The organism is Amycolatopsis sp., from assembly GCF_035276945.1.
Classification (GTDB): Bacteria; Actinomycetota; Actinomycetes; order Mycobacteriales; family Pseudonocardiaceae; genus Amycolatopsis_E.
On sequence record NZ_DATELF010000036.1, the window covers coordinates 1 to 42,114 of the forward strand.

Consider the following 42,114-nt stretch of genomic DNA (forward strand, 5'->3'; position numbering starts at 1 on the left):
TTGTTCCGGGCGTCCTGTCGATTCCCTCCCTTCCCGGCCGCGCGGGAGTCTCGTCACCTTCCGTGCCCGGTCGCGGGCCGCCGAGGCCGGGTTAGATCGCGAGTTAGGTCGCCGGGAGCGGGTTAGATTTCTAACCCACGGGTTAGCCGCCCCCATCTGGTTCCTGACCTGCGCAAAGTTAGACAAGTTAGGTGGGTCAGGTGGGTTAGATCGGCGCCCGCGAGCCTCCAAAAACCCGGCGTCGCGCCACAGGCCGCGAGCTAACTAACCCGCGCAGCTGCGCCACCCCACGGCCCTAGGTCTAGACCCGGCTGCCTCTAGACCTAGACCCCGCCCCTAGACCCGCATCGGTCACCTGACCAGGCACCTAGACCCCTAGACCCACCTCGGGAGGACCATGCCCAACCCGCTGCACAAGGCCCGCACGCCCCGGCGGCGGCAACCCCTAGAACCCCTCGCGCGACACGGAGCGTGAACAAAGCGAACGCTAGCGTTCGGCGCCCGCCTAGCGTGCCTCGATGCTAGATCTAGCGTCCCCGCTAGCGTCTCGCAACCGGGCTGGCCAGCGATCTAGCGCCTAGCGTCCACCTGCGCAAACACCGCGCCAACCCCCGAAAACCCAGGTCCGCGACACCCCCGCCGGGTGCTCGCTAGGGCCGAACATGCCCAAAACGCGGATACGGACAGTAGCCGCGACCAGGAAGGAGCACGCCATGCCATCACCGCGCCCGCTGACCAGCACGACCACCGGGAGACACCCCAGATGGACACCGCGCACACCAACCAGGGCCGCGTCCTGCTGACCGTCGAAGCAGCCGCGCAAGCGCTCAGCATCGGCCGCACCACCATGTACGCGCTCATCAAGGCCGGGCGCATTGCAAGCGTCCGCGTCGGCCACCTTCGCCGCGTACCCGCTGCCGCGCTCGCGGCCTACGTCCAGCAACTCGCTACCGACCAGCAAGCCGCCTGAAAGGGGGACGTGACGAATGCCGCGCAAGAAACGAGCCGAAGGCAAACGCGCACCGAATGGCGCGTCGAGCATCTACTACAGCGAATATGACAAGTTGTGGCACGGTCGCGTGACAATGGGAGTCCGCGACGACGGGAAACCCGACCGGCGCCACGTCAAGCGGAAAAAGGAATCCGATGTTATCGACGCCGTGCGGAAGCTTGAACGCGAGCGGGAAAGCGGGCAGGTTCGTAAGCCTGGTCGGCCGTGGACCGTTGAAAAGTGGCTCAGGCATTGGGTGGAGAACGTGGCCGCTCCATCCGTTCGTGACACAACACTCGCCGGGTATCGGACGGCCGTCTACAAGCATCTGATTCCGGGAATCGGAGCGCACCGAATCGACCGACTAGAACCGGATCACCTCGAAAAGCTCTACGCGCGAATTATGGCGGAAGGTGGTAAGCCAGGTACCGCGCACCAGGTACACCGCACGATCAAGACCGCGCTTTTCGTGGCAATGGCGCGTGGCCACGTCACCAAGAACGTGGCCAAGCTCGCGAAGGCCCCGCGAATCGATGAGGACGAGATTGTCCCGTTCACCGTCGAAGAGGCACAGCGGATTCTCGCCGCTGCCGCCAAGCGTCGGAATGGCGTGCGGTTCGCAGTGGCGCTCTCGCTCGGACTGCGGAAAGGTGAAGCTCTTGGCTTGAAATGGTCACGCGTCGATCTGGACGCGGGTGTTCTGCACACACCTCGACAACTCCAGCGGCATAAGTGGAAGCACGGTTGCGACGACCCGCACGAATGCGGGAAGGCGCTTCACAAAACGAGGCCGTGCAAGCCGACGTGTACGCGGCACAAGAAGCCGTGTCCTCCGGTGTGTCCGCCGAATTGCACCGGTCACGCGGCGGCTTGCCCAAAACGCCACGGCGGCGGACTTCGGGAGGTCGAGGTCAAATCCCGGGCCGGAAAGCGAACGGTCGGCATTCCTAAACCGTTGCTCGACGCGCTGCGAGAGCACAAGAAAGCGCAGGATGCCGAACGCGAGCACGCTGGTACGGAATGGCATGAGGGCGGCTGGGTATTCGCTCAGCCAACCGGCCGGCCGATCGATCCACGCGCCGATCACGACGACTGGAAGAGCTTGCTCGGGGAGGCGAACGTTCGGGACGCTCGGCTGCACGACGCCCGGCACACGGCGGCGACCATGCTACTCGTGCTCAAGGTGCCACTACCGGCGATCATGGAGGTGATGGGCTGGGGCGAAGCGTCGGTGGCGAAGCGCTACGTGCACGTCCCGGATGAAGTCATTCTCGGCATCGCTGGCCAAGTCGAGGGGCTTCTATGGGCCGCCGCTGGAAAGGAGACCTCGGGCAAGTCCACGAAGGGGCTCACCGACAAGCAGCGGAAGGCCCTGCTCGCGCTGCTTGCCGACGTGCTCAACGAGGGCGAAAACGCGGCGGACGACGACCAGGGCGACGACGGCACGGCGGGGCTTCCAGAGGCCGTCTGAGCGGCGCATATGAGCCCCAAACTGAGACCGAGGCACGGCCACTCGATCGGCCGTGCCCCGGTTCTCGCAGGTCAGAGACCTGTTGTCGGTCGGGATGACAGGATTTGAACCTGCGACCCTCCGCTCCCAAAGCGGATGCGCTACCAAGCTGCGCCACATCCCGTGCGCCTGAGCACCCTCCGTCAGCAGAGGATCTCCCTACGAGCGGGCGACGGGAATCGAACCCGCGTAGCCAGTTTGGAAGACTGGGGCTCTACCATTGAGCTACGCCCGCGTACGCCCGGGAAGTCCCGGGCGCGGTCTCATTGTACCGGTCCCCGCCGCGGTGATCACACCACCCCACTCGTCCGGCGCGGCGCGCGATCTCAGCCCGGTCAGGGCGCGAGGGTCGCGCGGCATTCGGCGCAGCGTGGGAGCTTGCGCCAGGGATGTGTGCTCTCCGACGGGATGCACCGGTGGCCGCAGGAGGCTCGCAGCCCGGTGCCGGGGTGGTAGTCACGGCCCGCCGGCACCCAGTGGGTCGCGGCGGCGTCGCTGTCGGGCAGCCATCCCCAGTACGAGCGCAGGGAAACGAGGTCTGATCGGTGGGGTGCGGGGAATCTGCCATACATGCGCGGCATGGTCGTCCCCCGCGACCCTCCGCGCACCGGGACACACAAGAGGTAACAACTCGCTTACGTTCGTGTGCGCAATGTTTACCCGCCGGCACGCCGCGCCGTGGCCATGGCGCGTTCGACCTCCCAGAAGGCACGTATGGACATGATCTTGCCCTCGTCGTCGACCCGGTAGACGAACACGCCGTCGGTGTCCACGCGGTAGCCGCGCAGGAAGGTCGTGACGGTGCCGACGTTGGCGACCTCGTTGCCCGCCGCGTGCGAGTCCCGCATGACGAACTGGAACCGCTCCACCCTGGCGATCGCGAGATCCCAGAACGCCGAAATCCCGTCGTGGCCGTGGTGTCCCCTGCCCTCCTGGTCGAACATCGAGGGTCCGACCGGGTCCTCGATCACGGCGTCGGGCCGGAACAGGGACGGCCACTCTTCCTTGGCACCCTGGACGGTCGCGTTCATCGAGCGCCACGCCGCCACGCGCGCGGGCGGCTGCGCTGCCCCGGGGTCCCAGCACACTTCGATGGTCACCGGAACTCCCCGATTGTCTCGTCGGCGAACTTCTTGATGGCGTCCTTCTTCGGCCCGATCGGACCGTCGAAGGGAATCCCGTCGAACACCCAGGGCTGCGTAACCACGTCGGTGACGCCGATCCCGGCCTGCTCGCGGTACCCGCTCGGACCGAACCGGTCGATGCACACGGCCTGGATCTCGAACGGCTCGCCGGCCCGCCCGTATTCCACGCGAAGTTCGTTCAGCCGGCCGATGGCGCTCTCCAGGTCGGCGAATTTCATCATGGCCGACGACCAGCCGTCGCCGACGCGGGCCGCGCGCCGCAGCGCCACGTCGGTGTGGCCACCGATGTAGAACGGCACGCACTTGGCGGGCGCCGGGCTCATGCGCAGCTTGTCGAAGTCGAAGAACCGCCCGTGGTAGGAAACCATGCCGCCGCCGAGGATCAGCCGCAGCACCTCGATCGCCTCGTCCACCCGCTTGCCGCGCTGCGTGTACGGCGCGCCGCACCACTCGAACTCCTCGGGCATCCAGCCGACGCCCAGGCCCAGGCCGAACCGGTCGCCGGACAGCACCGCGACCGAGGCCACCTGCCGGGCGAGCAGCACCGGATTGCGCGAGCCGAGCTTGAGCACCGAGGTGTAGAAGAAGATCTCGCTGGTCACCGCGCTCATCGACGCGACGGCGATCAGCGGGTCCGCCCAGGGCGTCTCCTCGTTCCAGAACCGGCTTCCGTCGGGCGTGTAGGGATACTCGGCGGAAACCGTCTCGGAGTAGAAGAGGGAATCCGGCAGTGCGATCGCCGAGAACCCGTTCTCCTCCGCCGTCCTGGCCAGGTCGGCGAACTGGTCGAGGGGGTTCATCGCGACCGACAAGGTGAACTTCATGCTTGCAAGACTATAACGTGTTCTAGTTTACGTCGAGAGCGGAACGGGCGGTGCCAGCCGCCGCGACCAGGCTGGCGGTTGGCGTCGCCATCCTCGCCAACGGCACTCCAGAGTGGACACACGACACGGCCTGGGCGGCCGCACTGCGGAAAGTCGGCCGCGACTGCTTCGGTGAACTGCCCTTGCCCGCCTGCGGCTCCAGCGAGGAGGAACGCCGGCACCGCTGGAACGGCTCGACCACGCACAGCTACCGCGGTTCGAGACCGAACCGCGGCAGGCACTGCTCGCGGCCCAGCCCGACGGCGTCTTCGCCGAGGAGGTAGCCGTGCGGGCCTCGGGGCTCTGGGAACACAGGGGATAGTGTCCACGTTGTCCGGTTCAAATACCGAAACTCGTGGGGAGCTAACCATGGGTACCGCGATCACCGTGATCGTGCTCCTGCTCATCGTCGTCGGCGGCATCGCGTACTTCGCGAAGAACCAGGCCGCGGCCCGGCAACGCCAGCTCGAGGACGCCAAGGCCGACGCACGGCGGCTGGTGGAGCGCCTCGGCGGCCAGGTGCTGAACCTTACGGGCACCGACACCGCGTCCATGCAGGCGCTCGCGGACGCCGCCGAGCGGTACAACGCCGCCGGGTCTCAGCTCGGCCAGGCGAAGACCGCCGAGCAAGCCAAGCTGGTCAAGGAGACCGCGCTTGAAGGGCTGTACTACGTGCGCGCGGCGCGCACGGCGATGGGTATGGACCCCGGCCCGAAGCTCCCCGAGGAGGCCGAGCGGGAGCGTGCGGGCAAGGTGACCGAGCATCGCAAGGTCGACGTCGAGGGCCAGAGTTACGAGGCGTCGCCGGACCCGGGCGCCGGCACGCCCTACTACTACCCCGGCGGCCGGGTCGCCGGGCGCCCGGTGCCGCAGGGCTGGTACAGCGAGCCGTGGTGGAAGCCCGCGCTGATCGCCGGCGCCTGGGGCCTGGGGTCGATGTTCCTGTTCAGCGCGATGTTCAGCGGCATGAGCGGGATCGCGAGCGCGCAGGCCTGGGAGGCCGGCTTCGACGCGGGCCAGGCGGACACGATGGCCGACATGGGCGGTGCCGACACGGCCGGTGACTTCGGCGGTGGTGACGGTGGTGGTGACGGCGGCGGAGGCTTCGACGGCGGCGGGGTTGACGGGGGTGGCTTCGACTTCGGCGGCGGGGGCGACTTCGGCGGCGACTGGTAGCTCAGGCGGGCTGGCAGGCCGGACACCAGTAGAGGTTGCGGCCCGCCAGTTCCTTGTGCGCCACCGTGGTGCCACACACCAGGCACGGCTGGCCGGCACGACGGTAGACGTAGACCTCGCCGCCGTGGCGGTCCTGCCGCGGCGCCCTGCCGGTGACCTCCGGCAGGTGCTCGTCGGCGACGGTGTCGATCCGCCCGGTGCGCACGCCCGCCCGCATGAGCGTGCCCAGATCCGTCCAGATTTCCTTCCACTGCACCGGATCCAGCGACCTGCCCGGCGTCATGGGCGCGATCCCGTGCCGGAACAGCACTTCCGCGCGGTACACGTTCCCGACACCGGCGAGCACACCCTGGTCCATCAGGAGCGTGGCCAGCGGCGCGCGTGACGCGGAAATCCTTTCCCACGCCCGTTCCGGCCGCGCGTCGCGGCGCAACGGGTCGGGGCCGAGCCGGGATCTGATCGCCTCCACCTGATCCGGGGCGAGCAGCTCGCATCGGTTCGGGCCACGCAGGTCTGTCCAATGTGTACTGCCGATCAGCCTCATCCGCACCTGCCCCACGGGAACCACCGCCGGCAGCTTCGACTCGCTGAACGTGCCGTAGAGGCCGAGATGGACGTGCACGGTCCCGGCGGAGCCGAAGTCGTGGAACAGATGCTTGCCGTGCGCCTCGGCCCGGACGAGCACCTGACCGTCCAGAATGGACGCTTCGCGGGCGAACTTGCCCTGCGGGCTGCTCACCGCCACCGGCCCGCCCGCGTAACGCCGCTGGTGCAGCCGGGCGAGCCGGTGGAGCGTGTGGCCTTCGGGCATCAGGCCGACGGCAGCGGCGGCGGGGTGCCGGTGCGCTCGTACTCGGCGAGTTGACCGATCCGGCGTTTGTGCCGCTCGTCGGGGGACGGCGGGGTGGCCAGGAATGTGTCCACGATCTCGACTGCTTCTTCGACGGTGTGCATCCGCGCGCCGATGCCGATCAACTGGGCGTGGTTGTGCTCACGGGCGAGCTGGGCGATCTCCGGCTTCCAGGCCAGCGCGGCCCGGGCACCACGCACCTTGTTCGCCGCGATCTGCTCGCCGTTGCCGGAGCCGCCGATGACCACGCCGAGGCTGCCCTCGTCGGCCACCACGCGCCGGGCCGTCTCGACGCAGAAGGCCGGATAGTCATCGGCCGGGTCGTAGACGAACGGGCCGATGTCGACCACGTCGTGCCCGGCGCCTTTGAGGTGGGTCGCCAGGTGATTCTTCAGTTCGAAACCGGCATGGTCGGATCCCAGATAGACACGCACGGCCTGGAGTCTGCCATCCCCGCGTAACGCGGCCATGCTTCGGGTATGGGGACCTTCTTTCAATCGGGCTTCGACGGCAGGCTGGAATGGCGACCCGACCTCGCCTCGCGCGACGGTGCCACTCTCTGCTGCTCCGCGTTGCCGCGGCCGGGACCGGTGCACGGGTGGGCGGGCCGTCCCCGCAACGCCACCGCGGCGACCACGGCCGCCGTACCGGCTCGGCGGAGCCGTCGGCGTGATCCCGGCGGGCGAGCGGTGGGGCGTGAATGCGCTGGCCGCCGGGACGGACAGTGGCCTCCGGCCCTGCGTCGAAGATCACCTCGGGGCGGGCGCCATCGTCGAGGCCCTGCTCGCGCTCTCCTGTTCCGCATCCCCGGAAGCCACCCTGGCGGCCACGGCGTTCGCGGCACTGAGGTCACCGAAGCCCTCACCGGCTGTGTGTCCGGGTGTCCGGCCGTGAACTCCTCGACGCCGGACACGCCGATGACATCGCACTCGCCGCCGCCACGGACGTCAGCACGGCCGCCCCGCTCCTGGAACCCACTACGTTGAGAGACAGTTCATCGGGGAGGGAGTGATCCGTGGGCGACTGGGTGGAGCTCGGGCACGGGGTGTTCGCGCGACGGTACGAGCACCTGGACCAGACGCTGGGCCTTGTCGTGGGCGCCGAGCGGTGCCTGGTGATCGACACCGGTGGCGACGAGGTGCAGGGGGCCGAGTTCGCGGCGGCGATCCGGGAGGTGACGGACCTGCCCTGGGTCGTGGCGATCACGCACGCGCACTTCGATCACTACTTCGGCACGGCCGCGTTCCGGCCAGGTGCTGTCTGGGCGCACGAGCGCTGCCGGGAGGTGATGGCCGCCGAAGCGGACAACGACCGGGCGAGGTGGGCGGCCAAGTTCACCGAAGACGGCGAACACGAGCTGGCCGACCGGCTCGACGCGGCCGAACTCGTGCTGCCGGACGAGGTGTTCGACGCCAAGGCCGCGGTGGACCTCGGCGGCCGGGAGGTCGTGCTGCTGCACCCCGGTCTCGCGCACACCGACCACGACATCGCCGTGCACGTGCCCGACGTGGGCGTGGTCTTCGCCGGTGACCTGGTCGAGTCGGGCGCGCCGCCGGCGATCGGCACCGACGCCCATCCCGTGGCCTGGCCGAGGGCACTGGACAAACTGCTCGCCCTGCACCCACGTGTGGTCGTGCCCGGGCACGGCGAGCCCGTGAACGCCGAGTTCGTCGAGGAACAGCGCGACGAGTTGCACCAGCTTTCCGCGTTGTTCCGGGCCGTCCAGGCGGGGCGGATGCCCGTCGAGAAGGCGGTGTGGCACTCGCCCTACCCGATCGAGGTAACCCGTCCTGTTCTTTCTCGCGCCGTCAGTCGAACTTGAGCTCGCCCGTCCGGGTGCGCTTCAGCTCGAAGAAATCGGGATAGCCGGCCAACGCCACTGCCCCGTCGAACACCTTCAGCGCGTCCTCGCCACGCGGGATCGAGCTGAGCACGGGCCCGAAGAAGGCGACCCCGTTGATGTGGATGGTGGGCGTGCCGACGTCCGTCCCGACCGGGTCCATGCCCTCGTGGTGGCTGGTGTACAGGGCCTCGTCGTACTCGGTCGACTCCGCCACGTCCATCACTTCCGGCGCGCCGACGGCCTGCACCGCTTCCTTGAGCACCTGGGTGACGTCCTGGTTGCCCTGGCTGTGGAAACGCGTGCCGAACTCGGTGTAGAAGTCCCGCGTCACGGCCTCGCCCTTGTGCTGCGAGAGGGCGATGGCGACCCGCACCGGGCCCCACGCCTTCTTCAGCATTTCCTGGTACTGCTCGGGCAGGTCCCGGCCGCTGTTCAGAATCGCCAGGCTCATCACGCGGAAGTTCAGGTCCAGCTCGCGGTGCTTCTCGACCTCGAGGATCCAGCGCGAGGTGATCCAGGCGAACGGGCACATGGGGTCGAAGTAGAAGTCGACGCGCGTCGCGGTCATACGTTGCTCCCGGTAAGTGGTGACAGTCCTGTGGTGATGGTCCTGTGGTGATGGTCCTGTGGTGATGGTCCTCAAACCGGCCCAACAGCGCACGCGTGACGCTTGTTCCCGTGGGCATTCATGATTGGATGGTTGGAACCAGAACCACTAGCGCGACCCAGAGGTGCACGTGCCCGCCCCAAACCTGACCCGCGACCAAGCCAAGCAGCGCGCCGAACTGTTGGACATCGACTCCTACGACATCGTCCTCGACCTCACCGACGGCGACGGCGCGCCGGGAGAGCGGACGTTCGCCTCGACGACAACGGTGCGGTTCACCTGCGCGCGTCCCGGAGAGAGCTCCTGGATCGATATCGTAGCCGCCGGAGTGCGTTCGGCGACCCTGAACGGGCGGGCTCTGGACGTTTCCTCCTACGTGGAGGACAACGGCATCGCGCTGCCCGGCCTCGCGGCGGTCAACGAACTGGTCGTCGAGGCCGACTGCCGGTACATGAACACCGGTGAGGGCCTGCACCGGTTCGTGGACCCGGTCGACGACGCGGTCTACCTCTACACCCAGTTCGAAACCGCGGACGCCAAGCGCATGTTCGCCTGCTTCGACCAGCCCGACCTCAAGGCCACCTTCCGCCTCACCGTCACCGCCCCCAGCGACTGGAAGGTGGTGTCGAACGCGCGGGCCGAATCGACCGAGAAGACCGCCGAAGGCGCCACCAGGACGGTTTTCGCGGTGTCCGAGAAGATCTCCACCTACATCGTCGCGCTGGTCGCCGGCCCGTACGCGGAGTGGCACGACCAGTACGTGGAGGACGATCTGGTGATCCCGCTCGGCATCTACTGCCGCGCCTCGCTGGCCGCGCACATGGACGCGGAGCGCCTGTTCACGGAGACGAAGCAGGGTTTCGCCTTCTACCACGAGGCGTTCGCCACGCCGTATCCCTTCACGAAGTACGACCAGCTGTTCGTGCCGGAGTTCAACGCGGGTGCGATGGAGAACGCGGGCGCGGTCACCTTCCTCGAGGACTACGTGTTCCGCAGCCGGGTCACGCGCTATTCCTACGAGCGCCGCGCGGAGACGCTTCTGCACGAAATGGCGCACATGTGGTTCGGCGACCTGGTCACCATGCGCTGGTGGGACGACCTCTGGCTGAACGAGTCCTTCGCCACCTTCGCCAGCGTGCTCGCGCAGGCCGAGGCCACCGAGTACGAGCACGCGTGGACGAGTTTCGCCAACATCGAGAAGTCGTGGGCGTACCGGCAGGACCAGCTGCCGTCGACACACCCCATCGCCGCGGACATCGTGGACCTGCAGGCGGTCGAGGTGAACTTCGACGGGATCACCTACGCCAAGGGCGCCAGCGTGCTCAAGCAGCTGGTCTCCTACGTCGGCCTGGACAACTTCCTGGCCGGGCTGCGGGTCTACTTCGGTAAGCACGCCTGGGGCAACGCCACCCTGGCCGATCTCCTGTCCGCGCTCGAGCAGGCGTCCGGGCGCGACCTGTCCGGCTGGAGCGCGCAGTGGCTGGAAACCACCGGTCTCAACTCGCTGCGGCCGCGGTTCTCCACCGGCGCGGACGGCCGGTTCACGTCGTTCACGGTGGTCCAGACCGGGGCGAAACCGGGCGCGGGCGAGCTTCGCACGCACCGGATCGCGGTGGGCATCTACGACGATGACGACTCGGGCAACCTGGTTCGCACCCAACGGGTCGAGCTCGACGTGACAGGCGAGCACACCGAGGTGCCCCAGCTGGTCGGCAGCCGCGCCGGGAAACTGGTGCTGGTCAACGACGACGACCTGACCTACTGCACGATGCGGCTGGACGCCGGGTCGCTGGCGACCCTGGTGGACCGGATCGCCGACATCACCGAGCCGCTGCCGCGCACGCTGTGCTGGTCGGCCGCCTGGGAGATGACGCGGGAGGCCGAGCTGAAGGCCAGGGACTTCGTGGCGATCGTTTCGCACGGCATCCACGCGGAGACCGAGGTCGGGGTCGTGCAGCGGCTGCTGCTGCAGGCGCAGACCGCGCTGAACTCCTACGCCCAGCCTTCGTGGGCGGCAAGCCACGGCTGGCCGGAGTTCACCGCGCGCGTGCTGGAGCTGGCCCGCGCGGCCGAGCCGGGCTCGGACCACCAGCTCGCCTTCGCCAACTCGCTGGCCGGTTCGGTGCTCGACGGGAAGACCCTGGACGTGCTCGCCGGCTGGCTCGACGGTTCAGCGCCGTTGCCCGGCCTGACCGTCGACGCCGACCTGCGGTGGCGGTTGCTGAAGGCGCTGGTGGCACACGGCAGGGTGGGCGAAGACGCGATCGACGACGAACTGGCCAGGGACGACACCGCGACCGGCCGCCGGCACGCCGAACACGCCCGCGCCCTGCGGCCCACGCCGGAGGCGAAGGCCGAGGCGTGGCAGAAGGCCGTGTACGACGACGAACTCCCCAACGCGGTCGGCACCTCCATCATCGGCGGCTTCTCCCACCCCGGGCAGAAGGAACTGCTCGGGGAGTACGTGGGCGAGTACTTCGCGGTGATCGACGACGTGTGGCAGCGGCGGTCCAGCGAGCGGGCCCAGCCGACGATCGTCGGGCTGTTCCCGGCGTGGGCGGTGGAGCACTCCACCGTCGCGGCCGCCGACGAGTGGCTGGCCGACGAGCGCCCCGCAGCGCTTCGCCGGCTCGTCTCCGAGGGCCGGGCCGGCATCCTGCGGGCACTGGCCGCCCGCGAATTCGACGAGTCCTGACCCGCCGGCGCGAGGCCACACCACCGTGTCCTGTGGGGTGTGGCCTCGCGGGGGTCAGTGCTTGGGGGCCGAGCCCGCCTGGTCGGAGAGCATCCGCAGGCCGGAGATCAGCCCACCGACGAGGTCGCCCTCCTTGAACGAGGCGACCATGCTCATCACCGCGAGCTTGGCGCCGCGGTCGGGCAGGCGCTGCGCGGCTTCGGCACCGGTGACGATCTGGATGACCCGCTGGCCCGGCGAAACCGCGATGAGCACCGCGTCGGCCGCGCCGGGGCCGATGGCGGCGTGCAGCTTCTCCGCCGCGGCCCGGGTGTCGCCACCCTCGAACTCACCGAGGTAGACGCTGAAGTCGAGGCCGGTCTCGCGGCTGGCCAGGGTCAGCGCCTCGTCGAGCCGGGCGAGCTGGGCGGCGCTGAACGGGCCGGTCGGCGGAGCCGGTTCATACATCTTGGCGACCGAGCGCCTGCCGGTGGAGGTAATCCCGACACCGAACTCCGGCTCCTCGGTCACGGTCTGCTGGGCGAGTTCACCAGTTGCCACTGGCACCTCCAACCGCCGTCCCGGCCTGCTCGCCGGAGGTGGATTCGGACTGCGCCGCCCCAATTCCCTCGGGATGCCCGCTCCACCACATCGGCGGGTACTCCCAGGCCTGTCCCGGACGGTACCTCGGGGTCCCGGCGAACTTCGAGCGCAAGGTGACCAGCGCGACCACACCGTAGATGGCCGCGGGGATCAGCGCGAAGACCAGGATCGTCTCGACGATGCTCACGGGCCCAAGACTAGCCCGTGACATTTGCGAACCCTTCGTCGCATCGGACCCGCCTCGGCCGTGTGCCACGTCTTCGTTCACTCGATGGGCCGAAACAGGACCACGCGAAAGGTTGCAAGTCAACGTACGGCCGGACTCAACCGCCGTGGCCGTCTTGTTCAGGGGTTAAGATCCTCGTACTTTTTCACCTGTACGGGCCTTGCGCCCCGCGCCACGAACCAACTAAGTAACGCACAGGTCCCTGAAGGGAAGATCATGTACCTCGCCGCTACCCCCACTCAGACCAATGATGGCCACGTTCTGTCACTGATCAACACTTTCGAGGGCCGGGGGACCCGCGTCACCCGGAGTACTCGGGTCACCGCGGGCACCAGGGTCACCCGCGGCACCCGGGTGACGCGAGGGACGAGGGTCACGGCGGGTACCCGGGTCACGCTAGGTACGCGAGTCACCCGCGGCACCCACGGCACCGCGGGCACCCGCGTGACGCGGGGCACCAGGGTCACCCGCGGCACCCGCGTCACCTGCGGGACGCGCGTCACCGCCGCCTGAACGACCGGACGCACAACGTCGGCTCGCCCCGGCAGGCAGGTTGCCGGGGCGCCGTCGTGCTCGGACAGCTAAGCCGCCACTCCCAGGTACGGCCGCCACAACGGGTCCGCGTCCCCGGAGTGCACGAGCAGCCGCCAGTGCGGTCCGTGCGGCGCCGTCGGCACCACCCGCAGATGCCAGCCCAGCTCGGACAGCAACCGGTCGGCCTTGCGGTGGTTGCACCTGGCGCAGCAGGCGACGCAGTTCTGCCAGCTGTGCGCACCCCCGCGGCTGCGGGGGACCACATGGTCTATCGTCTCCGCCCGGCCACCGCAGTAGGCACAGCGGTACCGGTCCCGGTGCATCAGGCCCGCCCGGGTGAGCGGCACCTGGGCCCGATAGGGCACCCGGACGTAGGTCGACAACCGGATCACCGAGGGCACCGGCAGCGAGAGCGTCGCCGCGTGCAGCGTGAGCCCCGCCGGATCGCCGTGCACGACCTCCGCCTTGCCGCACATGACGAGCACCACAGCCCGCCGCAGCGGAAGCGCCGTCAGCGGCTCGTAGGTGGCGTTGAGCAGGAGAACTCGGCTGCGACCCCAGGAGGGGGTGGTGCCTGCCGCCGGATCCCGCCCTCTACGCTGACCGTGCGGTCGGCCGGGTCGGCCGCCTCGCGTGGGTGGCCCACTGGGCTGAGGCCCGCTCTGGGCACCTCCACCCGGATAGGCACACAGGACTCCCTCCGGCGCCTGCCCACCGTAATCGGCAGCGCCGAGGGGGATCGGTTGTCGGTCTGGCACTCGACCACCTCCACGGGTGCAGCCATAGTCGACCACAGATCGCACCCGAAATGCACCTGTGTTAGAAGACGTGTCCTGTGAAATCCGCCCGTCGTTCGTGTGACGACGGGCACAATGCCGAGAAAGGGGCCGCAAGCCGCCGTGAACCCGCTGCTTAGCCAGACCCCCCAGTGTGTCAGCGAGCAGGGCACCTGGTGTTACGAGGTGTACCAGATTACTCACAACGAGTGGCTGGCGGCCTCCGCCGGATGGCTCGTGGCCAAGCCGTTGAAGATCACGCTGGTCCTGGTGGTCGCGATCTTCATCCGATGGCTGGTCCGGAAACTGATCGACCGGCTGACGACCCTCCCCCGCAACAACGGCAACCGCAAGCTTCCCGCGCTGCTGAGACCGCTGCGCGAGCGCGCGCCGAGCCTGCTGGGTCCGTCGCTGACCGAGCGTCGCGCCCAGCGGGCCAAGACGATCGGTTCGGTGCTGAAGTCCGTCACCTCGTTCGTGGTCCTCGGGCTGGCGTTCATCCAGGTCCTCGGCGAGTTGGGGATCAACCTGGGGCCGATCATCGCCTCGGCCGGGATCGTCGGCGTCGCGCTCGGTTTCGGCGCCCAGAACCTGGTCAAGGACTTCCTGTCCGGAATGTTCATGATGCTGGAGGACCAGTACGGCGTCGGCGACGTGATCGACACCGGCGAGGCGAGCGGGGTGGTCGAATCGGTCGGCCTGCGTATCACCACGCTGCGGGACATCAAGGGCACGGTCTGGTACGTGCGGAACGGCGAGGTGCTGCGGGTCGGCAACTCGAGCCAGGGCTTCGCGGTCGCCGTGGTGGACGTGCCGCTGAGCTACACCGCCGAGGTGGACCGCGCGGTGGAGGTGCTCACCGAGGCCGCCACCGCCGCAGTGGCCGAGGAACCCCTGTCCAGTAACGTTCTGGAGCCACCCCAGGCGCTGGGCGTGGAAAGCGTGACCCCGGAGGGCATCACGATCCGGCTGACCGCGAAGGTGCGGCCGGGCAAGCAGTGGACCGTGCAACGCGCCCTGCGCGCGGCCGTGCTCGCGAAACTCGAGGAAGCCGGGTTCGAACCGCCGATCGGCCGCCTGCTCGGGCCGGCGGGGACGGGCGCACAATAAGCAGGAGAAACCAAGCCCACAGCCGGGCCGCGGCAGTCAAAACGACCAGCGAGCGCGCGTTGCGCAAACTCGCGGAGGAGAAATGAGCGCGCCGGAACCGAATTTCTACGAGGCGGTCGGTGGCGAGCCGACCTTCCGCAAGATCGTTTCGCGGTTCTACGCGGAAGTCGCCCAGGACGAGGTCCTGCGCCCGCTCTATCCCGAGGAGGACCTCGGACCCGCCGAGGAACGGCTGCGGCTGTTTCTGATGCAGTACTGGGGCGGGCCGCGCACCTACCTGGAGCGCCGCGGCCATCCGCGGCTGCGCATGCGCCACGCCTCGTTCAAGATCGGTCCGATCGAACGGGACGCGTGGCTGCGCGCGATGCGGGTCGCCGTCGACGAAGCCGGACTGCCCGAGCCTCTGGCGCGGCAACTGTGGAGCTATCTGGAGTACGCCGCCCAGAGCATGATGAACAGCTTCGTCTGAGGCTCGATTTCCGTCCTTTTAGGACATAGCGTGCGGCGCCGGCGATACCTGCGATTAATTGGGTAAATGCTGGGTTTCCGACTCGTATCGGGGTCTTGTAGCGGAGGTGTCCCAAGCGTGAAGATGAGGTGGCCGGGACTTCCCCGCCCCCTCATGTCCGACCCCTGACCCGCACTGGAGCCGCCGCGTGGGCTTGTTGACCAACCGCCACGCCAGGAAACGAACGGATCCCCACCGGTTCCTCGACACGCCCGGTGGCCCGCGCCCCGCCGGATACGTCCCGGGCGAGGGTGTTCCCGGCGAGATCGCCGTGTACTTCGCCGACGATCCGCGCAAGCTCTATCAGCTCGAGCAGTGGCTCCCGGTGCTCGAACGGCTCGACGCCGGCCATCCGCTGGTGATCATCACCCGGCATCCGAAGACCTACGCGGAACTCGGCGAGATCAGCGGGCTGCGGCGGGTGCTCGCGCCGGCCTTCCCCGACCTGGCCAACCTGTACGAAAGCAGCGACTTCAGGGTCGCCGTCTACGTGAACAACTCGGTGCACAACTTCCACTCGCTGCGGCAGCGCCGGATGCTGCACGTGCACGTCAACCACGGCGAGAGCGACAAGGTCTGCATGGTCTCCAACCAGGTCAAGGCCTACGACCGGGTGTTCGTCGCCGGGGAGGCCGCCATCCGCAGGCACCACGCCGCGCTGATCGGGTTCGACGACGCCAAGCTGGTGCCGGTCGGGCGCCCGCAGCTGGACCTGTCCCCCGAGCCGCTCATCGCCGCCAGCACGCGCCACACGATCCTCTACGCACCCACCTGGGAGGGCGAAAACTCCTCGAACAACTACACCTCGGTGGACGTGTTCGGCCCGGAGATCATGGCCGCCGCGCTCGCCGTGCCGGGTGTCCGGGTGATCTACAAACCGCATCCGCGAGCCGCGATCAGCCCGCTGCCGACCATGTCGTCGGCGCACCAGCGGATCGTCGGCCTGCTCGAAACCGCCGCGCGGCGCGATCCCGCGGCCGGGCACCGCTACCTCCCCGCCGGCGACATCCTCGCGGTCTTCCCCCGGTGCGACCTGATGATCACCGACGTGTCCTCGGTCGGGCTCGACTTCCTGTACCTGCGGGGCGAGGCGCCGATCCTGATCGCCGACCGGCACGACGACCGGTACCGGCTCGCCGCCGACGCGCCGATCAGCCGGTGCGCCGACGTCGTCGATTCCACCACCATCGCCGACCTCACCACGACGCTGACCCACCGGCTGGTCGCGGACGCGTACCGCGCCGAGCGGGACACCATGCGCAAGTTCTACTTCGGCGAGCTCGCGCCCGGCGAGAGCACCGAGCGGTTCCTCACCGCCATCGATGACGCGGTCGCCACCCGCGATCTCCAGCTGGCCCGGCTGGAGGCGAGCGCCACGGTCCTGCACAACGAACAAACCGGGAGGTCGGTATGAAGGAACTGCAGGTCGTGATCTTGGCGGCCGGTCTGGGCACGCGGCTGGGCCGCCCCCTGCCCAAGCCGCTGACCCCGCTCGCGGACGGGCGCAGCATCCTGCGGCAACAGCTCGACAATCTCGCGTCGGTGTTCGGGAACTTCCTCCGCGTCACCGTCGTGGTCGGGTTCCGGCCGGAGCAGATCATGGCCGCTGTCCCGGAGGTGAGGTTCGCGTTCAACGAGCGTTACGAGCAGACGAATACCAGCAAAAGCCTGGTCAAGGCGCTGCGTGGATCGTGCTCGGGCGGAGTACTGTGGTTGAACGGTGACGTTGTGTTCGACCCGGAGCTACTCACCGAGATCGCACCGGTCATCGAAGAGGACCGGTCGTTCGTGTGCGTCAACACCGCCGCCGTCGGCGAGGAAGAGGTGAAATACACCGCAGACGTCGACGGCTACGTTCACCAGCTGTCAAAATCGGTGGTCGGCGGTCTCGGCGAGGCCGTCGGGATCAACTACATATCGTCGGCCGACAAGCCGACACTGGTGAAGCACCTCGAGGCCTGCGGCGAGACCGACTATTTCGAACGCGGCATAGAGACCGCGATCGAACTGGACGGAACGCGGGTGCTGGCGCTGGACATCTCCTCCTACTTCGTGGTGGAGGTGGACTTCGCCGACGACCTCGAGCGTGCCAACGTGGAGGTGAGCAGGACCGTCACGTCCGCCGCGTGAGCCCGCCGGGCGCCGCGCAGCGGCGTTTCGGCGCGTTATGGACGGCAACAGAGTTTTCGGTCGCGGGCCGGTGATCGTCGGACACCGGGGCTGCGGCCGGGGAACTGTCCACGGTCATCAGGAGAACACCCTCTCCTCCTTCCTCGCCGCGGTCGGCGCGGGCGTGGACTGGGTCGAGGTCGATGTCCGCCGCACGTCGGACGATCAACTGGTCGTGGTGCACAATCCGGCCGACGTCGACGGGGTGTTCTACGCCGATATCACTTTGCGGGAAGCGGTCGCCAAGGGAGCGCTACAGCTCGAGGCCCTGCTGGAAGCGCTTCCCCCGGAAGTGGGGGTCGACTTCGATGTCAAGACCGCGATGGAGGACGCCACCCGTGGCCGGGCCGAAACCACGATGGGCCGGCTCGCCGCCATCGCGGTCCGCGAATCCACCCAGCGTGACCTGCTGATCACGTCGTTCGACCCGGGCGCGCTGGACATCGCGCGCCAGCTGGCCCCCGGTGTGCCGCGGGGCCTGCTGACCTGGGTCGACTTCCCGATCGGCCATGCCGTCGCGGCGGCGGGCCACCTCGACGTCCAGGTGCTCGCACCGCACTGGGGTTCGTTGCGCCCCAACGACGTCGAGCCGAAGGAACTGCAACGGCCACTACGGTACGTGGTCGACCTGGTGCACGCCAGCGGGCGCGAGTTCCTCGCCTGGTGCCCGACGGTCAAGTTCGCCCAGCGCCTCCTGGACGCCGGCGTGGACGCGCTCTGCGTCAACAACGTCCCCGACGTCGTCGCCGAACTCACCCCCGTCGCCGCTTGAGGGTTTCCGATGTGCCGCCCCAGGGCGGCACATCGGGCCGGGTGGTTCAGAACAACAGGGGCAGGAGTGCGTGGCGGCGGCGGAGTACGGCGCCGTACCGGGCGTCGAGCCGCATCCACGAAGTGGTCGCCGTCACGCGGACCACGTCGTCCGGGATCGACTGGTCGACGAAACCCATACCGGACAAGGCGAACAGGCAGCGCATCGGCACCTTCACCGCCAGACCGCCCTCGCTGACCGTGAGCACGGTCTGGTCCATCAGCGACGCCGGCGGCGTGCCGTGGGGGCCCAGGTTCTGCCGTGCGAGCGTCACGCCCTTGTCCGTGAGCTCGGTGATCACCTTGGCGGGCAACCTATCGACATGACACCAGTCCGCACCGCCCGGCAACTCGGCATGCCACATCAGATCGCGCGGCGGACCGGGGTCCATGCGCTCCCCGGGGGTGATCACCAGCGCGGCCAGCAACTCGTTGCCGGAGACGGTCACATCGCCCGGCGCGATCTCGCCGTGGACCGCGCGGGTCGCCAGCACCTCGAACGGGGTGGCGACCCAGGCCTCCACGACCCCGCTCCCGCGGTTGCGCAGCCGCACCACGGCCTGCGCGTCGAGCCGGACGGCCCTGGCCACGAAGGCGCTCAGGGTGTCCCGATCGGCCGGATCGGGGATCCGCAGCTCAGTGGTTCGCAGCCCCTCAGCGCTTGTTCGAGGACGCGCCCAAGCGGTCTCGTGACCAGGGCTCTCCCGGGTGCCTATCTCCCGTTTCGCCGGATGGGAGCCCTGCCCTCGAGATCGGCTCCCCTCGGACGGCGGGCTCGACCATTCACCTTGACCAGTCATTTCACCGTTCTCAGACAGTCTCTCCGGCACCGGATTCCCCGCCCAGTCTGTCCATCAGGAAGGCACGCTCGGAACCGGTCAGCCGGCGCGCCCTTCCGGTGTTCACATCGTAGGGAGCCAGCACGGTTTCCGCGGTGACCGCCACCGCATCTTCGGCCTTCGATCCACTGTAGACAGTGTAGCCCAGAGTCAGCGACGCGAACTTCAGCTCGCGCAGCACCACCTCGACGCGGATCTCCTGGCCGTCCACCACCACCGGCGCCCGGTAGCGCACGGCCAGCTCGACCACCACCATGCCCTTGGCGAACTCGGTGAGACCGGCCTCGCCCGCCTCGCCGAACAACAGCGGCAGCCGGGCCTCTTCGAGCAACGTGACCATGTTGGCGTGGTTGACGTGCCCGAACACGTCCATATCCGACCACCGTGGCCGGACCATCGCTACGTACACCGTCAGCCTCTCGTCACCGGACCGTGCTTCGCAGTTGCCGCGCGGCCACGGACAGCGTGGCCAGGTCGAGTGTGCCCGAGCGGTTGATCTCGTCCAGCGACACCCTTGCCCTGGACAGCCTTGAGGCGTTCGTCTTCTCCCACTGCGCGATCTTTTCGTCCAGGCTGTCCTCCGGATCGCTGTTGCGCAACGCGTCGAGTGCGATCGTGCGGAGTGAGGAGTAGACGTCGTCCCGCAGCGACAACCGTGCCAGGGCATGCCAGCGGTTGCCGCGTTCCAGCGCGCTGATCGAGGTGAGCAGCCGGTCCACACCAAGGTGGGCGGACAGCGCGTAGTACAGCTCCGCCGTCTCGGCCGGGCTGCGCTCGGCGTCCAGCCCGGCCTCTCGTTCGGCCAGTTCGGCGACTTCGGTGATGTCCAGCAGGCCGTAGATGTCGAGCAGCGTCGCCGCCCGGTCCGCCAGCTCCTGCGGAACCCCTTGCCCGGCAAGCTTTTCCGCCCGTTGGCGCACCGCCTCGGCCTCGGCACCGCGCAGCAGTCCGGCCACCTTCGGCGCGAGCCCGGCGATGTTGGCGCCGAACCGGCTGATCTCCGCCCCGACCGCGAGGGGCTGCGGGCGGTTCGCGAGGAACCAGCGCGCCGCGCGGTCGAGCAGGCGCCGCGACTCCAGCAACATGGCGTCGGCGACCTCGACCGGCACGACATTGTCCAGCGTGTCGATTTCCGACCACAGCGAACCCAGGTCGAACACGCGCGCGACCACCGTGTAGGCGCGCACCGCGTCGGTCGCGGTCGCGTTCATCTCCTCGGCGAGACGGAACGCGTAGGTGACGCCCGCGCCGTCCACGACCTCGTTCACCAGCAGGGTGGTCACGATCTGACGGCGCAGCGGGTGCTCGCCGATCTTGTCCGGGAAGCGCTCGCGCAACGGTTCCGGGAAGTATTCGGGGAGGCGTTGCGCGAACACCTCGACATCGGGCAGGCCACTGGCCAGCAGGTCGTCCTTGAGGTCGAGCTTGACGTGCGCCAGCAGGGTGGCCAGCTCCGGCGAGGTGAGGCCCTTGCCCGCCTCCTCCAGCTTGGCGAGCTCTCTCCTGCTCGGCAGCGACTCCAGATCGCGGTCGAGCGCGCCCGACGATTCCAGCGCGTCCACCAGCCGCTCGTGCACGGACACCATCGCGGGCGCGTGCGCCCGGCTCACGCCGAGCACCGCGTTCTGGCGGTAGTTGTCGGCGAGCACGAGACTGCCGACTTCGTCGGTCATCTCGTGCAGCAAAGCGTTGCGGTGCTCACGCTCCAGCTGGCCGGTGGCCACCAGGTGGTCGAGCAGAATCTTGATGTTGACCTCGTGGTCGGAGCAGTCCACACCCGCGGAGTTGTCCAGCGCGTCGGTGTTGATCTTGCCGCCGGTCCGGGCGAACTCGATCCGGCCGAGCTGGGTCAGCCCCAGGTTGCCGCCCTCGGCGACGACCTTGACCCGCAGGTCCTTGCCGTTGACCCGGACCGCGTCGTTGGCCTTGTCGCCGGCGTCGGCGTGGGTTTCCGTCTCCGCCTTGACGTAGGTGCCGATCCCGCCGTTCCACAGCAGGTCCACCGGAGCCAGCAGGATCGCCCGGATCAGCTCGGCGGGCGCCATCTTCGTGACGTTGTCGTCCATGCCCAGCGCGCGGGCGACCTGCGGACTGATCGGGACGGTCTTCGCGGTGCGGGGGTAGATCCCGCCGCCTTCGCTGATCAGTGAACGGTCGTAGTCGTCCCAGGACGACCGCGGCAGCTCGAACAGCCGCCTGCGCTCGGCGAAGGAGGATTTCGCGTCCGGGTCGGGGTCGAGGAACACGTGCATGTGGTTGAACGCGGCCACCAGGCGGATGTGCTCGGACAGCAGCATGCCGTTGCCGAACACGTCCCCGGCCATGTCGCCGATCCCGACCACCGTGAAGTCCTGGCTCTGGGTGTCCACGCCGAGTTCCCGGAAATGCCGCTTCACACTCTCCCAGGCGCCGCGCGCGGTGATGCCCATGGCCTTGTGGTCATAGCCCACCGAACCCCCGGAGGCGAACGCGTCGCCCAGCCAGAAGTCGTAGCTCGCCGAGACCTCGTTGGCGATGTCGGAGAAGGTCGCCGTGCCCTTGTCCGCGGCCACCACCAGATAGGAGTCGTCGCCGTCGTAGCGGACGACGTCGGTGGCGGGAACCGTCTTTCCGTCGACGAGGTTGTCGGTCAGGTCCAGCATGCCCGAGATGAACATGCGGTAGCACGCGATGCCCTCGGCCAGGTAGGTCTCCCGGTCCACGCCCGGATCGCCGGTCGGCGCGGGCGGACGCTGGACCACGAAACCGCCCTTCGCGCCGACCGGCACGATCACCGCGTTCTTCACCGCCTGCGCCTTCACCAGGCCAAGGATCTCGGTGCGGAAGTCCTCCCGGCGATCCGACCAGCGCAACCCGCCCCGGGCGACCGCGCCGAAGCGCAGGTGCACGCCCTCGACCCGGGGGGAGTACACGAAGATCTCGTACCGCGGCCGCGGTTCCGGCAGGTCCGGCACCTGCTCCGGATCCAGCTTGAAGGCCAGATACGGCCGGGGGTTGCGCTCGGCGTCGGTCACGCGGTAGTTCGTGCGCAGAGTGGCGCAGATGACCGCGAGCAGACGGCGCAGGATCCGGTCGGCGTCCAGGCTGGTGACCGCGTCGATCATGGTGGTGATTTCGCCGACCAGCGCGTCGGCCTGCTCGTCGCGGTCCGCGCCCGCGGTCAGGTCGAAGCGGAGCTCGAACAGGCGCACCAGCGCGGTCGCGATGCCGGTGTGCGAGAGCACCGCGTCCTGGATGTACTCCTGGGAATACGGCGTCCTCGCCTGACGGAGATAACGCGCGTAGGCCCGCAGCACGGCCGCCTGGCGCCAGGTCAGCCCGGCTCGCAGCACCAGTGCGTTGAACGAGTCGACCTCGGCCTCGCCATGCCAGGCCGCGGCGAACGCGTCCTGGAAGCGGACCCGCAGATCCTGCTCGGCCTCCTGGGTGAGCTCGTCGAGGATCCGCTGCCGGATCCGCAGACCGAAGTCATAGATCCAGGACCTCGTGCCGTCCTCCCGCCGCAGCTCGTACGGCCGCTCGTCGACGACTTCGACGCCCATCTGCTGCAACACCGGCAGCACCGCGGACAACGTGACACCCTCGCCCCGCAGGTACAGCTTGAACCGCCGTTCCCCCGGCTCGGCGTCCCCAGGTACATAAAACGACATCACGAGGTCACGGTCACCCGACAGCGACTCCAGCCGCCGCAGATCGGTCAGTGCCTCGACCGCGCTGAAATCCTCCTTGTACGCCTCGGGAAACACCCCGGCATAGCGCTGGCCCAGTTCGGTCGCCGACTCCTCACCGAGCGGCCCAGCCGCCCGCCCGGCTTCGCCCGCGCGTTCCCGCCGCTCGGCCAGGATCGCCTCGACCATCAGGTCGTCCCAGCCGCGCACTGCCACGTTCAGGCGCTCCTGGATGCGCAGGGTGTCGGGCGTGATCTTGGCGGCCGGATCGGTGTGCACGACGAAATGCACCTGCGCCAGCGCGGTTTCGCCCACGCGGGTGCCGTATTCCAGCTGCGTGCCGTGCAGCTCGGCCAGCAGCACCTCCTGCATCGCCAGCCGTGAGCGGGTGGTGTAGCGGTCGCGGGGCAGGAAGACCAGGCACGAGTAGAACCGGCCGTACGGGTCACGACGAAGGAACAGTCGCAGGCGGCGGCGGTCGGACAGGGTGATCGCGCCGATCGCCGCGCTGTACAGGGAGTCCTCGTCGGCCGAAAACAGGTCGGCGCGCGGCCAGTTCTGCAGCACCTCGAGCATGCGCTGGCCGGAGAAGGACTCCATGGGGAAGCCGGCGCGGTGGATGACCTCGGGAACCTTGCGGCGCACCACCGGGATGTCCAGCACGTCCTCGTGCACCGCGCTGGTGGTGAGCATTCCCAGGAACCGGTGCTCGCCGGTCACGTTGCCGCGCTCGTCGAATGTCTTGACGCCCACGTAGTACGGGTACACCGGACGGTACACAGTGGACGGAGCGTTGGCCTGGGTCAGCACCAGGAGGTTGGGTGCCAGGACATTCGCACCCGTGTCGGGACCCGCGGTGAGACTCCGTGCGGCAAGGTTGTCCTCGCGGAGCACTCCCAGCCCCGAGGCCAGGACCGCGCGCAGCGCCGGTTCCATGCTGCCCGGCTCGGTGTCCTCGACGACCTCACACCGCCGGTAACCCAAGAACGTGAAATGCCCCCTCGCCAGCCACCGCAGCAGGTCGCCCGCCTCCGAGACCTCTTCGGCGGCCAGCGGCGGCGGACTCGCGTCCAGTTCGGCGGCGACGGCCAGCGCCGCCTGCACCATCTTGTCGGTGTCCTCGACGACCTCGCGGACGTCCGCCAGCACCGAAGTCAGGTGGGTGTCCAGTTCGCGCGCCCGGTGCGGGTCGGTGAGCAGGTCGATCTCCACGTACATCCACGACTCGGCGTCCGCGCCCTCCGGCGGGTCGGCGGCGTCCTCGGTCGGATGCACCTGGCGCAGGTTGCCGGTGAGGTCGCGGCTCACCACGACGATGGGGTGCACCAAGCGCTGCACCTGGACCCCGTCACGGGCCAGCTTCGCGGTCACCGAATCGACCAGGTACGGCATGTCGTCGGTGACGATCTGCACGACGGTGGCCTCACGAGTCCAGCCGTCTTCGGCGACCGTCGGGTTGAGCAGGCGCACGGCCGGCCGGCCCGGCACACGGACCCTGGCGAACTCCAGATGCGAACGGACCGCGCCGACGAGATCGACCGGATCGTCACCCACCACCTCTTCGGCCGGAATGTGCCGGTAGTACAGGCGGATCAGGTCGGCGATGTCCGGGGCCTGCCGGGCCGCGACCTCGATCAGCTCGTCCCGGCGCTGCTCGGGGCTCGCCAGTCCCGGCCGGGTCTGCCCGGCAGTGGTGGCGGGGCGGGACGAAACTCTTGTCGAGGTCATTTCAGGCAGCTCCACTGAGAACGGTTACGCCGAACAGCCCCACCCTAGAACCCTTTACCGTCAGCCAGGGGCCGGGCGGGCGAACAATCCGTGTGCCGCCAGCATGCTGGCCACGCTTCGCTCGATCAGGAATCGCCGCGATGGCGGCCGTTCCCCGGAACCTCACCGTTCCGGCCGTGCCCGTTGACGGTACGCGTTTCCCCGGAGTTCTGGCCGCCGAGCCGTTTGACCAGCGCGGCAGCGCTCGCGGTACCCGCCTGATGTTCGGCGAGGGCCCTGGCGAGCAGGTCGGCGAGCCCCGCGTCGGGGGGCAGGTCGTCGTCGAGCGGGGAACTCTCGGACGGGAACGGCTCACCCAGCCTGTCGTCCTGCTTGGCTGTGGCGCTGGGGAACGGGGTTTCGGACGTCGAACTAGGACTCGGTGTGTCGTCCAGTGGCAGGTCGTCGAACGGCGCGAGCGACGGGGGCAGCTTCAGCCGGGGCAGCCACTCGTTGTGCAGCAAGATCTCCGGCGCCCGGGTGGCCGGCCCTTCCTCCGCCGGGGGCTCCGCGGCTGGTTCCGGTGCGGGCGGCGCGGCGGCCGAGGGCGGCGGCTCTGGGATCTCGGCGGACGCCGTGGTCTCGGGCTTGATGTCTTCGCGTTCGGTGTCTCGTTCGGCGCGGCGGCGTCCGCCCCCGGAACCGGCACTGATCCCGAGCCGGTCCAGCACGCTCCGGGCCGCGACCGACCCGTGTTCGGAGTCGTGCCTGGTCTTGGCCCTGGAGGCAGCGTCTTCCCGACGCCGCCGCTGGAGCGGTTCCCCTTTTCGGACGGGTTCCCGCGGCGTCGCAGGCTCGCTCGCAGTCCCAGACTCCCGCGGCGTCCCAGACTCCCGCGATGCCCCAGATTCACTCGCAGCCCCAGACTCCCGCGATATCGCAGATTCGGTCCCGGCCGCGGGTTCCCGTGCTGCTGACGGTTCACTGTTCGCGGCGGTAAGTCGCCGTGGCAGCCCGCTTGCCGTGACCGCCGGTGCCCGCGTCGGTTCCGCCGCGGGCTCGGGAGCCAGTGGCGGGTCGGGCACCGCGGTCCGCGCGGGCCGTAGGGGCAGGACCGGCTTGACCGGTTCGGGCGTTTCCGCTTGCGGGCGCGCGAACGGAAGCACCTTCAGGCCCGGAGTCTCCCGTGGCGACTTGAGGCCGGGCGGTTGGACTACCGCTGCCTCGGCCGGCCGCGGTTTCGGCTCGGATTCGGGTTCCGCTGACGGCGAGCCGGCGAGGCGAGCCGCCAGCGCCGAGCCGAGCACGTCGTCGAGATCGACCTCGGCGTGACTACCGTTGCCGAACTCGCTGGACAGCAGACCCACCGCCTGTCTGCGGGCGCGCGTGTGGAGATGCTCCGCGGCGCGGCCCCGGTGCAGGCATTCGATGGCTTCGGACGGCCTGCCGAGCCGGTCCTCGACATGTGCGAGTTCCCCCCACAGCTGCGCGGTCAGCGCGTGCAGCCCGTGGCGCTCGGTACTGTGCACGCCTTCCCGCAGCACGCCGGCGGCCGCCTCGACCGATCCCGACGGCAGGAGCACGCGGGTGGCCACGGCCAGCCGGAGCCAGCCCGCGGGCGCGATCGACCCCGCGCGCACCGGCTGGTCCAGGACCGGCTGTGCGAGTTCCAGCGCGTTGGCGGTATCACCCCGGTCGAGCAGCGAGCACACCAGCTGCAGGATCAGCCGGACGCGCACCACTCCCCCGTCCCGCCGCGGATCGTCCAGTTGCTCGAGATAGCCGAGGCCGGTGCGGGCCGCGTCGGCCGCCCCCAGGACATCCCCGTGCCGGCGCCGGTGTGAGGACACCCCGACCCGCAACAGGGCCCGTGCCAACAACCGCCCGTCGCCGTCGAGACCGTCGTCGGCGCCGCACGACCGATCCGCCTCGGAGAGCGTGCGGTCCAGTTCGGGCCTACGTCCGAACTGGGACAGGCAGCCGACGAGGTGGCACAGCGCGACAGCCTTCGTCACGCCGGGCAAATCCGCCAGTTCCAGCACCGGCCGGAGCGTGGCCAGCCCGGTCAATGGCGCGCCCACGCTCCGTGCGCAAACCGCGAGGTCGGTGCGCAGCCCGGCGGCGAGCATCTGGTCGCCCAGGTCCTCCGCGGCCCGCAAGGCCGCGACCGCCCGCGCCACCGTGGCCGCACGCAGGCCCAACCTGACCCGGGCCGACACCACCACGCTCTCCGCCCGGACCCACAGCTCGCCCGACCCGGCGGCCTCCGCGAGCGCGGCCGCACGCTCGCCGAGAACCATCGCGAGCTCCGGTGCCGACAGACCGAGTGCGGCGGCCTCCTCGAGCAACAGCTCGATCGCGTAGGCCTCGCCGGCACCGGCCCTCGCCCGTCCGTTCGTACGCGGCACGAGCGGATGGGGGCGGATGTGCTTGGTGGCTACCACTCCGGACTCCGGTTCAGGCTGGCTCAAGCGGCTCACGCTGTTGTCACGGTGCGAGATCAGTCTCGGGTCAACTTGCGGTGAGTCACCCGGTGTGGCCGGGCCGCCTCCGCCCCCAAACGGTCGATCTTGTTCTTTTCGTAGCCCTCGAAGTTGCCCTCGAACCAGAACCATTTGGCCGGGTCCTCGTCGGTGCCCTCCCAGGCCAGGATGTGAGTGGCCACCCGGTCCAGGAACCACCGGTCGTGCGAGATGACCACCGCGCAGCCCGGGAACTGCTCGAGCGCGTTCTCAAGCGAACCCAGCGTCTCCACGTCGAGGTCGTTCGTCGGCTCGTCCAGCAGGATCAGGTTCCCGCCCTGTTTCAGGGTCAGGGCCAGGTTGAGCCGGTTCCGCTCACCGCCGGAGAGCACACCCGCCGGCTTCTGCTGGTCCGGTCCCTTGAAGCCGAACGCGCTGACATAGGCCCGCGACGGCATCTCGGTGTGCCCGACCTGGATGTAGTCGAGCTTGTCGGACACCACCTCCCACACCGTGCGGTCCGGGTCGATCCCGGCCCGGTTCTGGTCCACATAGGACAGCTTCACCGTCTCGCCGATCCTGGCCTCGCCCGAGTCGGGCTTCTCCAGGCCGACGATGGTCTTGAACAGCGTCGTCTTGCCGACGCCGTTCGGGCCGATCACGCCGACGATGCCGTTGCGCGGCAGGGTGAACGACAGGTCGTCGATCAGCGGCCGGTCGTCGAAGCCCTTGCTCAGGTGGCCCACCTCGACCACGACATTGCCCAGCCGGGGCCCCGGCGGGATCTGGATCTCCTCGAAGTCGAGCTTGCGGGTCCTCTCGGCCTCGGCCGCCATCTCCTCGTAGCGGTCCAAGCGGGCGCGGGACTTGGTCTGGCGCGCCTTGGCACCCGCGCGCACCCATTCGAGTTCGGTCTTGAGCCGCTTGGCCAGCTTCGCGTCCTTCTTGCCCTGCACCTCCAACCGTTCTCGTTTCTTTTCCAGGTAGGTCGAGTAGTTGCCCTCGTAGCCGACGACACGCCCCCGGTCGAGTTCCATGATCCACTGGGCTACGTTGTCCAGGAAGTACCGGTCGTGCGTGACGGCGAGGACCGCGCCCGGATAGTTCGCCAGGAACTGCTCCAGCCACAGCACACTTTCGGCGTCGAGGTGGTTGGTGGGCTCGTCCAGCAGCAGCAGGTCGGGCTTGGACAGCAGCAGCTTGCACAGCGCGACCCGGCGCCGCTCGCCCCCGGACAGATGCGTGACCGGTTCGTCGGGCGGCGGACAGCGCAGCGCGTCCATCGCCTGCTCCAGCTGGGAGTCCAGCTCCCAGGCATCGGCGTGGTCGAGCTCCTCCTGGAGGCGGCCCATCTCCTCCATCAGCTCGTCGCTGTAGTCGGTGGCCATCTGCTCGGCGATCTCGTTGAAACGGTCGAGCTTCACCTTGATGTCGCCGAGCCCCTCCTCGACATTGCCGCGCACCGTCTTGTCCTCGTTCAGTGACGGCTCCTGCTGCAGGATGCCCACCGATGCCCCCGGTTGCAGGAAGGCTTCCCCGTTGCTGGGCTGGTCGAGGCCTGCCATGATCTTGAGCACGGTGGACTTGCCGGCTCCGTTCGGACCCACGACACCGATCTTGGCGCCAGGGTAGAACGCGGTGCTGACGTCGTCGAGGATGACCTTGTCCCCGACGGTCTTGCGCACCTTTTTCATGGTGTAGATAAACTCGGCCATAGGGTCGATCGTAGAGCTCTCCCCCGCTCGACCGAACGGCGGTCACTATGCCGGCGACGTCCTTTCCGGCGGCCGGGACCGCGGCACCGCGGCCATGCTCCCGGCGGCGCCGCGGTGCCGCTGGTCAGCGCCCTGCCGCTGACCTCTCCACGCCCGGGCTGGGGAGCCTGGCGCTGTCCGTTCAGGCGACCGCCAGCGGCGCCCCCACCTCCTGACTCTCCTGACTCTCGTGGGCCGACTCCGGTGAGTGCCAGGCCTGCGGCGCCGCCCCGCCGCCTCGCTGCTCACGGTCGGCCGCCGCCCGGGACAGCACCAGGTTCGGGCCGACCGCCCATGCCTCGACCTCGGGCACGCTGCGAACCTGGCCGTCGGCACCGGAGAACTCGCTGACGAACAGCTTGCCCATGACGATCACCGGGTCGCCCCGGCGCAGGGCGGCATGGGCGGCCGAGGCCAGCTTGCGCCAGCATTTCACCCGAATGGAGAACTGGCGATGGTCGAGCCACGCGCCTTTCTCCCGGTCGTACTTGCGCTCGGTGGCGCGCAACTGGAACGTCGCGAGTGGATTCGCGTTCTCGCCCACGCGCTTGAGCGTCACATCGCTGATCACCGTGCCCACCATGGTCACCGGAGTTTCCCCTACCGTCATTGCCCTCACCCTTCCGTGTACCGGTCTTTCCTCCGTAGGACCAGACTGCCGGGGCGACCGGGGGCGGGAAAGGCCCGGCCGGTCTGCCTGTGGACAAGCGGGGTGGTGTGGACAATTCGGGGCTCCGGCGGGGAAGACCGCCGAAACTGTCGGGGCCCTGTGCTAAGCGCCGGCTTGCTCACTTGGCACCGGTGGCCGCGGAACCCGCGAGCTCCGGCGGTTTCGGGGCGGCGCGGCGCATCGCGATCCGCCGCCGCAGCTTCCTGACCATCCGGCCGATCTTCACGCCGGTACGGATCAGCAGGGAGGTCGCACCCACCCACGGCACCATGAGGATGACGATCGCGATCAGCGCGACGAGCATCACCGGGACGTTGCCGTGGCCGAAGGCCTGGGTGCAGACGTGCCAGTAACCCACCATGTTCCGGGTCGCCGTCGCCAGGTAACCGGGCAGCACGACCACCAGCCTGACCAGGGCCGCGATCAGAATGGGCACGACGAGGCACACCCAGACCGTGATGGCCACCCGGACCCGCCGCCGGAGGTTGGCGATCGCCGGGTCGGGACCGCGCCGGAGGATCACCTGCCGCACGACCCGCGGAATCTGCTCGAAAAGATTGGGTACGCCCACGATGTCGCCGAGGATGTAGTACCCGTCGAGGCGGACCAGCGGCAGCAGCTGCTGCAGCATCTGGAGGTGGATGACCGCGATCATGGCCGGGATGGCGGCGAAATGGGTCAAAAGGTATATCGCGCCGAGAAACACGATGAACACGGCGTTGAAGTAGATTCCGCCCAGGTCGGTGCGCAGCCGCCCCCGCCGGTCGAGCCGGTAGGCGTCGTTGACGTTGGTGTAGAAGGCCGGCACGTAGACCAGGATGCCCACGCCGATTCCGCCGGGTTTCCCGCCGCCGTAGTGGCAGCCGGCGGCGTGCCCGCATTCGTGGAACAGCGTGTTGACCAGCGTCACGCCGATCACTGACAAGGTCAGGAAAGGCGAGCCGACCGACAGGGAGATGGAGGCGCCGGCGTGCCCGTTGGCCACCAGCCAGACATCCAGGATGAGCAGCGCCAGCGCGACGGAGGCCACGATCGGTGGGACGAACATCGGAGCGAAGAACGCGGCCAGGCGGCGGACGACCTTCGCCGGGATCAACTGGCGATGCAGGTGCAGCGCCAGCAGGGGGTTGGCCCGCGGCGGCGACTTGACCTGCTCGCCCAGAGTGACCAGGCCGAGCGGCTGGAGCTTGCGTTCGATGAGGTACTGCACCGCCTCGGACGTGAGCTCCGCGCCATGCGTCTCGCCGGCGTGCTCGGCGACCTCGGCCAGGGTCCGGTCGCCGGTCACGGCGCCCAGGACCGCGTACAGCATCGGGGTCACCATCACCATCTGGTCGTCACCCCGGGAAACCAGGTAGCGCGGCTCGGAGTAGCCACCGCCTTCGTATTCGCCGAGGAGAGACACGCCCTCGGCACGGCGGGGAACGGCCGTCTCGTCGACGGGCGTCGTGCCGTCAGGATCCGGCGGGGCTTCGGGAGGCGGTGTGGATACCTGCCGCGGCGGGATCTGTTGCGTCATTGAGCTTCCTTCTCGCCCGCCCAGCTGACCGGCGGCGGGATGTCGGTATGTCCGTGGCTGCCTGACAGCGGCTTCCGCGTCGTGGGAAGGGGGCGGTGGCCGGAGGGACCAACCTCCGGCCACCGCCGCCTCGGCTAGGCTCGGACGATGCGGCACAAGCCTGGCCGAGGGTGGACGGTGGGCCACCGGTGTCGGAGTCGGGGCAGAGCCCGGCGGCCCATCCGCCCTGCTGGATCAGTCCTCCTCGAGCTCCGCCTTCACGATGGCGACCTGGGTGGCGTGCGCGTCCGCGTCGCCCTCGCCCGTCTCCGCTTCGGCGACGTTCGTGGGGTTGAAGTCGATGTCGATGCTCTGCAGGGCCTCGCGGGCCGGGAGCAGCTCGACGTCCTGCAGGTCCAGCATCGAAAGAAGGGTCATTTCTTTTTCCTTTCAGCGGATCATCGATTTCCTCGCACCCGGTCGGTTTCTCCCGGTGCCCCACCAGTAAGCCAGCCACCCGTCACCACGTCGTCACCACATTTCGAGTCCGTTCGTCGTGCGTATTCCACCATCCCTTCCCCGCAAAAACAAAAAAAGGGAGCGGCCCCCGAGCCGCTCCCTTTCCGTGGAATACACCCACCCCGTTGCCGGGCGGGCCGAACTACGTCCGTACCAGTCAGTCGACGTCGACGAACTGGCCGGCCACCGCGGTGGCGTCGTCGCCCGCGATCGCGATCGCGATGTTGATGGGCACGACCACGTCGATGTCGAAGCCGCTGAGCGCGTTGCGGGTCGGCAGCAGTTCGACCTTCTCGACGTCGAGCACGGACGGCGAAAGACGGTTTCCCTTCACGGAATCTCCTTTGTGGTGTCGGGTGGTGAGGTGCGGACACGAACACGGGCCGCCGGTGGTATCGCCGCGCGATCGACCGGCGGCCCGCGATCAGTCATCGATCAAGGTCAGTCCTGGTCCACGTGGATGTTCTGGATGGCGACCGCCACCGCGTGGTCCTCGCTGTCCGCGATCGCGAAGTTCGTGACGTCGATGACCGCCACGTTGTCACCGCGGGAAAGCGCCTCACGCGCGGGCAGCAGGTCGGCGTCCTGCAGGGACAGTTCCTGCATCGACACTTAGGTCATTGTCCGTTCTCCTCTCGGGAGTTTCCTCGTCGTGCCCGGCGGAAACCGTGCACACGACAATTTGACGCAGGCCCAGTCACGCCAGCGTCACTTTTGAACCCGCTTACCCGAGAAAATCTCCGGAAATTCCGGAACGCTCTAGAAAACGGCCAGTGGTTTCGGGCCGCCACAATAGAACTCACCGGACGGACCGCCGTACGAGGCGGACTCGCCACTTTCGTACGGAATATTCAGAACGGCCTTGGCGACGTCGGCCACAGCGCCCGGCGACGCCGTCTGCAGCGCCGCTCGGTGCGGCAGCAACTCGGCGTCCCGCACGAGAAACTCGTACCTCGGCGCGCTCATCTGGTTCTCCTTTCTGCTCTGCTCTCCAGCTACGGCCGTCGCCGCACGAAAAAGATTGGCCCGCACTCGTCACCAAACCGTCACGAACGCGTTGCTGCCGACAGAAATTGAGACGTTCGAACCGTACGCTGGCTCAATCTAGCGAATTCGCGGCCCACGATTTCCTGCGGCGTGGGCATTCGCGTCCGGCGAGAGGTGCACCGATGTCGCGGATCGAACCGAACACACATCAGCCGAACGACGGCGCGGGCGGGCCCAGTCCGGACTCGACCTCCAACGGCGTCCTGGTCATCAGGTTCTGGCGAGAGTACCCGGGTCCCGGAGGCTTCCGCGCGCGGGTCAGCCGGACCGCCGACATCGCGCACAAGCCGCGAAGCAGCAACCTGGTGACCTCCGTGGACGAGGTCCGGCGCCTGGTCGAGGCCTGGCTGCACGAGTGCGCGAGCCAATGAGCCGGCCGGCGGCACCACGTGGGGGAGGGCGCTCCCATCAAAAGGATGAAGTCGCGGTGGGCACCCGGAGCGGTACCGGAGACCGATTGAAGCCCACCGGTCAGGGAGGTAGCGTGATACGAGGTATTACTTCGCCGAGCAGCTTCCATAGACGTGGCAAGGAATTCGGCGGCGAGCATTGTCCTGGACCCCGACAGTCAGCCCCAGCACGAAGCGATGCCGGAGTGGCGCGAGGGCGGTATGGGTTTGTCATTCCTGCCTTTACCGGCTGTGCGAGGGGTGGTGACCGGCGCATCCATCCGCCGCCGGGTCCCTGCTTGCCGGCGGACCACGCCGGCGTCCACCGTGGATTCCGCTCGATCGTTTCGCCCCGGCCCGGGTGCGGCGGCCTGTCATCGAACGTCATGGAAGGAAGACAATGACACGGATTCCGAGTCAACGGAGCGGATGGCCGAGATTCGACGGACCGGGCGACGGGTACCAGCTCACCCTTCTCGGGGGATTTTCCTTGCGCCGTAGTGGTTCCGTGGTTCGGCTGGCGCCGAGCGGGCAGCGCCTGCTCGCGTTCCTCGCACTCCATCAACGCCATCCGCGCGGCTACGTGGCCAGCATGCTGTGGCCGGAACAGTCCCAGGAGCACGCGCTGGCCAGCTTGCGCACCACGCTGTGGCGGGTGCGTTCCCGTGCGTCGGAAGTACTGTCCCCCACCCGGCACGACGTCGCGCTCCACGCGAGCGTCACAGTGGACATTCAGCAACTGGCCGAGTTGGCGCAACAACTTCTCGAGGGGAGAGGACCGAAGCCCACCGACCCGCACGGCGTGCTCGAGGTGCTCGCCTCACCCGGCGAGTTGCTGCCCGGCTGGTACGACGACTGGGTGCTGATGGAACGTGAACGGGTGCGGCTGCAACATGTCCGCGCACTGGAATCTCTCTCCGAACAACTCCTCTCCGAGCAACGACCGAGCGACGCACTCCGTGCCGCGCTCACCGCCACGGCCCTGGAGCCGTTCCGGGACAGCGCCCACGCGGTGGTCGTCCGCGCGTACCTGAGCGAGGGCAACACGGCCGAGGCGATCCGGCACTTCCGGCACTACCGTTCGCAGTTGCTCGAAGAACTCGGCGTCGAACCGTCGCCCGCGCTGCTGGAGTTGATCCACCCGCACCTGACCGGAATCGTGGGCTGAGGTGTCAGTCGTCACCGGATGTGCCGCGAGTCCCCTTGCCGACCGTCGGTCCTTCGGCGAGTTGCCGGAGCATCGCGTTGTAGGCGGCGAGATCGGCGTCGCCGCTCGCCGCCTCGCGACGATCGTTTCGCCGGGCCTCGCGGTCGTCCGCCCGCGCCCACTGCACCAGCAGGGCGATCAGCACGAGCAGTACCGGCGCCTCGCCCGACGCCCACGCGATACCGCCGCCCAGCCGCTGGTCGGCGAGCAGGTCGACCCAGGGCAGGTGCAGGGACTGGTAGAACGTCTCCCCGATGAGAGTCTGTTTCGACATCAGGATCACGCCGAAGAAGGCGTGGAACGGCATGGCGGCGAACATCATCCCGAGCCGCCCCAGATGCGGCAGCCGGCGCGGCGAGGGATCGATGCCGATCACCGGCCAGTAGAAGACGTAGCCCGCCAACAGGAAGTGCGCGTTCATCAGAAGGTGCGCCCAGTGGTAGTTCAGCGCGTTGTCGAACAGGCCGGAAAAGTACAACAGGTAGAACGAGCCGACGAACAGCAGCAGCGCCACGACGGGATGGGTGAGCACCTTCGCCACCGGGGAACGGACGAACGCCAGCAGCCACTCCCGCGGTCCCGGTGGCGCGTCCTTGCCCGCCACCGGGAGTGCACGCAGGGCGAGCGTGACCGGGCCACCAAGCACCAGCAGCACCGGCGCGACCATGGACAGCAACATGTGACTGACCATGTGCACGCTGAACACCGCCGGTGAGTAGCGGCCGACGCCCGACGACGTCGCCAGGAGGATGACAACGCATCCGGCCAGCCACGAAACCGTCCGTCCGGCGGGCCAGCCGTCGCCGCGGCGGCGCAGCGTGCGCACACCGGCCAGGTACAGCACGGCGAGCACGATCGCGGCGGTGCCGTAGACGAGGTCGAACCGCCAGTCGAACAGCAGGCGCGGCACGGTGGGCGCGCCCGGAAGGTCGTAGCCGATGAGCAGTTCGGTGGTGGACGGTCGGGTGATCGTGTCCGGCGGTGGCGGAGTGCGAGACAGCGCGGTCGCTATGCCGATCGTGACGAACATGACGAGCAACTCGACCGAGGCCAGGCGCAGGAGCTGCCCGCCGCCCTTGCCGTCGGTCAGCGCCCGCACCCCCCGCGCCCGCTGCTGCTGGCCGAACACGCCGAGCACGAGCAGGGCCACGATCTTGGCGAGCACGAGCAGGCCGTAGCCGGTGGTCAGCAGGTCCGCCAGGGAGATCCGGACCAGCGCGTTGATGACGCCCGAGACCGCCATCACCACCCAGCAGACGAGCGCCAGCCGGGAAAACCGGGTCGCGGCGAGCGTGAGGTGCTCGCCGCGCCGCCAGCCGTGCGCCAGCAGCGCGAACAGGCCGCCAACCCACAGTGCAGCAGCGACAAGGTGGTAAAGCAGGCTGTTGGTGGCCACGTCGTGCGAGCCGCCACCGGCCGAGTGACCGGTCACGGCAACCGGGGCGAGCCCGAACACCGCGACGAAGAACAGCACCGCGGTCCAGCCCCAGGACAGCGCCACCCGGCAGCCCACCGCGACCAGCAGCGCGATCGCCGCGGTGACCAACCAGGCCTTCGGTTGCTCTATGGCGTCGACGAGATCGAGCAGGACCTGGGGCGAGAACAGCTCGGTGACCGGTTTGCCCGCGCCGTCCGCGGCGGAGAACAGCACCGAGACGATCGCCGCGGCGAACCACACCCACGCCGCGATCCCGGCGGTCCGCAGCGCCGCGTAGCCGTCCCGTGCCAGTACCCGGGACCGCTGCGGGGGCACCAGGAACGCCGCCAGCAGCAACGAACCGACGCACACCACCGAGGCGGCGTCGGCGAGCACGCGCACCACGCCGATCCCGTAGTGGGTGAGCTGGCCGGGATCGGGCAGGCCGGCGAGCACGGACGTGGCGCCACCGGAGAGGGTGAGCAGGGCGACCGCGACGACCGCAGCGAGAAGCACACTGACCAACAGCAGTGGCAGCGCGCTGACCCTGCGCCGGGAGGGGGTTTCGGTGGCCACGCTACGAGACTAGGCCCCCGCGGCGGGCCGTTGCCCGGGCGGTGAGCTCACGGTGACGTGCGCGACCTGCGCCGATCGCGGCAGGGGCGATCAGCGCGGCCAGGACGCCCACCATGACGAAGGACGCCGACAGTGACGTCAGCTGGGCGATACCGCCGATGAGCGGCGGGCCCGCCAGAAAGCCGCTGTAGGCGATGGTCGTGACGAACGCGATCTCCCGCTCTCCCCCGCTGTCGTCGGCGCGCTTGCCCGTGGCTCCCGCGAGGCCGAGCGCGATCGGGAAGGCTGCGGCCAGCCCGGCGCCGGCGAGCCCGAACCCGGCGAACGCCGGCCCGGCCGCCGGCACCGTCGCGGCCAGCAGCAGGCCGCACCCGGCGAGCAGGGCACCCACGACCAGGGTCCTGGTCGCGCCGAACCACCGCTGCACCCACGAGCCGAAGACCCGCGTCACCGCCATCGTCAGCGAGAATCCCGCGAAGGCTAGCGCCGCGACGCCCTGCCCGACGTGCTGCTCGGTGACGAGGAGCAGGGCGGACCAGTCCGAGCCGGCTCCCTCGGCGACGGCTGAGCACAACGCGATCGCGGCCAGCAGCCAGAGCACCGGTCGCCGGGAGGGCGCGATCCGGCCGGCGCTGTCCGCGTGGCGGTCCTGCGGCACCGCGCGCGGCAGTCCCCGCAGCACCAGCAACAGGGTCACCAGCATGGCCCCCGAAGCGACCGCGAAATGCCGCCCGGCCGGCCAGCCGTGTGCGGCCGCGAGTCCCGCGGCGGCCGAGGCGAGCAGGCCACCGAAACTGAACCCGGCGTGGAACAGCGGCATGATCGGTTTGCCGATCCGGCGTTCGACCCCGGCCGCGCCGATGTTCATCGACACGTCGAGGGCTCCGACGGACACACCGATGCCGGTCAGCGCCACGCCGAGCAGCGGCACCGAGCCGACGAGCCCCGGCAGTGGCAGGCACAGGCAGGAAAGCACCGTCGCGCCGACCATGATCGAGCGGGCGCCGAACCGCTCGGCGAGCCGTCCGGCCACCGAGGCCGCGACGACCATGCCGGCACTGGACCCGAGCAGGGCCAGGCCGAGCATGCCCGGGGCGGCGTGCACCTGCTGGCTGATGGCGGGTATCCGGGGAGCCCACGTGCCGTACACCGCGCCGTTGAGCCCGAACACCACGAACACCGCGACCCGGTCGCCGACCACGTGCATCCCCCTTCCTTTCGGTTGTTTCACAATGGCTTAAGCGCTTCAGAAAGTCCAGCGGGTAGACTGCGCGGATGGCAGGTACCCGGCGGCGGCCGACCCTGGACGACGTCGCGAACGCAGTCGGCGTCTCCCGCGCGACGGTTTCCAACGCCTACAACCGGCCGGACCAGCTCTCCGCCTCCCTCCGGGACGAAGTGCTGCGTGCGGCCAGGCGCCTCGGGTACGCCGGGCCCGACCCGATCGCGCGCAGCCTGGCGACCAAACGCACCGGCGCGATCGCCTTCATGCTCGACACCGGGCTGTCGGCGGCGTTCTCCGATCCCGCGCTGTCGATCACGCTGGACGCGCTGGCCACCACGGTCGACCCCGAAGGACACGCGCTGCTGCTGTTGCCCGGCGGGCACGACGGCGGCCCACCCGCGGACCGGGTGCTCACCGCCCAGGCGGACCTCGCGGTGGCCTACTCTCTGGCGGACGGCGCGCCGGCCCTGCGTGCGGTGCGCCGCCGCGGCCTGCCGCTCGTGGTCATCGACCAGCCGGTGGTACCCGGCTCGGCGCGTGTCGGCGTCGAGGACCGCGCGGGTGCCGCGGCGGCGGCCAGGCATCTCCTGTCGCTCGGTCATCGCCGGTTCGGCATCCTGTCCGCGCAGTGCCTGTCCACACCGAGAGGCGGTCCGCTCACCGCGGAGGAGGCGCTGCGCTCCCGCCAGCTGTACAACCGCGAGCGGATGGCCGGCTACCTGGACACGCTCGCCACGGCCGGTGTCGACCCTGCCGGCGTACCGATCTGGGAGACATCCGGCCTTTCACGGGAACACGCGATGAGGGACGCCTGGGCTCTGCTCGACCGGGTGCCGCGGCCTACGGCATTACTGTGCATGTCGGACGAACTCGCGCTCGCCGCGCTCGCGGTGGCGAATCGGCACCAGCTGGCGGTACCCGGCGACGTGTCCATTGTGGGCTTCGACGACACGCCGCCGGCTCGCTGGGCCGAGCCGGGGCTGACCACGGTCCGGCAGGACCTGGCCGGCAAGGGCAGGCTGGCCGGAGAACTGGCGCTTCACCTGCTCCGCGGCGGCCAGCCACCCAAACCCACGACTCTGGACGTCGAACTCGTGGTCCGTGGCTCGACCGGCCCGGTTCACTAGCAGAGCTTCCCTGGCGCCGCAACACGTTTTCGTAATCTGTGGATATCCCGTTCACGATCGGGTGAGACGCGAATACTTATCCACAGAATGCGAAATACGGGCTGACAGCATTGCCGCGAGACGGCATTGTGGACGGTGTGCGGGGGATGCGGCCACAACGGACCGCACCGCATTTTCCGAGGGGAGTCGAAAACCATGATCTCGAAGTTGCGCGCCCACCTGCCCCGGTTGCTCGTTTTCGCCGCATTCGGCCTGCTGGGCGGAGCGGGAATCGCACAGGCAGACCCGGCGTCGCCGCCCTCCGGCCGCCCGGAACTTGCCTGTCAGCAGGGGGAATTCTGCACGTGGACAAGCGAGCTCTACAGCGGCACCATGCAGCGTTTCGACCTGCGGACCGTGAATCCGGAGGAATGTGTGGTACTGCCGGACGACGTCGAGGCGAGGTCTTTCGCCAACCGGCTGGACCGCGATGTCACGGTTTACCAGGACGTCGAATGCACCACGGAGGGCGATTTCATCACATACCCGGGGCACGATACTTTCGCACCCCACTCACCGTTCCTGGTACGCGCGATAAAAATCTGGGAGTAATCGCGGGAAACCATTCACCGCGTCCATTTACCACGCCACGATCGTCGCTCAATGGATCCGCGGCCATTGGCGACTCCGGTCCCCGCCGATAGCCAGGGCACCGGTCGTCCCTCCTGGGGAGAACGCCGGGCGCCCGGGGCCGTCCCCAGCCGGCCCCACCCCGCGGGCGCGCCACCGCCCCAGTCTCCGGGCGCGCCCGCGGGGCCCTGGCCGGCAACGTCACACGCGTGTTCGGCAGCCCAGACCACGAACCAGATCCATTTGCCCGACAGGCCAAAATTACGAGCCGATCCATTCCCCGACATGCGAGGTCCCCTGGTGGTCCCCTGGGGCGTCTCATGCCCCTCTTTTCCGGCGCTGACGGCCGAACTCGCGCATGCCGAACGCGTAACCCGCACCACGAAAGCCCGACCCGCCCGTCGCGAAAACCCGACTCGCACGTCGCGAAAACCCGACTCGCACGTCGCGAAAGCTGGACTCGCGCACCACGAAAGCCCGACCCGCACACCACGAAAGCCGGACCCGCACGTCGCGAAAGCCCGACTCGCCCGTCGCGAAAGCCGGACTCGCGCGGCGCGAAAGCCGGACTCGTGCGCTCGGCGAGCGCATCACCCGCGCCTGCGACGAGTCGTCGACATTTCGCGCCGGTGTTGCTACGGTTGCCGCCGTGACTGCCGGGTCGGCGAACAGCCGTGAGCGGACGGGATTCCCGGCCACTCCATGATTGTCCGGCGGGCCAGGAGCCCGCCGCCTTCTTTCGCGTTTCCCTTTACCACTGAACGGTTCGCCGCGGGATTGTCCGCGCGCGGAAACGCGGAAACAGCGAAAGGAGGTGAAGTATGGCCCACCCGGAGGTCTCCCGTGCCGCCTGGGCGGAGTTCCTCGCCCAGCATGGCGACGGTGGCGTCCTCAGCGCGACGGTGACGAAGGTCCTGCCCTTCGGTGCCCTGCTCGAGGTCGCTCCCGGAATCGGCGGGCTGCTCCCGCGGTCCGCCTGGTCGGCGCAGCCGGAAACCGGCTCGACCATTTCGGTCCGAATCGCGAATCTCGACGTCGAAAACCGGCGGATGAGTTTCGTGGCCGCCTGACGACACGAGATGCGGTGTGCGGGGCAGATCGGCACTGCCCCGCACACCCCCGAACCTAGCTGCCGGCAGCCTCGGCGGCGTCCTGCTTGAGCACATCGGCGACGACACAGGTGATGTTGTCCGGGCCGCCGGCCACGTTGGCCAGTTCGACGAGCCGCCGGACGGTTTCCTCGGGGTCGGTGTTCGCGGCCAGCACCTCGCGGATGTCCTCCGGCATGGCCACGTCGGACAGGCCGTCGGAACAGATCAGCAAGCGGTCGGCCACGTGTGCTTCGACCAGGAACAGGTCGGGGTCCGCGTCGCCACCGCTTTGCAGGGCGCGCGTCAGCACCGAACGGCTCGGGTGCGTGGCGGCGACCTCGGGGGTGATCTGGCCCTGGTCGACCAGTTCCTGGACCACCGTGTGGTCCCGGGTGATCTGTTCGAGCGCGCCGTCGCGCAGCAGGTAGGCGCGGGAGTCACCGACGTGGGCGACGGCGAACCGGGTGCCGTCCCAGTGCAGGACGGTCAAGGTGGTCCCCATCCCGCGCAGCGCCGGGTCCTCCTCCGCGAGGTCGGTGAGCCTGTGCACCGCGTCCCGCACCGCGCCGAGCAACTCCTCCAGCGGGTCGGCCTCCTCGGTGCGGCGCTCGTCGAGGTCGGCGATCGCGGCGATCGCGGCCGAGCTCGCGACCTCGCCGGCGACGTGCCCGCCCATCCCGTCGGCGATGGCAAGCAGGCGCGCGCTGGCGTAGACGGAGTCCTCGTTCGCCTCCCGCCGCTGGCCGACGTCGGAAGCCACGGCATACCGGAGCGTCAGTTCCATACGTGAAGTAAAGCAGTGGCCGACCGGGCGCGGCACGGCCTCTACCCCACCAACGCATGGACGGGCTCGATGATTTGGTCGTTGACCCACCGCGCGAGGCCGGTTCGGAGCGGCATCGGCAGGTTCAGCGCGAAATGGGTGACCCCCACGTCGGTGAGCGAGAGTACGGCTTCGCGCGTCCGCCGCGGATCGTCGTAATGCACGTGGGTCTGCACCGAACGGATGATCTCCGCCGGGTCACGGCCGATGGTCAGACAGTGCTCGTCGAGGACTCGGCTCCGCCGGGCGACGAACTCGACATCGTTGTGCGGCGGCCCCGGCACGTTCCAGACGTCGGCGTACTGGGCGGCCACCCGCAGCGTTCGCGTACCCCACCCGCCGATCAGCAAGGGCGGTCGCCGGAGCGGTTTCGGTTCACACCGCACGCCGGCCAACCGGTAGTAACGCCCGGGAAAGTCAAAGATCTTCTCTGTCCACATGCGATGGATGAGCGCGCACGACTCGGCCAGCCGCCCGACGCCTTCGGCGGGAGGCGGCAACGGGAGCCCGTAGGCGCGGTATTCGCGAACCGCGAGCTCCTGCCCCGGACGGGGATGGTCGGTGGCTCCCACCCCGAGCCCGAGCACCATCCGGCCGCCGGAGATCACGTCCACCGTCGCGGCCATCTTGGCGAGCACGGCGGGAGGGCGCGCCAGGTTGCCGGTGACCAGGAGCCCGAGCTCGAGCCGCCGGGTCTGCGCGGCCAGCGCGGCGAGCAAGGTCCAGCCTTCGAAGGCGGGCCCGTGCGGGTCGCCGAACAGCGGCATCAGGTGGTCCCACAACCAGCCGTGCTCGATCAGGGGAAGATCGTCCGCCTCCCGCCACACCCGCACCAGCTCGTCGTACCCGGTGTGCACCGGCACCGTCTTGATTCCGAAGCTCGCTCGCCCGATCATGGCGATCCCCATTTCATTAGCTTGCTATCGTTAGCTGGCTAGCGAAGTTACCCGACGGGTCGCCAGCAGGCAAGCGGCAATCGTTAGGCTCGTTCCATGACCGAGCTCCTGACCCTGTTCAGGCGCGCGCACAAGCTGCTCAGCGCGGCTTCCGACGAGGCGATGAGCAGGCACGGGGTACGCCTGGGACAGAAC

The 42,114-nt window shown here is 69.0% G+C and carries 40 protein-coding genes and 2 tRNA genes; 16 read left to right on the top strand and 26 right to left on the bottom strand.

What is annotated here, in order from left to right; all coding sequences use genetic code 11:
* The first annotated feature begins 763 nt into the window (after positions 1 to 763).
* Positions 764 to 970, top strand: coding sequence for a helix-turn-helix domain-containing protein (locus tag VJT49_RS04970; protein WP_324163491.1), 207 nt, complete (start codon positions 764 to 766; stop codon positions 968 to 970).
* A 16-nt stretch (positions 971 to 986) separates the two neighbouring features.
* Positions 987 to 2,462 carry a site-specific integrase gene (locus VJT49_RS04975; protein ID WP_324163492.1) on the top strand — a complete coding sequence of 492 codons (1,476 nt, stop codon included), beginning with the start codon at positions 987 to 989 and terminating at the stop codon, positions 2,460 to 2,462.
* Positions 2,463 to 2,551: 89 nt separating this feature from the next.
* Here VJT49_RS04975 and VJT49_RS04980 read toward each other — a convergent pair.
* The 5 genes from VJT49_RS04980 to VJT49_RS05000 all read right to left on the bottom strand — a co-directional run bounded on the left by VJT49_RS04980 (position 2,552) and on the right by VJT49_RS05000 (position 4,470).
* Positions 2,552 to 2,625: transfer RNA gene (locus VJT49_RS04980), tRNA-Pro, on the bottom strand.
* Between the two features lie 40 nt (positions 2,626 to 2,665).
* Positions 2,666 to 2,736: transfer RNA gene (locus tag VJT49_RS04985), tRNA-Gly, on the bottom strand.
* 100 nt (positions 2,737 to 2,836) lie between these two features.
* Positions 2,837 to 3,073 (bottom strand): hypothetical protein, encoded by a 237-nt coding sequence (locus tag VJT49_RS04990; protein ID WP_324163493.1) that lies wholly within the window; start codon positions 3,071 to 3,073, stop codon positions 2,837 to 2,839.
* Positions 3,074 to 3,157: 84 nt separating this feature from the next.
* Complete coding sequence (locus VJT49_RS04995; protein WP_324163494.1) at positions 3,158 to 3,601, bottom strand: nuclear transport factor 2 family protein; 444 nt, start codon at positions 3,599 to 3,601, stop codon at positions 3,158 to 3,160.
* Positions 3,598 to 4,470: a TIGR03619 family F420-dependent LLM class oxidoreductase gene (locus VJT49_RS05000; RefSeq protein WP_324163495.1), complete on the bottom strand. Its 873-nt coding sequence runs from the start codon at positions 4,468 to 4,470 to the stop codon at positions 3,598 to 3,600. The genes VJT49_RS04995 and VJT49_RS05000 overlap by 4 nt, the downstream gene beginning before the upstream one ends.
* A 408-nt stretch (positions 4,471 to 4,878) precedes the next feature.
* On the opposite strand from VJT49_RS05000, the gene VJT49_RS05005 reads away from it, so the two are divergent.
* Positions 4,879 to 5,685 (top strand): hypothetical protein, encoded by an 807-nt coding sequence (locus VJT49_RS05005; protein WP_324163496.1) that lies wholly within the window; start codon positions 4,879 to 4,881, stop codon positions 5,683 to 5,685.
* Position 5,686: 1 nt separating this feature from the next.
* Here the strand turns inward: VJT49_RS05005 and VJT49_RS05010 are convergent, their stop codons facing one another.
* Complete coding sequence (locus VJT49_RS05010) at positions 5,687 to 6,496, bottom strand: Fpg/Nei family DNA glycosylase (RefSeq protein ID WP_324163497.1); 810 nt, start codon at positions 6,494 to 6,496, stop codon at positions 5,687 to 5,689.
* Positions 6,496 to 6,969 (bottom strand): ribose-5-phosphate isomerase, encoded by a 474-nt coding sequence (locus tag VJT49_RS05015; protein ID WP_324163498.1) that lies wholly within the window; start codon positions 6,967 to 6,969, stop codon positions 6,496 to 6,498. Before VJT49_RS05015 ends, VJT49_RS05010 begins: the two co-directional genes overlap by 1 nt.
* Positions 6,970 to 7,204: 235 nt before the next feature.
* Here VJT49_RS05015 and VJT49_RS05020 point away from each other — a divergent pair, with 235 nt between their 5' ends.
* Both VJT49_RS05020 and VJT49_RS05025 read left to right on the top strand, forming a co-directional pair.
* Positions 7,205 to 7,429: a hypothetical protein gene (locus tag VJT49_RS05020; RefSeq protein WP_324163499.1), complete on the top strand. Its 225-nt coding sequence runs from the start codon at positions 7,205 to 7,207 to the stop codon at positions 7,427 to 7,429.
* 121 nt (positions 7,430 to 7,550) lie between these two features.
* The gene (locus tag VJT49_RS05025; protein WP_324163500.1) at positions 7,551 to 8,357 is read left to right on the top strand and encodes an MBL fold metallo-hydrolase; all 807 of its coding nucleotides are present in this window, start codon (positions 7,551 to 7,553) and stop codon (positions 8,355 to 8,357) included.
* Here the strand turns inward: VJT49_RS05025 and VJT49_RS05030 are convergent.
* Positions 8,344 to 8,946 (bottom strand): DsbA family protein, encoded by a 603-nt coding sequence (locus VJT49_RS05030; RefSeq protein ID WP_324163501.1) that lies wholly within the window; start codon positions 8,944 to 8,946, stop codon positions 8,344 to 8,346. The two genes, VJT49_RS05025 and VJT49_RS05030, sit on opposite strands and share 14 nt — an antisense overlap.
* A gap of 169 nt (positions 8,947 to 9,115) precedes the next feature.
* Between VJT49_RS05030 and pepN the strand changes: the two genes are divergently transcribed.
* Positions 9,116 to 11,680 (top strand): aminopeptidase N, encoded by a 2,565-nt coding sequence (pepN, locus tag VJT49_RS05035; RefSeq protein WP_324163502.1) that lies wholly within the window; start codon positions 9,116 to 9,118, stop codon positions 11,678 to 11,680.
* 54 nt (positions 11,681 to 11,734) lie between these two features.
* Here the strand turns inward: pepN and VJT49_RS05040 are convergent, their stop codons facing one another.
* The 3 genes from VJT49_RS05040 to VJT49_RS05050 all read right to left on the bottom strand — a co-directional run bounded on the left by VJT49_RS05040 (position 11,735) and on the right by VJT49_RS05050 (position 13,498).
* The gene (locus VJT49_RS05040) at positions 11,735 to 12,220 is read right to left on the bottom strand and encodes a DUF5130 family protein (protein ID WP_324163503.1); all 486 of its coding nucleotides are present in this window, start codon (positions 12,218 to 12,220) and stop codon (positions 11,735 to 11,737) included.
* Positions 12,207 to 12,449 (bottom strand): hypothetical protein, encoded by a 243-nt coding sequence (locus VJT49_RS05045; RefSeq protein ID WP_324163504.1) that lies wholly within the window; start codon positions 12,447 to 12,449, stop codon positions 12,207 to 12,209. Before VJT49_RS05045 ends, VJT49_RS05040 begins: the two co-directional genes overlap by 14 nt.
* Positions 12,450 to 13,069: 620 nt before the next feature.
* Entirely contained in the window at positions 13,070 to 13,498 is a 429-nt protein-coding gene (locus tag VJT49_RS05050) for an HNH endonuclease (protein ID WP_324163505.1), read from the bottom strand.
* A 423-nt stretch (positions 13,499 to 13,921) separates the two neighbouring features.
* On the opposite strand from VJT49_RS05050, the gene VJT49_RS05055 reads away from it, so the two are divergent.
* The 5 genes from VJT49_RS05055 to VJT49_RS05075 all read left to right on the top strand — a co-directional run bounded on the left by VJT49_RS05055 (position 13,922) and on the right by VJT49_RS05075 (position 18,357).
* On the top strand, positions 13,922 to 14,908 hold the full coding sequence (locus tag VJT49_RS05055; RefSeq protein WP_324163506.1) for a mechanosensitive ion channel family protein: 987 nt from the start codon (positions 13,922 to 13,924) through the stop codon (positions 14,906 to 14,908).
* An 82-nt stretch (positions 14,909 to 14,990) separates the two neighbouring features.
* Positions 14,991 to 15,377 carry a globin gene (locus VJT49_RS05060; RefSeq protein ID WP_324163507.1) on the top strand — a complete coding sequence of 129 codons (387 nt, stop codon included), beginning with the start codon at positions 14,991 to 14,993 and terminating at the stop codon, positions 15,375 to 15,377.
* Between the two features lie 187 nt (positions 15,378 to 15,564).
* Positions 15,565 to 16,830 (top strand): CDP-glycerol glycerophosphotransferase family protein, encoded by a 1,266-nt coding sequence (locus VJT49_RS05065; protein WP_324163508.1) that lies wholly within the window; start codon positions 15,565 to 15,567, stop codon positions 16,828 to 16,830.
* Complete coding sequence (locus VJT49_RS05070; protein ID WP_324163509.1) at positions 16,827 to 17,546, top strand: phosphocholine cytidylyltransferase family protein; 720 nt, start codon at positions 16,827 to 16,829, stop codon at positions 17,544 to 17,546. Before VJT49_RS05065 ends, VJT49_RS05070 begins: the two co-directional genes overlap by 4 nt.
* A gap of 37 nt (positions 17,547 to 17,583) precedes the next feature.
* Positions 17,584 to 18,357, top strand: a complete 774-nt coding sequence (locus VJT49_RS05075) for a glycerophosphodiester phosphodiesterase (protein ID WP_324163510.1) — start codon at positions 17,584 to 17,586, stop codon at positions 18,355 to 18,357.
* 46 nt (positions 18,358 to 18,403) lie between these two features.
* Here VJT49_RS05075 and VJT49_RS05080 read toward each other — a convergent pair whose 3' ends face one another.
* From VJT49_RS05080 to VJT49_RS05130, 11 genes are all read right to left on the bottom strand, one after another.
* Positions 18,404 to 19,045, bottom strand: coding sequence for a hypothetical protein (locus VJT49_RS05080; protein ID WP_324163530.1), 642 nt, complete (start codon positions 19,043 to 19,045; stop codon positions 18,404 to 18,406).
* A 160-nt stretch (positions 19,046 to 19,205) separates the two neighbouring features.
* Positions 19,206 to 19,607 carry a thioesterase family protein gene (locus VJT49_RS05085; protein ID WP_324163511.1) on the bottom strand — a complete coding sequence of 134 codons (402 nt, stop codon included), beginning with the start codon at positions 19,605 to 19,607 and terminating at the stop codon, positions 19,206 to 19,208.
* A gap of 49 nt (positions 19,608 to 19,656) precedes the next feature.
* Positions 19,657 to 24,630, bottom strand: coding sequence for an NAD-glutamate dehydrogenase (locus VJT49_RS05090; RefSeq protein WP_324163512.1), 4,974 nt, complete (start codon positions 24,628 to 24,630; stop codon positions 19,657 to 19,659).
* 125 nt (positions 24,631 to 24,755) lie between these two features.
* Positions 24,756 to 26,909, bottom strand: coding sequence for a hypothetical protein (locus VJT49_RS05095; protein WP_414635827.1), 2,154 nt, complete (start codon positions 26,907 to 26,909; stop codon positions 24,756 to 24,758).
* 200 nt (positions 26,910 to 27,109) lie between these two features.
* Positions 27,110 to 28,786 (bottom strand): energy-dependent translational throttle protein EttA, encoded by a 1,677-nt coding sequence (gene ettA / locus VJT49_RS05100; protein WP_324163514.1) that lies wholly within the window; start codon positions 28,784 to 28,786, stop codon positions 27,110 to 27,112.
* A gap of 181 nt (positions 28,787 to 28,967) precedes the next feature.
* Positions 28,968 to 29,435, bottom strand: coding sequence for a single-stranded DNA-binding protein (locus VJT49_RS05105; RefSeq protein ID WP_324163515.1), 468 nt, complete (start codon positions 29,433 to 29,435; stop codon positions 28,968 to 28,970).
* 178 nt (positions 29,436 to 29,613) lie between these two features.
* Complete coding sequence (locus VJT49_RS05110; RefSeq protein ID WP_324163516.1) at positions 29,614 to 31,014, bottom strand: hypothetical protein; 1,401 nt, start codon at positions 31,012 to 31,014, stop codon at positions 29,614 to 29,616.
* A gap of 234 nt (positions 31,015 to 31,248) precedes the next feature.
* Entirely contained in the window at positions 31,249 to 31,431 is a 183-nt protein-coding gene (locus VJT49_RS05115; protein WP_324163517.1) for a hypothetical protein, read from the bottom strand.
* 238 nt (positions 31,432 to 31,669) lie between these two features.
* Positions 31,670 to 31,846: a hypothetical protein gene (locus tag VJT49_RS05120; RefSeq protein ID WP_324163518.1), complete on the bottom strand. Its 177-nt coding sequence runs from the start codon at positions 31,844 to 31,846 to the stop codon at positions 31,670 to 31,672.
* Positions 31,847 to 31,953: 107 nt separating this feature from the next.
* Positions 31,954 to 32,124 carry a hypothetical protein gene (locus tag VJT49_RS05125; protein ID WP_324163519.1) on the bottom strand — a complete coding sequence of 57 codons (171 nt, stop codon included), beginning with the start codon at positions 32,122 to 32,124 and terminating at the stop codon, positions 31,954 to 31,956.
* A 147-nt stretch (positions 32,125 to 32,271) separates the two neighbouring features.
* Positions 32,272 to 32,478: a hypothetical protein gene (locus VJT49_RS05130; RefSeq protein ID WP_324163520.1), complete on the bottom strand. Its 207-nt coding sequence runs from the start codon at positions 32,476 to 32,478 to the stop codon at positions 32,272 to 32,274.
* 203 nt (positions 32,479 to 32,681) lie between these two features.
* On the opposite strand from VJT49_RS05130, the gene VJT49_RS05135 reads away from it, so the two are divergent.
* Both VJT49_RS05135 and VJT49_RS05140 read left to right on the top strand, forming a co-directional pair.
* Positions 32,682 to 32,930, top strand: coding sequence for a hypothetical protein (locus VJT49_RS05135; protein WP_324163521.1), 249 nt, complete (start codon positions 32,682 to 32,684; stop codon positions 32,928 to 32,930).
* Between the two features lie 508 nt (positions 32,931 to 33,438).
* Positions 33,439 to 34,116, top strand: coding sequence for an AfsR/SARP family transcriptional regulator (locus VJT49_RS05140; RefSeq protein WP_324163522.1), 678 nt, complete (start codon positions 33,439 to 33,441; stop codon positions 34,114 to 34,116).
* Positions 34,117 to 34,120: 4 nt separating this feature from the next.
* Here VJT49_RS05140 and VJT49_RS05145 read toward each other — a convergent pair whose 3' ends face one another.
* Positions 34,121 to 36,148, bottom strand: a complete 2,028-nt coding sequence (locus VJT49_RS05145; RefSeq protein WP_324163523.1) for a cytochrome c oxidase assembly protein — start codon at positions 36,146 to 36,148, stop codon at positions 34,121 to 34,123.
* A gap of 1 nt (position 36,149) precedes the next feature.
* A complete protein-coding gene (locus VJT49_RS05150; protein WP_324163524.1) occupies positions 36,150 to 37,355 on the bottom strand; it encodes an MFS transporter in 1,206 nt (401 codons plus the stop codon).
* Between the two features lie 68 nt (positions 37,356 to 37,423).
* On the opposite strand from VJT49_RS05150, the gene VJT49_RS05155 reads away from it, so the two are divergent.
* The 3 genes from VJT49_RS05155 (at position 37,424) to VJT49_RS05165 (ending at position 40,179) form a co-directional block, all read left to right on the top strand.
* Entirely contained in the window at positions 37,424 to 38,500 is a 1,077-nt protein-coding gene (locus tag VJT49_RS05155) for a LacI family DNA-binding transcriptional regulator (RefSeq protein ID WP_324163525.1), read from the top strand.
* A 195-nt stretch (positions 38,501 to 38,695) separates the two neighbouring features.
* Positions 38,696 to 39,091 (top strand): peptidase inhibitor family I36 protein, encoded by a 396-nt coding sequence (locus VJT49_RS05160; protein WP_324163526.1) that lies wholly within the window; start codon positions 38,696 to 38,698, stop codon positions 39,089 to 39,091.
* Positions 39,092 to 39,930: 839 nt separating this feature from the next.
* Positions 39,931 to 40,179, top strand: coding sequence for a S1 RNA-binding domain-containing protein (locus VJT49_RS05165; protein WP_324163527.1), 249 nt, complete (start codon positions 39,931 to 39,933; stop codon positions 40,177 to 40,179).
* Between the two features lie 55 nt (positions 40,180 to 40,234).
* On the opposite strand, the gene VJT49_RS05170 is transcribed toward VJT49_RS05165, so the two are convergent.
* Together VJT49_RS05170 and VJT49_RS05175 are read right to left on the bottom strand one after the other, a co-directional pair.
* Positions 40,235 to 40,984, bottom strand: a complete 750-nt coding sequence (locus VJT49_RS05170) for a Stp1/IreP family PP2C-type Ser/Thr phosphatase (RefSeq protein ID WP_324163528.1) — start codon at positions 40,982 to 40,984, stop codon at positions 40,235 to 40,237.
* Between the two features lie 41 nt (positions 40,985 to 41,025).
* Positions 41,026 to 41,931 (bottom strand): LLM class flavin-dependent oxidoreductase, encoded by a 906-nt coding sequence (locus VJT49_RS05175; protein WP_324163529.1) that lies wholly within the window; start codon positions 41,929 to 41,931, stop codon positions 41,026 to 41,028.
* Between the last annotated feature and the right edge of the window lie 183 nt (positions 41,932 to 42,114).

Excerpts from the sequence above, each read along its gene's own strand:
- VJT49_RS04970 (WP_324163491.1), top strand. The coding sequence starts at position 764 with ATGGACACCGCGCACACCAACCAGGGCCGCGTCCTGCTGACCGTCGAA.
- VJT49_RS04975 (WP_324163492.1), top strand. The coding sequence starts at position 987 with ATGCCGCGCAAGAAACGAGCCGAAGGCAAACGCGCACCGAATGGCGCG.
- VJT49_RS04990 (WP_324163493.1), bottom strand. The coding sequence starts at position 3,073 with ATGTATGGCAGATTCCCCGCACCCCACCGATCAGACCTCGTTTCCCTG.
- VJT49_RS05000 (WP_324163495.1), bottom strand. The coding sequence starts at position 4,470 with ATGAAGTTCACCTTGTCGGTCGCGATGAACCCCCTCGACCAGTTCGCC.
- VJT49_RS05005 (WP_324163496.1), top strand. The coding sequence starts at position 4,879 with ATGGGTACCGCGATCACCGTGATCGTGCTCCTGCTCATCGTCGTCGGC.
- VJT49_RS05010 (WP_324163497.1), bottom strand. The coding sequence starts at position 6,496 with ATGCCCGAAGGCCACACGCTCCACCGGCTCGCCCGGCTGCACCAGCGG.
- VJT49_RS05030 (WP_324163501.1), bottom strand. The coding sequence starts at position 8,946 with ATGACCGCGACGCGCGTCGACTTCTACTTCGACCCCATGTGCCCGTTC.
- VJT49_RS05050 (WP_324163505.1), bottom strand. The coding sequence starts at position 13,498 with ATGTGCGGCAAGGCGGAGGTCGTGCACGGCGATCCGGCGGGGCTCACG.
- VJT49_RS05060 (WP_324163507.1), top strand. The coding sequence starts at position 14,991 with ATGAGCGCGCCGGAACCGAATTTCTACGAGGCGGTCGGTGGCGAGCCG.
- VJT49_RS05070 (WP_324163509.1), top strand. The coding sequence starts at position 16,827 with ATGAAGGAACTGCAGGTCGTGATCTTGGCGGCCGGTCTGGGCACGCGG.
- VJT49_RS05075 (WP_324163510.1), top strand. The coding sequence starts at position 17,584 with ATGGACGGCAACAGAGTTTTCGGTCGCGGGCCGGTGATCGTCGGACAC.
- VJT49_RS05085 (WP_324163511.1), bottom strand. The coding sequence starts at position 19,607 with ATGGACGTGTTCGGGCACGTCAACCACGCCAACATGGTCACGTTGCTC.
- VJT49_RS05090 (WP_324163512.1), bottom strand. The coding sequence starts at position 24,630 with ATGACCTCGACAAGAGTTTCGTCCCGCCCCGCCACCACTGCCGGGCAG.
- VJT49_RS05095 (WP_414635827.1), bottom strand. The coding sequence starts at position 26,909 with ATGGTTCTCGGCGAGCGTGCGGCCGCGCTCGCGGAGGCCGCCGGGTCG.
- ettA (WP_324163514.1), bottom strand. The coding sequence starts at position 28,786 with ATGGCCGAGTTTATCTACACCATGAAAAAGGTGCGCAAGACCGTCGGG.
- VJT49_RS05105 (WP_324163515.1), bottom strand. The coding sequence starts at position 29,435 with ATGACGGTAGGGGAAACTCCGGTGACCATGGTGGGCACGGTGATCAGC.
- VJT49_RS05110 (WP_324163516.1), bottom strand. The coding sequence starts at position 31,014 with ATGACGCAACAGATCCCGCCGCGGCAGGTATCCACACCGCCTCCCGAA.
- VJT49_RS05115 (WP_324163517.1), bottom strand. The coding sequence starts at position 31,431 with ATGACCCTTCTTTCGATGCTGGACCTGCAGGACGTCGAGCTGCTCCCG.
- VJT49_RS05130 (WP_324163520.1), bottom strand. The coding sequence starts at position 32,478 with ATGAGCGCGCCGAGGTACGAGTTTCTCGTGCGGGACGCCGAGTTGCTG.
- VJT49_RS05135 (WP_324163521.1), top strand. The coding sequence starts at position 32,682 with ATGTCGCGGATCGAACCGAACACACATCAGCCGAACGACGGCGCGGGC.
- VJT49_RS05150 (WP_324163524.1), bottom strand. The coding sequence starts at position 37,355 with ATGCACGTGGTCGGCGACCGGGTCGCGGTGTTCGTGGTGTTCGGGCTC.
- VJT49_RS05155 (WP_324163525.1), top strand. The coding sequence starts at position 37,424 with ATGGCAGGTACCCGGCGGCGGCCGACCCTGGACGACGTCGCGAACGCA.
- VJT49_RS05160 (WP_324163526.1), top strand. The coding sequence starts at position 38,696 with ATGATCTCGAAGTTGCGCGCCCACCTGCCCCGGTTGCTCGTTTTCGCC.
- VJT49_RS05165 (WP_324163527.1), top strand. The coding sequence starts at position 39,931 with ATGGCCCACCCGGAGGTCTCCCGTGCCGCCTGGGCGGAGTTCCTCGCC.
- VJT49_RS05170 (WP_324163528.1), bottom strand. The coding sequence starts at position 40,984 with ATGGAACTGACGCTCCGGTATGCCGTGGCTTCCGACGTCGGCCAGCGG.
- VJT49_RS05175 (WP_324163529.1), bottom strand. The coding sequence starts at position 41,931 with ATGGGGATCGCCATGATCGGGCGAGCGAGCTTCGGAATCAAGACGGTG.